This is a genomic window from Kitasatospora sp. NPDC008050 (genome assembly GCF_042957465.1).
In the GTDB taxonomy this organism is placed as follows: Bacteria; Actinomycetota; Actinomycetes; order Streptomycetales; family Streptomycetaceae; genus Kitasatospora.
Window position 1 is genome coordinate 115,344 of sequence record NZ_JBIBIJ010000008.1, and the last position, 57,671, is coordinate 173,014.

20 protein-coding genes and 2 pseudogenes (2 of these 22 cut by a window edge) are annotated in these 57,671 nt (G+C 75.4%); 1 reads left to right on the forward strand and 21 read right to left on the reverse strand.

What is annotated here, in order from left to right; translation table 11 throughout:
• From ACFZB9_RS17860 to ACFZB9_RS17895, 8 genes and pseudogenes are all read right to left on the reverse strand, one after another.
• Positions 1-240, reverse strand: partial view of a GNAT family N-acetyltransferase gene (locus ACFZB9_RS17860; protein WP_391448142.1) — the beginning only. Its footprint begins 273 nt before the window's first position; only the first 240 of its 513 coding nucleotides appear in the window; it begins with the start codon at positions 238-240; the stop codon falls past the left edge of the window.
• A gap of 91 nt (positions 241-331) precedes the next feature.
• The gene (locus ACFZB9_RS17865; protein WP_391448144.1) at positions 332-535 is read right to left on the reverse strand and encodes an MbtH family protein; all 204 of its coding nucleotides are present in this window, start codon (positions 533-535) and stop codon (positions 332-334) included.
• Positions 536-619: 84 nt separating this feature from the next.
• A complete protein-coding gene (locus ACFZB9_RS17870; protein ID WP_391448146.1) occupies positions 620-20,722 on the reverse strand; it encodes a non-ribosomal peptide synthase/polyketide synthase in 20,103 nt (6,700 codons plus the stop codon).
• Between the two features lie 13 nt (positions 20,723-20,735).
• Entirely contained in the window at positions 20,736-38,681 is a 17,946-nt protein-coding gene (locus ACFZB9_RS17875; RefSeq protein ID WP_391448148.1) for a non-ribosomal peptide synthase/polyketide synthase, read from the reverse strand.
• Between the two features lie 169 nt (positions 38,682-38,850).
• Complete coding sequence (locus tag ACFZB9_RS17880; protein ID WP_391448150.1) at positions 38,851-40,209, reverse strand: serine hydrolase domain-containing protein; 1,359 nt, start codon at positions 40,207-40,209, stop codon at positions 38,851-38,853.
• Between the two features lie 162 nt (positions 40,210-40,371).
• Positions 40,372-40,602, reverse strand: a complete 231-nt coding sequence (locus tag ACFZB9_RS17885; protein ID WP_391448152.1) for a hypothetical protein — start codon at positions 40,600-40,602, stop codon at positions 40,372-40,374.
• A 1,045-nt stretch (positions 40,603-41,647) separates the two neighbouring features.
• Positions 41,648-41,813, reverse strand: a pseudogene (locus tag ACFZB9_RS17890) (aldo/keto reductase); the annotation flags it as partial.
• 26 nt (positions 41,814-41,839) lie between these two features.
• The gene (locus ACFZB9_RS17895) at positions 41,840-42,769 is read right to left on the reverse strand and encodes an NAD-dependent epimerase/dehydratase family protein (RefSeq protein ID WP_391448153.1); all 930 of its coding nucleotides are present in this window, start codon (positions 42,767-42,769) and stop codon (positions 41,840-41,842) included.
• Between the two features lie 156 nt (positions 42,770-42,925).
• Between ACFZB9_RS17895 and ACFZB9_RS17900 the strand changes: the two genes are divergently transcribed.
• On the forward strand, positions 42,926-43,843 hold the full coding sequence (locus tag ACFZB9_RS17900) for a LysR family transcriptional regulator (RefSeq protein ID WP_391448154.1): 918 nt from the start codon (positions 42,926-42,928) through the stop codon (positions 43,841-43,843).
• 101 nt (positions 43,844-43,944) lie between these two features.
• On the opposite strand, the gene ACFZB9_RS17905 is transcribed toward ACFZB9_RS17900, so the two are convergent.
• From ACFZB9_RS17905 to ACFZB9_RS17965, 13 genes and pseudogenes are all read right to left on the reverse strand, one after another.
• Complete coding sequence (locus ACFZB9_RS17905; RefSeq protein WP_391448157.1) at positions 43,945-44,445, reverse strand: peptidylprolyl isomerase; 501 nt, start codon at positions 44,443-44,445, stop codon at positions 43,945-43,947.
• Between the two features lie 86 nt (positions 44,446-44,531).
• Positions 44,532-45,887, reverse strand: a complete 1,356-nt coding sequence (locus ACFZB9_RS17910) for an MFS transporter (protein ID WP_391448159.1) — start codon at positions 45,885-45,887, stop codon at positions 44,532-44,534.
• Positions 45,888-45,952: 65 nt separating this feature from the next.
• Complete coding sequence (gene folE, locus ACFZB9_RS17915; RefSeq protein WP_391448161.1) at positions 45,953-46,573, reverse strand: GTP cyclohydrolase I; 621 nt, start codon at positions 46,571-46,573, stop codon at positions 45,953-45,955.
• A pseudogene (locus tag ACFZB9_RS17920) lies at positions 46,574-47,233 on the reverse strand (7-carboxy-7-deazaguanine synthase QueE); the annotation flags it as partial.
• Between the two features lie 104 nt (positions 47,234-47,337).
• Positions 47,338-47,700 carry a 6-carboxytetrahydropterin synthase QueD gene (queD, locus tag ACFZB9_RS17925; protein WP_391448163.1) on the reverse strand — a complete coding sequence of 121 codons (363 nt, stop codon included), beginning with the start codon at positions 47,698-47,700 and terminating at the stop codon, positions 47,338-47,340.
• A gap of 25 nt (positions 47,701-47,725) precedes the next feature.
• Positions 47,726-48,394, reverse strand: coding sequence for a 7-cyano-7-deazaguanine synthase (locus tag ACFZB9_RS17930; protein WP_391448164.1), 669 nt, complete (start codon positions 48,392-48,394; stop codon positions 47,726-47,728).
• Positions 48,391-49,671, reverse strand: coding sequence for an ATP-grasp domain-containing protein (locus tag ACFZB9_RS17935; protein ID WP_391448166.1), 1,281 nt, complete (start codon positions 49,669-49,671; stop codon positions 48,391-48,393). The genes ACFZB9_RS17930 and ACFZB9_RS17935 overlap by 4 nt, the downstream gene beginning before the upstream one ends.
• Complete coding sequence (locus tag ACFZB9_RS17940; RefSeq protein ID WP_391448168.1) at positions 49,668-50,420, reverse strand: class I SAM-dependent methyltransferase; 753 nt, start codon at positions 50,418-50,420, stop codon at positions 49,668-49,670. The genes ACFZB9_RS17935 and ACFZB9_RS17940 overlap by 4 nt, the downstream gene beginning before the upstream one ends.
• Positions 50,421-50,487: 67 nt before the next feature.
• On the reverse strand, positions 50,488-51,471 hold the full coding sequence (locus ACFZB9_RS17945) for an isopenicillin N synthase family dioxygenase (protein ID WP_391448170.1): 984 nt from the start codon (positions 51,469-51,471) through the stop codon (positions 50,488-50,490).
• 376 nt (positions 51,472-51,847) lie between these two features.
• Complete coding sequence (locus ACFZB9_RS17950; RefSeq protein WP_391448172.1) at positions 51,848-54,097, reverse strand: alpha/beta fold hydrolase; 2,250 nt, start codon at positions 54,095-54,097, stop codon at positions 51,848-51,850.
• Positions 54,098-54,111: 14 nt separating this feature from the next.
• Complete coding sequence (locus ACFZB9_RS17955) at positions 54,112-55,896, reverse strand: N-acetylglutaminylglutamine amidotransferase (protein ID WP_391448174.1); 1,785 nt, start codon at positions 55,894-55,896, stop codon at positions 54,112-54,114.
• Positions 55,877-57,016 carry a glutamate--cysteine ligase gene (locus tag ACFZB9_RS17960; protein WP_391448175.1) on the reverse strand — a complete coding sequence of 380 codons (1,140 nt, stop codon included), beginning with the start codon at positions 57,014-57,016 and terminating at the stop codon, positions 55,877-55,879. Before ACFZB9_RS17960 ends, ACFZB9_RS17955 begins: the two co-directional genes overlap by 20 nt.
• A 146-nt stretch (positions 57,017-57,162) precedes the next feature.
• Positions 57,163-57,671: the 3' portion of an FAD-dependent monooxygenase gene (locus ACFZB9_RS17965; RefSeq protein ID WP_391448177.1), read on the reverse strand. It continues 982 nt past the right edge of the window; only the last 509 of its 1,491 coding nucleotides appear in the window; the start codon falls outside the window, past its right edge; its stop codon occupies positions 57,163-57,165.

Genomic DNA, 57,671 nt, shown 5'->3' on the forward strand with positions numbered 1-57,671 from the left:
CACCTCCGCGTGGCCCGCGTACGTGCCCTCCAGCCACAGGCCCCACACGTCGAAGATCCGTCTGGGGTACACGTCCGTCAGGATCGAGCGGAACAGCGCCCGGATGTCCGCTTCGGGGGCCCGCTCCTGGCCCATCCAGTGGCACACCTGCTCGTCGCGCAGCAGGGCGACGAAGGCGTCCTCGTCCTGGTCGCGGTAGGGGGTGAAGGTCACGTGTTCGGTGCGCAGTTCGGGGGTCATGATGGTCTCCTCACAAGGGGGTCGGGGGTGCACGGCAGGGGCGGGGCGCCGGCTGGTGAACCGGCGCCCCGATCGGCGTTCGGCCGCCGGGTCAGGCTCCGGCGTTCTCCATGCGCTCGCGCAGGCTGCGCGGACGCATGTCGGTCCAGACCTCGTCGACGTGGGCGACGCACTCCTCCTCGGTGCCCTCCTTGCCGACGGGGTGCCAGCCCGCGGGCACCTCGATGTCGAGCGGCCACAGCGAGTACTGCTCCTCGTCGTTGCGCAGCACCTGGTAGCGGGTGTTCTCGTCCATGTCGCGTTTCCTCACGTAGTCACTGGGTTGTCATCACTGGCCGGTCGTCGCCGGTGGGCGGTGCCCGGCGGGGCGGGTGTGCGGTCACCGGCCGGTCCGGGCGTGCCGGGCGATGTGGCGCAGCACCTGGCCGAACTCCTCGGCCACCTGCCGCACGCTCGCGGTGGGGTGGACGGCGGGGCGGTGGTGCCAGGTGAAGGCGAGCCGGCCGTGCTGGACGGCGCCCACCACCTCCACCAGGTGGGAGCCGCCGTCCCGGGGATCGTGGTCCTGTCCGAAGGAGCCGTGCTCGGTGCGCACCAGGGCGCCCTCGGCGACCTCCGGGCGGGCGTCCCACTGGCCGAGGTAGTTGAAGACCACCTGGCCGTGCGCGGCCCCGGCCAGGCGCTCGCGGACCTCGGGCGTGCCGAAGGTGCGCAGGGCGCCGAAGCCCAGCCCGTTGCCCGGTACCGCGCGCAGTTGGCGGCGGATCGACTTCACCAGGGCGCGCCAGTCGCGGTCGGGGCGCAGGTCGTCGGGAGCGGGCACCTGGAAGGCGACCGGGTAGACGGTGGTGAACCAGCCCACCGTGCGGGAGAGGTCGACGCCCTCCAGCACGTCCTCGCGGCCGTGCCCCTCCAGGTCCAGCCGGACCCGGTCCTGTCCGTTCCACCGGGCCAGCGCCAGCGCGAGCGCCGCGAGCAGCACGTCGTTGACCCGGGTGCGGTAGGCCGCGGGCGCGGCCCGCAGCAGCGCCTCGGTGTCCGCTTCGCCCAACTCCACGGTGATGGTGGCCGTTTCGGCGGGCACGGGTCCCACCGGGAGACCGGCGGGGGCCGCATCGGCGCTCACCGCCTGCTCCCAGTACGGCAGTTCGTGGTCCAGGCCACCCTCGGCGACATGGCCGGCGAGGCCGAGCGCCCACTGCCGGAAGGAGGTGCCGCGCTCCCCCAGCGTGATCGCCTCGCCCCGGGTGGCCTGGCGGTGGGCGCTCTCCAGGTCGTCGCGCAGCACGCGCCAGGAGACCGCGTCCACGGCCAGGTGGTGGGCGACCAGGAGCAGGAAGACCGGCTGGTCCGCGTCGCCGGTGAACAGGGCCGCGCGCAGCAGCGGCCCGCGGGCCAGATCGAAGCGGGTGTGCAGCTCGTCGGCGGCCTTGGCCATGGCCGCCTCGGCCTCCTCGGTCGACTGCCCGCTCAGGTCGTACTCGGCGAGGAGGTCCTCGCCGGGGGCCGGCGGCGGGTTGAACTGCTGCCAACTCCCGTTCCCGTCGCGGGTGAAGCGCATCCGCAGGGCGTCGTGGTGTTCGAGGAGGGCGTCCAGCGCGGCACGCAGGGCCTGCGGGTCGGGGGCGGCGCCCAGTTCCAGCAGCATCGACTGGTTGAAGTGGTGGTGGGCGGCGCGCGGGGAGCCCAGGAACCACTCCTGGATGGCGGTGAGCGGCACCTCTCCGGTCACCGGGCCCTCGCCCCCGCGCTCGGGGACGCTGCGCACCACGGCGGCCAGTTCGGCCAGGGTCTGATGGGTGAACAGGTCCCGGGTGGCCAGGTGCAGGCCTTCGCGGCGCAGCCGCGAGACCACCTGCATGCTCAGGATGGAGTCGCCGCCCAGCACGAAGAAGTTGTCGTCGAGGCCGACCTCCTCGACGCCCAGCACGTCGGCCCAGATGCGGGCGACGTGGCGTTCGGTGTCGGTGCCCGGCGCGCGGTGTGCTGCGCCGGCGGCCGGGGCGGGGCCGGGTTCGGGCAGCGCCCGCCGGTCGGTCTTGCCGTTGGGGGTCAGTGGCAGCCGTTCCAGCGGCACGAACAGCGCGGGGACCATGTGGGGCGGCAGCAGGTCGGCCAGGTGCACGCGCAGGTCCGCGACCGGCACGCGTTCGGGCAGCGGCACGGCGGAGTCCTGCGCGGGCACGATGTAGGCCACCAGCCGGCCGGCCCCGGACGCCGCGCCCTCGCCGGCCGGGTCCCCGCTCGCGTCGGTGCGCACCGTGACGACGGCGTCGCGCACCAGGGGGCTGCGGCGCAGCGCGCTCTCGATCTCCCCCGGTTCGATCCGGAACCCGCGCAGCTTGATCTGCTCGTCCACGCGGCCGGCGAAGCGCAGCTCGCCGTCGGACCGGCGCCGGGCCAGGTCGCCGGTGCGGTACATCCGCTCGCCCGGGGCGCCGTAGGGGTCGGGGACGAAGCGCTGGGCGGTCAGGCCCGGGCGGCCCAGGTAGCCGCGGGCCAGGCCGGGCCCGGCCACGTACAGCTCCCCGGTGACCCCGGGCGGCACCGGGCGCAGCGCGGCGTCCAGGAGGTAGGCGCGAGTGGCGCCGCTGGGCCGGCCGATGGCCGGCGTGCCGGCGCCCGGCGCGAGCGGGCCGGTCCAGGTGGCGACGACCGTGGCCTCGGTGGGCCCGTACGAGTTGATCATCCGGCGGCCCGGTGCCCAGGTGTCGACCAGGTCGGCCGGGCAGGCCTCGGCGCCCACGATCAGGGTGCGCAGCGCGGGCAGCGCGCCGGCCGTCCGCGGATCGACGGTGGCCAGGGCCGCCGGGGGGATCAGCGTGTGGCTGATCCGCCGTCCGGCCAGCACCTCGGCCAGCCGTTCGCCCACCAGTGGCCCCTCCTCGCCGGTGACCAGCGCCGCGCCGCTCAGCAGCGAGGTGCACAGCTCCAGCACGGAGGCGTCGAAGCTGGGCGAGGCGAACTGGAGCACCCGGTCGCCGGGGCCCACCGCGTACTGCTCGGCGGCGGCGGCCGCGAAGGCGGCCAGCCCGCGGTGGGTGACCACCACGCCCTTGGGCGTCCCGGTCGAGCCGGAGGTGTAGATGACGTAGGCGGGGTGGTCGGGCGTGAGTGCGCCGGTGCGCTCGGCGTCGGTGGGCGCCGCCGCCGGCCCGTCCTCGACCCAGACCTCGCCCGGGTCCGCCAGCACCAGGTGGGCGCGCGCGTCGCGCACCATGAACTCCCGCCGCTGGGCCGGGTACTGCGGGTCGACGGGCAGGAAGGCGCCGCCGGCCTTGGTGACGGCCAGCTGCGCCACCACCATCTCCGCCCCGCGCGGCAGGGCCAGGGCCACCAGCCGCTCCGGGCCCACGCCCTGGCGGATGAGCCGGTGCGCCAGCCGGTTGGCCGCCCGCTCCAGCTCGGCGTAGCTCAGCTCCCGGTCGCCGTCGGCCAGCGCCGGCGCTCCGGGGGTGCGGGCCGCCTGCCGCTCGAACAGCTGCGGCAGGGTCGCCGCCGCGACCGGGCCACAGGTGCCGCGCGCCTGCTCCAGCAGGCCGGCCAGCTCCTCGTCCCGGGCCAGCGGCAGGGCGCCCAGCGGGCGTTCGGGATCCTGCGCCACGGCGGTCAGCAGGGTGGTGAGCTGGGCGGCCATCCGCTCGGCGGTGGCCGGCTCGAACAGGTCCGTGTTGTAGGTGAGCAGGCCGTGCAGCGCTCCGGAGTCCGTCTCGGCGAACTCCAGGGTGAGGTCGAAGGCGGCCTGCTCCACCTCGGTCTCGACGTCCGTCACCGCCAGGCCCGGCAGGTCGAGGTCGGCCGCCGGGGTGTTCTGCAGCACCACCATGACCTGGAAGAGCGGGCTGCGGCTGGTGTCGCGCAGCGGCTGCACCTCGTCCACCACCCGCTCGAACGGCACGTCCTGGTGCGCGAAGGCCTCCAGCACCGTCTGCCGCACCCCGGTGAGGAACTCGGTGAAGGGCTGCTCCGCCGGCGCCTGCGAGCGCAGCACCAGGGTGTTGACGAAGAAGCCGATCAGGTTCTGCGTCTCGGTGCGGTCGCGGCCCGAGGTGACGGTGCCGACCGTGATGTCGGTGTCCCCGCCGAGCCGGGCCAGGTAGGCCTGGGCGCCGGCCACGAGCGTGGTGAACAGGGTGGTTCCGCGCGCCCGGCCGACCTGGAGCAGCCGCCGGGCGGTGGCGGCGGGCAGCTCCAGGCGGGCGGTGGCCCCGTTGCTGGTGCGCACCGCGGGCCGTGGCCGGTCGGTGGGCAGCTGGAGCGGCTGAATGCCCGTCAGATGCTGCTTCCAGTAGGCGAGCTGCTCCTCGCCGGCGGCGGCGTGGGCGGTGCGCTGCCAGTGCGCGTAGTCCGCGTACTGCACCGCGAGCGGCGGCAACTCGGCCTCGGCCGAGTCGACTTCGGCGCGGTAGTGCTGGGCCAGCTCGGTGAGCAGCACGGAGGTCGACCAGCCGTCGGTGACGATGTGGTGCAGATTGAGCAGCAGCACGTGCTCGTCGTCGGCCAGCCGGACCAGGCCGGTGCGCAACAACGGCCCCTCACGCAGGTCGAAGGGGCGGGCCCGTTCCTCGGCCAGCAGCCGGCGCAGGGCGCCGCCGCGCTGCTCGCCGGGCAGCCGGGACAGGTCGTGCGGCGTCAGCGGCACCTCGCGCGGGGGGTGGACGATCTGGACGCCGTGGCCGTCCACGCTCTCGAAGGTGGTGCGCAGCGATTCGTGGCGTGCCACCACCGCGCTCAGTGCCGCCGCGAGGGCGGCGGCGTCCAGCGCGCCGCGCAGGCGCAGCGCCAGCGCGGTGACGTACTCCACCCCGCCGGGCGCGAACTCCTCCAGGAACCACAGGCGTTGCTGGGCGTAGGACATCGGCGCCGCCGCGTCGCGGGCCACCGGCACGATCGCGGCCTGCGCCCGCCCGGGCTGTTCGGTCAGCAGCCGGGCCAGCCCGGCCGGGGTGGGGTGGGTGAACACCGCGCGCGGGGTCAGGTCGGTCCCGAAGACCTCGGCCAGGCGGGAGGCGAGCCGGATGCTGAGGATGGAGTCCCCGCCCAGCTGGAAGAAGTCCTCCGTCACGCCCGGCGCCCGGCCGCCCAGCACCTCGGCGAAGACCTCCACCGCCCGGCGCTCGGCGCCGGTGCGCGGCGCCACCCGCTCGCGGACGGCGGCGTCGTGGTCCGGCTCGGGCGCCGGCAGGGCCGCCCGGTCGACCTTGCCGTTGCCGGACAGCGGCAGCGCGGCCAGCGCCACGAAGGCGGCGGGCACGAGGTAGTCGGGCAGCGTCCGGGCGGCGAAGGCCCGCAGCTGCGCCGGGTCCTGGCCCGCCGGGCCGACCACGTAGGCCACCAGCCGCTTGCCGCCGGGCCCCTCCTCGCGGGTGACAACGGCGAGGTCGACGACGCCGGGGTGCGCGGCGAGCGCGGCCTCCACCTCGCCGGGCTCCACCCGGAAACCACGGATCTTCACCTGGTCGTCCACCCGGCCCAGGAACTCCAGCGTGCCGTCCGTCCGCCGCCAGGCCAGGTCGCCGGTGCGGTACATCCGGGCGCCGGGGGCGCCCAGCGGGTCGGCCAGGAAACGCGCCGCGGTCTGACCGGGACGGCCCAGATAACCGCGCGCCACGCCCTCGCCCGCCACGAACAACTCCCCGGCGCAGCCCGGCGCGACCGGCCGCAGCCGCCCGTCCAGGACGTGCACCCGCTTGTCGTCCAGCGGCCGGCCGATGGGCACCACCTCGGGCACCGCGGCCGCGTCGGCCAGGGTGTGGGAGGTCGCGAAGGTCGTGGTCTCGGTGGGTCCGTAGCCGTCCACCACGCTCAGGCCAGGGCAGGCGGCCAGCACCCGGCGCACGGCGGCGGCGGGCACCACGTCGCCGCCGGTCCACAGGCGGCGCAGGCCGGCGAAGCAGTCGGGCGCGTCCTGGGCCAGCAGCCGGAAGAGTCCGGCGGTGAGCCACAGGGCCGTCAGCCCCTGGCCGGCCAGTCGCCGCAGCAGGGCCGCGTCCACCGGGCCGTCGGGGGCCACGACCACGCAGCCGCCGGTCAGCAGCGGCGCCCACACCTCGAAGGTGGCGGCGTCGAAGGCCACCGGCGAGTGCAGCAGCACCTGGGCGCAGGGGCCGCCGGCGAAGCGGCTGTCGGTGGCCAGCGAGGCCACGTCGCGGTGCCGCACCCCCACCGCCTTGGGCACCCCGGTGGATCCGGAGGTGAACATCACGTATGCCAGCCGGTCGGGGTCGGCGGGCGGCGCCACCGGCGCGGCCTCGCCGGTGCGGGCAGTCTCGCCGGTACGGGCAGCCTCGCCGGTACGGGCAGCCTCGCCGGTACGCGCGGCGGCGACCTGGGCGGCGGTGAGCCGCACGGTGGCACCCGCCTGGGCGAGCAGGGCGCTGCGCCGCTCCTCGGGGGCGCGGGCGTCCACCGGCAGATAGGCGCCGCCCGCCTTGAGGACGGCCAGCTGGGCGACGACCAGTTCGGCCGAGCGGTCCATCAGCAGCGCCACCCGCTCCTCGGCGGCCAGGCCCTGGGCCAGCAGCCGGGCGGCCAGCCGATCGGACCAGCGGTCCAGCTGACGGTAGGTCACCGCCCGCTCGCCCTCGCGCACCGCGCAGGCGTCCGGGGTGCGGCGGGCCTGCTCGGCGAAGATCCGCACCGGGCTGGCCGGGGCCGCCTGGCGGGCGGTGGTGTTCCAGGAGGCGAGCAGTTCGCGGTCGGCGCCGGTGAGCGGCTCCAGCCGCCCGAGGTCGCCGGCGGGGCCATCAGCGGGGCCACCGTCAAGACTGTCGGCGAGGGCCGTGAGCAGCACCGCCAGGCGCTGCACCGCCACCCGCGCGGTGGCGTGGTCGAACAGTGCCGGGTCGTAGGCCAGATCGAAGCCGAGCCGCTCGGTCAGCTGGGCGCGCAGACACCACGGGAAGGTGGTGGCGTCCTGCGCGCGCACCTCCGCCACCCGCACCCCGGTGCGCTCCGCGACCGACTCGTCGACGGGGTAGTTCTCGAACACCAGCATGCTGTCGAACAGCGCCTCGCCGGCCGGGACACCGCTCAGCGCCTGGATCCGCGGCAGCGCCAGGTGGTCGAAGCCGCGGCCCTCGCTCTGCCGGTCCTGCAACTCCCGCAGCCAGCCGCGCACTTCACCGCTGGCCGGGATCCGGACCCGGGTCGGCACGGTGTTGATGAACATGCCGATCATCGTCTCGACACCGGGCAGCTCGGCCGGACGTCCGGAGACGGTGGTGCCGAACACCACGTCGCCCGCGCCGCTGCAGCGCGCCAGCAGCAGTGCCCAGGCGCCCTCCACCAGCGTGTTGACGGTCAGTCCGGCACCGGCCGCGCCCGTCCGCAGCCGCTGGGAGAGCGCCTCGTCCAGCTCGTGGTGGACGGCCGCGGTGGAGCGCGCGCGGTGCGCCTGGGCCGGGGTGCGGTCGTAGGGCAGCGGGGTGCGGGTGCCGAAGCCGGCCAGCTGCTGGGCCCAGTGGGCCTCGGCGGCGCTCCGGTCCTGCCCGGCCAGCCAGCGCAGGAAGTCCGCGAACGGCCGGCGGACCAGCGAGGGGGCCTGCGCGCCGCCGGTCAGCGCGCCGTAGTGCTCGCACACCTCGGTGAGCACCTGTCCGCTGCTCCAGCCGTCCAGGATCAGGTGGTGGGTGGACCAGAGCAGCAGCACCTCCTCGCCGGGCAGGGCGGCCAGGGTGAGACGGGTGAGCGGCGCGGCGGTCAGCTCCATACCGGCGGCCCGGTCGGCGGCCAGCAGCCGCTCGGTCTCCACCGCCCGCCGCTCGGGCGAGAGCGAGCGCCAGTCCAGCTGGGTGATGGGCAACTCGGCCTGCTGGTGCACCAGTTGGACCGGGTGTGGCAGCTGTCGCCAGTGCACGCTGGTGCGCAGTGCCTGGGTCCGGTCGGCCACCTGCTGCCAGGCCCGGGCGAACAGCTGCGGGTCACCGACGCCGGACAGCCGCACCACGATCCGGTCCACGTAGGCGCCCTCGCTGTCGAGGAGTCCGTGGAAGAGCATCCCGGACTGCAGCGGGGTCAGCGGCAGCACGTCGGCCGCCTGGCGCCCGTCACCGATCAGCGCGTCCAGCTGGTCCTGGGTCAGGCCCGCGAGCGGGAAGTCGGACGGGGTGCGGCCGCCGGCCCCAGGAGCGGCGCAGTGCGCCACGATCTCGCGCAGCGCCGCGCACATCTCCTCGGCCAGCCGGCGCACGGTGGCCTCCTCGTAGACGGCCGCCGGGTAGGTCCAGCCCAGTTCCAGGCGTCCGTCCTGGACCACCCCCGTGATGTCGAGCAGGTAGGGGCGCGGCTCGTCCGGGTCGGTGTCACGCCCGGCCGCGGGCAGCGAGCCGCGGTAGAGGCCGCCCTCGGCGGCACCGGCGGCGTCGAACCGCCCGTGGTAGTTGAAGCCGATCTGCGGGGCCGCCGAGGGCACGCCCTCGGGCCGCAGGTGGTGCAGCGCGCCGAAGCTCAGCCCGTGCAGCGGCACGGCGCGCAGCTGCTCCTTGACCGACCGCAGGGTCTCGTGCCAGCCCGCCTCGGGGGCCACCCGCAGGGCGAGTGGGAACTCGGCGGTGAACCAGCCCACCGTCCGGGACAGGTCCAGGTCCTCGAAGAGGTCCTCGCGGCCGTGCCCCTCCATGCCGACCAGCACGCTCTCGCGCCCGCACCAGCGGGCCAGGGTGCGGCCCAGCGCGCTCAGCAGCACGTCGTTGACCTGGGTGCGGTAGACGGCGGGGACCTGGCGCAGCAGTGCCTCGGTCGTGTGCTCCTCCAGCATGACGCTCACCGTGGCCGCCGTGCCGTGGGTGTTGGGGCCGGGCCGCCCCGCGGGCAGCGCGGCCGGGGCCGCCGCCGTACGGGTCCAGTGGTCCGCGTCGGCGGCCAGCGCACCGGAGCGGGTGTGCTGCTCCAGCCGGGTGGCCCAGTGGCCGAAGGAGGTTCCCGGCGGCGGCAGTTCGACGGTGCCGCCCGAGGCGGCCAGGCGGTGGGCCGCCGCCAGGTCGGCCAGCAGGATGCGCCAGGACACACCGTCCACCGCCAGGTGGTGGACGGTGATGACGAGCTGGCCCGGCTGCCCCTCGCCGCGCTCGAAGAAGAGCGCCCGGGCCATCCGGCCCTCGGTGGGGTCGAGCCCGGCCTGGGCCTGCTCCGTGGCGCGCCGCACCTCGGCCTCCAGCGCCGCGGGGTCGAGACCGGCCACCTCGTGCCGGCTGAAGACGCCCTGCGGCGCCTGCTCCAGCACCTCCTGGTACCAGCCGCCGGCGCCGTGGCGGAACCGGGTGCGCAGCGCCGCGTGGCAGCGCAGCACGGCCGACACCGCCTCGCCCAGCGCCGACGCATCGGTGTCCGGCGCCAGTTCCAGGCGCTGGGTCATGGTGAAGCGCAGGGCCTCGCCGGGGCGGCGGGCATCGAGGTACCAGTGCTGGATCGGGGTGAGCGGCGCCCGGCGGGGCGCCGGGTCGGCGCCGGCCGGCCCGGACGCGGCAGCGGACGCGGCAGCGGACGCGGCCGCTTCGCCGACCCGCAGGGCGAGTTCGGCCACGCTCTGGTAGCGGAAGACGTCCTTGGTGGTGAGGGTCAGACCCGCGGCGCGGGCCCGCGAGACGATCTGGATGCTCAGGATGGAGTCGCCGCCCAGCGCGAAGAAGTTGTCCCGCGCTCCGACCCGCGCCACACCCAGCACCTCGGCCCAGATCGTGGCCAGCCGCTCCTCGGTGCCGGGGCGCGGCGCCACGAAGGCGGTGGTGGTCTCGGGCTGGGCGGGCGGGGCGGGCAGCGCGCGGCGGTCGGTCTTGCCGCTGGTGGTGCGCGGGATCCGGGCCAGCGGCACGAACGCGGCGGGCACCAGGTGGTCGGGCAGGGTGCGCCGCAGGGCGGCCCGCAGCTCGTCGGCGGGCGGCACCCGGTCCCCGGCGGGCACCAGGTAGGCCACCAGCATCAGGCGCCCGGCGTGCTCACGGGCGATCACCACGCAGTCGGCGACGTCCGGGTGCGCCAGCACGGCGGCTTCCACCTCGCCGGGCTCGATCCGGAATCCGCGGATCTTGACCTGCTCGTCCACCCGGCCCAGGAACTCCAGCAGCCCGTTCGCGTCCCAGCGCGCCCGGTCACCGGTGCGGTACATCCGGGCCGCCGCCTCCCCGAAGGGGTCGGGCAGGAAGCGGGCGGCGGTCAGGCCGGGCCGGTTCAGGTAGCCGCGCGCCACCTGCGCCCCGGCCAGGTACAGCTCCCCCGGCATCCCGGGCGGCACCGGCCGCAGCGCGTCGTCGAGCACGTAGGCGCGCAGGTTGCCGCCCGGGCGACCGATCGCCGGGCGCCCGGGGCTGTCGGTGCAGCGAAGGTAGACCGCGTCGACCGTGCACTCGGTGGGCCCGTACATGTTGTAGGCGCTGACGCCGAGTGCCGCCGCCGCGCACAGCTCCTGCCACGCGGTCGCGGAGACGGCCTCGCCGCCCACCAGCAGCAGGCGCGGACGGTGGCGCCCGGGTGCGAGCAGCCCGGCGGCGGTGAGTTCGCGCAGGTAGGACGGGGTGATGTTGACCAGGTCCAGGCGGCTTTCGGCGATCTGGTCGCAGAACGCCTGCGGGTCCAGGCGCACCTCCTCGTCGATCAGGTGGACCTCCTGGCCGAGCGCGAGCAGCAGCGCGCCCTCCCAGCTGGTGTCGAAGGAGAACGAGGCGCTCAGCGCCATCCGCAGGCGGTGCCCGTCGCCGGTGTGCGGCTCCACCAGCCGGACGCGGTGGTCCAGGCAGAGGTTGACCAGCTGACGGTGCTCCACCAGCACGCCCTTGGGCCGGCCGGTGGTGCCGGAGGTGTGGACGATGTAGGCGCCGTGCCCGGGCAGCAGCGGGGCGGTGCGGTCCGTGTCGGTCAGGTCGTGGCCGGGCAGGCGCTCCCAGGCCGCCTCGCGCAGGCTCCGCTCGGTCAGCACGGTCCGCGGCCGGGCGTCGTCGAGCAGCAGGGCGGCCCGCTCCTCGGGCAGCTCCAGGTCGACGCAGAGCAGGGTGGCGCCCGCCTTGAGCACCGCGAACACCGCCACCACCAGGTCCGCGGTGCGCGGCAGCCGCACCGCGACCACCTGCTCCGGGCCCGCTCCCAGGGCGGCCAGGTGCCGGGCGAGCCGGTTGGCGCGCTCGTTGAGGGCGGTGAAGTCGAGGGTGGCGTCGCGGGCCACCAGGGCGGTGGCGGTGGGGGTGCGGGCCGCCTGGGCCTCGAAGAGCGCGGGGAAGGTGGTCTGCGCCCGCGGCAGCGCCGGGCCCTGCCCCCACTGCAGCAGTTGCCGCTGTTCGCCGGCCGCCATCAGCGGCAGCACGCCCACCGCGCGGTCCGGGTCCTGGGCCACCGCTGCCAGCAGCACCCGCAGCCGGGCGGCCAGGCCCTCGGCGGTCGCCACGTCGAACAGGCCGGTGTTGTACTCCAGATGGCCGGTCAGGCCACCGTCCTGCTCGACGAAGTCGAAGGACAGGTCGAAGGTCGCGCCCCGGACCGGCGCCGTCACCGGCGTCACCGCCAGCCCCGGCAGCCGGGGTGCCTGCGCGCCCAGGTTGTGCAGGGCCACCATCACCTGGAAAAGCGGCGTGCGGCTGGTGTCGCGCTCGGGTTGCAGGGCGTCGACCAGCTGCTCGAACGGCACCTCCTGATGGGCGAACGCCGCCAGCACCGCGGTGCGCGCCCGCACCAGCAGCTCGCGGAACGAGCACTCGGGGCGCACCTGGCCGCGCAGCACCAGGGTGTTGACGAACATGCCGACCACGTCGTGCAGTTCGTGCCGCTCGCGGCCCGAGGCGACGGTGCCGACCGTGACGTCCGGCTGGCCGGCCCAGCGGGCGAGCAGCACCTGACAGGCCGCCAGCAGGGTCATGTAGAGCGTGGCGTCGGCCTCCCGGCCGCGCTCGCGCAGCCGGGAAGTCAGCTCGGCGGGCAGCGTGAAGGTCACCAGCGCGCCCTCGCGGGTGCGCACCGCGGGCCGGGGCCGGTCGGTGGGCAGCTCCAGCGGGACCAGGCCGGCCAGCTCCCGGCGCCAGTGCGCCAGGTCCGCCTCGGCGCGGTCGGTGCGCGCGCGCTGCCAGGCGGCGTAGTCGGCGTAGCGCACCGGCAGGGCGGGCAGCTCGGGCCCGCGCCGCTCGCGGGCCGCCGTGTACAGCTCGCCCAGGTCGCGGCCCAGCACCGCCATCGACCAGCCGTCGGTGACGATGTGGTGCACCGCCAGGGCGAGCACGTGCTCCTCCTCGGCCACCCGCACCAGGCGGGCGCGCAGCAGCGGCCCGGCGGCCAGGTCGAAGGGGGTGGCGGCCAGGGCTTCCAGCAGCGCCTCCAACGCCCCCGGGGCAGGCTCCAGGTCCGCGCGGGTCACCTCCACCGGCCGCGGCGGGTGCACCAGTTGCCGCGCCCGTCCGTCCTGCTCGGCGAAGGTGGTGCGCAGCGCCTCGTGCCGGGCCACCAGGCCGTCGAGGGCCGTGTGCAGCGCCTGCTGGTCGAGCCGGCCGCGCAGGCACAGCACGGACAGGGTGGTGTAGTCGGTGCTGCCCGGCTCGAAGCGGTCCAGGAACCAGAGCCGCTGCTGGGCGTAGGACAGCGGTATCTCGGCGTCCGGCTCCACGGCGCGGATCGCCGCCGAGGTGTCCGCGCCGGCCGGGCCCGCGAGGGCGGCGGCCAGCTCCGCGAGGACGGGGTGGGTGAACAGCAGCCGGGGCGAGACCTCGCCGCCGAAGGCCGCGCGCAGCCGCGAGGTGACCCGGATCGCCAGGATGGAGTCACCGCCGAGGGCGAAGAAGTTGTCGCCCGCGCCGACCTCCTCGGTGTCCAGCACCTGCGTCCACGCCTCGGCGACCAGCCGTTCGGCGCGGGTGCGCGGCGCGATGCGCTCGGGGCCGGTGGCGAAGCCGTCGGGGCCCGGTGCGGGCAGGGCGCGCCGGTCGAGCTTGCCGTTGCCGGTCAACGGCAGGGCGGTCAACGGGACATAGGCGGCGGGCACCAGGTAGGCGGGCAGCAGCCGCTCCAGGTACGCGCGCAGCACCGCGGCCGCCGGGGGCGTCGGTTCGGTGCCCACCACGTGGGCCACCAGCCGGCGGGTGCCGGAGGCGTCCTGGTACACGCCCACGCTCGCCTCGCGCACCTGCGGGTGGGTGTGCAGCGCGGCCTCGATCTCGCCGGGCTCGATGCGGTAGCCGCGGATCTTCACCTGCTGGTCGGCGCGCCCCAGGTAGGCAAGGGTGCCGTCGGCCCGCCACCGCGCCCGGTCGCCGGTGCGGTACATCCGGGTGCCGGGCGGCCCGAACGGGTCGGCCACGAAGCGGCTCGCGGTCAGGCCGGGGCGGTTCAGGTAGCCGCGCGCCAGGCCCTCCCCCGCCACGTACAGTTCGCCCACCGCGCCCGCGGGCACCGGTGCGCGGTCCGCGTCCAGCACGTAGACGCGCAGGTCGGCGATGCCGGTGCCGATCGGCCCCGGCCCGCCCGCGGCCGCCGTCGCGGCGTCCAGCTCGGCGTGGGTGACGTGCACGGTGGTCTCGGTGATGCCGTACATGTTCACCAGCCGCGGCGCGTCCTGCGGGTGACGGGCGTACCAGTCGGCGAGCCGGGTCACCTCCAGCGCCTCACCGCCGAAGACGACCGTGCGCAGCGCCAACCGGTCGCCGAGTCCGGGGTGTTCGGCGTCCGCGCGGATGAGCGGGTAGAACGCCGAGGGGGTCTGGTTGAGGACGGTGACCTGTTCCTCGGCGAGCAGGCGCAGGAAGTCCTCCGGCGAGCGGGCGGTGTCCTCGGGCACCACCACCAGCCGCCCGCCGTGCAGCAGCGGGCCCCACAGTTCCCAGACCGAGAAGTCGAAGGTGTAGGAGTGGAAGAGGGTCCACACGTCGTCCGGGCCGAAGCCGAACAGCTCCTGGGTCCGGCCGAACAGCCGCACCACGTTGGCGTGCGGCACCACGACGCCCTTGGGGCGGCCGGTGGAGCCGGAGGTGAAGATGGCGTAGGCGGGGCTGTCGGGCAGCGGTCGGTGCGCGGGTGCCAGGGCGCCGGCCGGGCGCCGCGCCAGGTCGGCACGCACCTCCGGCTCGCCCAGCGCCAGCACCGGCACCCCGCTCTCCCCCACGGGCTGCGGCGAGAGCGTCACCAGCGTCACCGGGCGGGCGTCGCCGAGCAGTTGGGCCAGGCGCTCGGCGGGCAGCGCGGGGTCCAGCGGCAGGTAGGCCGCGCCGGTCTTGAGGACGGCGAGCACCGCCACCACCTGGTCCACCGAACGCGGCAGCGCGAGGGCCACGAACTGCTCGGGCCCGGCGCCGAGTTCGGCCAGCCGATGGGCGAGGCGGTCGGCCCGTGCGTCCAGGGCGGCGTAGTCGAGCCGGTCCGCGCCGCAGCTGACGGCCTGCGCCCGCGGGGTGCGGGCCGCCTGTGCCTCGAACAGGTCGACCAGGCTCTGCGTAGGCCGGCCCTGTGCGGTGCCGTTCCAGGCGACCAGGATGCGCCGCCGCTCCTCGGCGCTCGTCCAGGCCAGGGCGCGCAGCGGACGGTCCAGGTCCCGGGCCAGCTCGGTGAGCAGCAGGCACAGCCGCTCGGCGAGGGTGCGCACGGTCGCGGCCTCGAACAGCTGCGGGTCGTAGGCGAGGTCGAAGCCCAGACTCTCGCCCTGGTAGGCGCGCAGCACCAGCGGGTAGTTGGTGGTGTCGTGGGAGGAGACCTCGGCCAGCCGCACGCCCGAGTCCGCGGCGCGGCTCTCGTCGAAGGGGTAGTTCTCGAAGGCGACCATGCTGTCGAAGAGCGCGCCGCCCGCGGGCACGTCGCTGAAGCCGGTCAGCTCGGCCAGCGACACCGCGGCGAAGCGCCGGGCCTCGGCCTGCGCCTGCTGCAGCTCGCGCAGCCACTGGGCGGCGGTGCGGGCGCCGTCCACCCGGACCCGGGTGGGCAGGGTGTTGATGAACATGCCGATCATCGACTCGACGCCCGGCAGGTCGTCCGGGCGCCCGGAGACGGTGGTGCCGAAGAGCACGTCCGGCTCGGCGCCGTAGCGCGACAGCAGCAGCGCCCAGGCGCCCTGCACCAGGGTGCTCAGGGTCAGCCCGGACTGCCGGGCGGTGCGGGCCAGTTGCCCGGACACCTGCGCGGACAGCCCGGTCGTGTGCACCCCGGCCGACCGGGCGCCGTGCTCCGGGCGCCGGGGGTGGTCCGCCGGCAACGGGGTCACGGTGGCGAAGCCGCTCAGGACGCCGCGCCAGTGCGCGCGGGCGGCCTCGGTGTCCTGGTCGGCCAGCCAGCGCACGTAGTCGCCGAACGGTCGGCGCGCGGCGGGGCGCACCGGAACGCCGGTGGTCAGGGCCGCGTACTCCTCGAAGACCTCGGTGAGCACCTGGGCCAGGCTCCAGCCGTCCAGGATCAGGTGGTGCGAGGTCCACAGCAGTTGCACCCGGGCGTCGGGCAGCTGGACCAGGGTGAGCCGCATCAGCGGCGCCACCGCGATGTCCAGGCCCTGGGCGAGGTCCTCGGCGCGCACCTGGGCCAGCCGCTGGTCACGCTCGCCGGGGTCGGCCGCGCGCAGGTCCAGCTGGACCACCGGCACCTGGACGCCGCGGTGCACGACCTGCAGCGGGACGGGGACGCCCTCCCACACCACCGAGGTGCGCAGCGCGGGCGTGCGGTCGGTGACCCGCTGCCAGGCCAGGGCCAGGGCGCGGGGGTCGTCGACGCCCTCCAGGAGCAGGGCGGCCTGGTCGACGTACACGTCCTGCGAACCGCCGACCAGGCGGTGGAAGAGCATGCCCTCCTGCAGCGGGGTCAGCGGCAGCAGGTCCTCCACCTGCCGCCCGTCGCCGACCAGCCGGTCCACGCCTGCCTGGTCCAGCTGGGCCAGTGGGAAGTCGCAGGGGGTGCGGCCGCCGGATCCGGGGCGGGCGCAGTGCTCGACGATGGCGGCCAGCGCAGCGGTCATGGCGTGCGCCAGGGCCTCGACGGTGGCCGCCTCGTGCACCTGGTCGCTGTAGTGCCAGGTGATCTGCAGCTCGCCGTCGGCCACCACGGCGGAGATGTCGAGCAGGTGGTCCAACGGCTCGTCGGGTGCGATGTCCCGGCCCGGCACCTCGCCGGCGGGGGCGAAGTCCCCGGCCTCGGCGGCGGTCCACTGGCCGTGGTAGTTGAAGCAGACCTGCGGCAGCGCCCTCTCGCCAAGGGCCCGGGCGCCGGGGTGGGGTGAGCCCAGGCGGGCCAGTGCCTCGTAGCTCAGACCGCGGCGGGGTACCGCCCGCAGCTGCTCCTTGACGGCCTTGAGGGTGTCGGCCCAGTCCGGCGCCACCGTGAGGGTGACGGGGTACTGGGAGGTGAACCAGCCGACGGTGCGCGAGACGTCCAGGTCTTGGTCCTGTGCCGCGCCGAGGTCCTCGCGGCCGTGGCCCTCCAGGGTGACGGCCACCTGTTCGGCGCCCGTCCAGTCGGCCAGCACCCGGCCCAGCGCGCTGAGCAGCACGTCGTTGACCTGGGTGCGGTAGACGCCGGGGACCTCGCGCAGCAGTGCCTCGGTGGTGGCGCGGTCGAGCCGGGTACGCAGGGTGCGCACCGAGCCGGCCGGCGGGCGGCCCGGGCGGTCCACCGGCAGGGGGGCCACCAGGGCCTGGGCCTGGGCGGTCCAGTAGGGCAGGTCCTCGTCCAGCTCGCCGGCCCGCACCCGCTCGGCCAGCGTGTGGGCCCAGTCGGTGAACGCGGTGTGCTCGGGCGCCAGGCCCAGCGGCTCGCCCGCCGCCGCCTGCCGGTAGGCGTGCGCCAGGTCGGCGAGCAGCACCCGCCAGGAGACGCTGTCCACGGCCAGGTGGTGGGCCGTCAGGAAGAGCTGGGGCCGGTCCCCGGCCGCCGGCAGCAGCAGGGCGGCGCGCAGCAGGGCGCCGGTGGCCGGGTCCAGCTCGGCGCGGGCGGCCTCGGCGGCCCGGAGCCGGGCGGCCTCGGCAGCGTCATCGGCACCGGCGTCATCGGCACCGGCGTCGGCCAGGTCGTGACGGGTCAGCAGACCGGTGGCCGGGCCCGCGCCCGGGTGCTGCCACCAGGCGCCGTCCTCGGTGCGGGTGAACCGGGTGCGCAGCGCCGGGTGCGCGGCCACCAGCGCCTTGACGGCCTGCTCCAGGGCCCGCTCGTCCAGCTCGCGCGGCAGGTCCAGCAGCATCGACATGGTGAAGTGGCGCAGCGGGCCGTGGGTGGCGAAGAACCACTCCTGCACCGGGGTCAGCGGGGCCGGGCCCTGCTCCCGCACGCGCGGGGCTGTCGCCGGGGCCGTGCTGTGGCGGGCCGCGGCGACCAGGTCGGCGACGGTCTGGTGGCGGAAGACGTCGCGCGAGCTGAGCCGCAGGCCCGCGGCGCGGGCCCGGGAGACGGCCTGGATGCTCAGGATCGAGTCGCCGCCCAGCTCGAAGAAGTTGTCGGTGACGCCGACCCTGGCCACCCCGAGCACCTCGGCCCAGATGGCGGCCAGGGTCTGCTCCTCGGGGGTGCGCGGGGCGGTGAACTCCCGCTCGTGCCCGGCGGCTTCGGGGTCGGGGGCGGGCAGGGCGCGGCGGTCCAGCTTGCCGCTGACGGTCAGCGGCAGCGCGGTGAGCGCGGTGAAGGAGGAGGGCACCAGGTGGTCGGGCAGCACCCGCCGCAGGGCCGCGCGCAGCTCGGCGGCGGGCGGCGCGTCACCGGCGCCGACGGAGGCGGAGACGGAGACGGAGACGGAGGCGCCGGCGGTGGCCGGGACGACGTAGGCCGCCAGCCGCAGGTGGCCGTGCGCGTCGGGCAGCGCGAGGACGGCGGCGGCGGCGATCTCCGGCAGCTCCAGCAGCGCCGCCTCCACCTCGCCCGGCTCGATCCGGTGGCCGCGCACCTTGACCTGGTCGTCGGCGCGCCCCAGGTAGTCCAGGCGCCCGTCGGCCGTCCAGCGCGCCAGGTCGCCGGTGGCGTACATCCGGGACCCCGGCGGCCCGAACGGGTCGGCCACGAAGCGGGCGGCGGTCATCCCCGGCCGGTTCGCGTAGCCGCGGGCCAGTTGCGCGCCGGCCAGGTGGAGCTCCCCGCTCACCCCGGGCGGCACCGGCTGGAGCCGGTCGTCCAGCACATAGGCCCGCACGCCGGGCAGCGCCCGCCCCACCAACGGGCGGTCCTGGTCGGCGATCCGGCAGGACAGCGCGTCGACCGTGCACTCGGTGGGTCCGTAGAAGTTGTAGGCGGCCACCCGCGGGTGGCCGGCCAGCTCGCGCCAGAGCGCCGGGCCGACCGCCTCGCCGCCGAGCATCAGCACCCGCGGGCAGTGCCGCGGATCGCTGAGCAGCCCGGCGGGCAGCAGCTGGCCCAGGTAGGTGGGCGTCAGGTCCAGGAAGTCGATGCGGTGGCGCACCACGTACTCGACCAGCGCGCCCGCATCCATCCGGGTCTCCTCGTCCACCAGGTGCAGCGGGTGGCCGTCGGCCAGCAGCAGCACCCCCTCCAGGGAGGTGTCGAAGGAGAAGGAGGCGGTCAGCGCCACCCGCAGCGGGCCGCCGCCCGCCTCGGCGACGAAGCCCGCCCGGTGCGCGGCCAGCAGGTTCAGCAGCGCGCGGTGCTCCACCGCAACGCCCTTGGGGCGGCCGGTGGAGCCGGAGGTGTACAGCAGGTAGGCGGTGTTCGCCGGGCGCAGCGGGGCGTGGCGCTCGGCATCGCCCGGGTCGGTGTCGGGGGCGGTGGCGGGCACCGCGCGCAGCGCCCGCTCGTCGAGCACCAGCGCCGGGCGGGCGTCCGCCAGCAGGTGGCGCACCCGCTCCTCGGGCAGCGCGGGGTCCAGCGGCAGATAGCCGGCGCCGGACTTCCAGACGGCGAGGATCGCCACGATCAGGTCGGCGGTGCGCGGCAGCCGCAGCGCCACCAGGCGCTCCGGGCCCGCTCCCTGGGCGATGAGGTGGTGGGCGAGCCGGTTGGCGCGGGCGTTGAGGGTGGCGTAGTCGAGCCGTTCGTCCCCGGCGACCAGGGCCGGGGCGTGCGGGCTCAAGGCCGCCCTGCGCTCGAAGAGTTCGGGGTAGCTGATCTCCTCGACGGTCGGCGCGGCGGTGTTCCGGTCCCGGGTCAGCTCGTGTACCTGCCGCGCGGAGAGCAGCGCCAGGGTGCCCAGCGGCCGGTCCGGTTCGGCGGCGGCGCCCGCCAGCAGCCGCAGCAGCTGATCGGCCATCCGCTCGGCGGTGGCCGCCTCGAAGAGGTCGGCGCGGTACTCCAGCAGGCCGGTCAGCTGCTCGCCGTCCGGCACGAACTCCACGCTCAGGTCGAAGGTGGCGGCCTGCCTCGGCACGTCCACCGGTGTGACGGCAAGGCTCCGCGGGGCGCCGGTGGCGGGAGGCGCGGGGTGCAGCAGGACCATCACGTCGAAGAGCGGGTTGCGGCCCGCCTCGCGGGGTGCGCCCACCGCCTCGACCAGCCGCTCGAAGGGCGCCTCGCCGTGCGCGAAGGAGTCGTTGACGGTCTCGGCGCAGCTCGCCAGCAGCGCGCGGAAGGTCCCGGTGGGCTCCACCGGGGTGCGCAGCACCACCGTGTTGACGAAGCAGCCGACCGCCCGTTCCAGCTCGGTGCGCGAGCGTCCGGGCGTCAGCGAGCCGACGGTGATGTCCTGTTGACCGGACCAGCGGGCCAGCAGCGCCTGGGTGGCGGCCACCAGGGCGGTGTGCAGCGTGGTGTGCCGTTCGGCGGCCAGTTCGCGCAGCCGGGCCACCAGTGGCGCGGGGACGGTGAAGCCGTGGATCGCCCCCGGGCCGGCCTCCTGGCCGCGCCGCGGCTGGTCCAGCGGCAGCGCGGGCGCCACCGCTTTGGCCAACTGGCGCTTCCAGTAGGCGAGATGTCCCTCCAGTCGGGCGCCGGAGAGCTGCTCGCGCTGCCAGGCCGCGAAGTCCGGGTACTGCGTCACCACCGCGGGCAGGTCCGGCTCGGCGCCCCGGGCCAGGGCGTCGTAGGCGGTGCACAGCTCGTCCAGGACCACGCCCATCGACCAGCCGTCGGTGACGATGTGGTGCGCGGTCAGCAGCAGCACGTGCGAGGTGCTCGACTCGCGCACCAGCAGGGCCCGCAGCACCGGGCCCTCGCGCAGGTCGAAGGGGCGGGAGTACTCCGCCAGCAGCGTGGCCTCAAGGTCCTGCGGCCCGGTCGGCTGCTGGACGGGCAGCGGCAGCGGCCGCGCCGGGTGCACGGTCTGCGCCAGGCGGCCGTCGCTCTCCTCGAAGGTGGTGCGCAGCGCCTCGTGGCGTTCCACCACGAGCGAAAGGGCCCGGGCCAGCGCCTGCTGCTCCAGTGGCCCGGTGAAGCGCACGGCGAGCGCGCTGTTGTAGCGGGCGTCGCCGGGCTGCAGCCGGTCCAGGAACCACAGGCGCTGCTGGACGAAGGACAGGGGCAGCGGGCGGGTGCGGTCGGCCCGCGGGATGCCACGGTCGGCGGCGGCTGCCTCGCCGCCGCCGGAGCGTCCGGCCAGCCGGCGGCGCAGCGCCTCCTGGAGGTCGCCGGGCAGGGCCGCGGCGCGGTCGCGCTTCGAAGGCGTCATGGTCGTCCGTTCCTCACCGTTCGTCATCGTCGTGGTCGCCTCGGGCGGCGGCTTCGAGTTCGCTCAGCACCTGTTCCTCCACCAGCTCCGCCAGCGCGGCGACCGTGCGCGAGACCAGGACGTCGCGGGGGGTCAGCGCGAGGGCGAAGGCGTCGTTGGCGCGGGAGGCGATGAGCAGGGCGCGCATGGAGTCGCCGCCCAGCAGGAAGAAGTCGTCCGTCACGCCCACGGCCGTCTCCAGGGTCTCGGCCCAGATGACCGCCACCGCCTCCTCGGTGGGCGTGCGCGGCGCCAGGTGCTCGGCCGGCTCCGCCTCGGCGGGGGTGGGGTCGGGCAGCGCTGCCCGGTCGGTCTTGCCGTTCTCGGTGAGCGGGAAGCGCTCCAGCACCGCGAAGGCCGAGGGGACCATGGAGCCCGGCAGCGAGCGGGCGACCAGCGCGCGCAGCTCGGCGCCGCCCGGCTGCTCGGTGCCCGGGGCCGCGAGCAGGTGGGCGACCAGGCGCGGCTGCCCCGTGTCGTCCTCGCGCACGCTCACCACCGCGTCCAGCACGCCCGGGTGGCGCACCAGGGCCGCCTCCACCTCGCCCGCCTCGATGCGGTGGCCGCGCAGCTTGAGCTGGTGGTCGGTGCGGCCCAAGTAGTGCAGCTCGCCGTGGGCGTCGCGGCGCACCCGGTCGCCGGTGCGGTACATCCGGGTGCCGGGCGGCCCGAACGGGTCGGCGGTGAAGCGGGCGGCGGTCAGGCCCGGGCGGCCCAGGTAGCCGCGGGCCAGGGCCGGTCCGCTCAGCCACAGCTCGCCCGTCACGCCGTCGGGGACCGGGCGCAGCCGTGCGTCCAGCAGGTAGGCGCCGGTCTGCGGCAGCGGGCGGCCGATCGGCGGCGCGGCGCCGTCCGCGGTGAGCGGCGCGGACCAGGTGGCGACCACGGTGGCCTCGGTGGGGCCGTAGGAGTTGACCATGCGGTGGTGCGGGGCCCAGCGGGCCACGAGTTCGGCGCCGCACGTGTCCGCGCCCACCACCAGCGTCTTCAGGGCGGGCAACGTGCCCGGCACCTCGGGCGGCACGGTGGCCAGCGCGGCCGGTGGCAGCAGGGTGTGGGTGATGCGCTCCTCGCGCAGCACCCGGGCCAGGTGGGCGCCGAGCAGCGGGCCGGGGGCGGGGACGACCAGGCGGGCGCCGTGCGGCAGGGCCATGCACAGCTCCAGGACGCAGGCGTCGAAGCTGGGCGTGGCGAAGGCCAGCACCCGGTCCCCTGGGGCCACTTGATAGTGCGCGGCCTCGGCCGCGCTGAACGCCGCGAGCCCGCGGTGGGTGACCACCACGCCCTTCGGGGTGCCGGTCGAGCCGGAGGTGTAGATCACGTAGGCCGGATCGTCCAGGCCGAGCGGGCGCAGCCGGTCGGCGTCGGTGGGCCGGTGCTCGGGCACGCCCTGCGGCGGCGCGGCCAGCAGTTCGGCGATCTCCTTGGCGTCCAGGGCCAGGGCGGGGGCGGCGTCGCGCAGCATCAGCTCGACCCGCTCGTCCGGGTAACCGGGGTCGACGGGCAGGAACGCGGCGCCCGCCTTCACCACCGCCAGCTGGGCCAGCACCATGTCCGCCGAGCGCGGCAGCAGCAGGGCGACGAGGTCGCCGGGGCCCGCGCCGCGGGCGATCAGCCGGTGCGCCAGACGGTTGGCGTGCGTCTCGGCCTCGGCGAAGGACAGCTCCAGGCCGGCGCCGCTGAGCGCCACCGCGCCCGGCCACCGGTCGACCGCGGCCTCCACCAGGGCGGGCAGGGTGGCGGCGGGTACGGCGCCCAGCCGCGGGCGCACCGCGGCGCGCAGCAGGCGGGCCCGCTGCTCGGCGGGCAGCACGTCGAGCTCGTCCAGGCGCGTGCTCTCCTCGCAGTCGGCCAGCGTGGCCAGGGTGTGCAGCAGCTGGCCGGCCAGCGACTCGGCCGTGGCCGGCTCGAAGTACCGCGCGTCGTAGCCGAGTTCCACACCGATCCGGTCGCCGGGGGAAATGACCACGGTGAGCGGGTAGTTGGTGGCCTCCTTGGCATCGAGGTCGCGGATCCGCAGGCCGTGGGCGCCGGCCGTGGCATCCCCGACCGGGTAGTTCTCGAAGACCACCAGGCTGTCGAACATCGCTGTCCCGGCGGGTACTTCACTCAGGCCTCGGATCTCGCCCAGCGGCAGGTGGTCGAACCGGCGGTCCTCGGCCCGCGCCTGCTGCACCTCGCGCAGCCAGGCACCGCAGGGCGCCTGGCCGTCGACGGTGACCCGCGCGGGCAGGGTGGTGATGAAGAGCCCCACGATGGTGTCGGCGCCGCTCAGGTCGGTGGGCCGGCCGGAGACGGTGGTGCCGAAGCAGACCTGCCCCTCGCCGCTCCAGCGCGACAGCAGCAGCGCCCAGGCGCCCTGCACCACGGTGTTGAGGGTCAGCCGGTGGCGGCGGGCGAACTCCTGGAGCCGGCCGGTCCCGGCCTCGTCGAGCCGCTGGGAGAGCCAGCTGTCACAGCGGGCCGTGGCGTGCCGGGCGGGCCGGCGGTCGTAGGGCAGCGCGGTGGGCGCGCTCAGGCCCGTCAGCGCACCGCGCCAGTGCTCCACCGCGGCGCCGGTGTCGCGGGCGGCCAGCCAGGCGGCGTAGTCGCCGAAGGGCCGGCGCTCGGGCAGGCTGGGCCGCTCCCCGCGGGCGAGCGCGGCGTGGGCGGCCAGCACGTCCCCCAGCACGTGGAAGACGCTCCAGCCGTCCAGCAGGACGTGGTGGAAGGTCCACACCACCCGGACCGCCTCGGGCCCGAGCCGGACCAGCGCCAGGCGCAGCAGCGGGGCCCGGTCCAGGGTCAGCCCGGCGCGCTGCTCGGCGAAGAGCCGTTCCAGCTCCGTCCCGCACCGGTGGGCCGGCAGGTCGCTCCAGTCGTGTTCGGTCACCGGCAGCGTCGCCTCCCGGTGCACCACCTGCAGCGGCACCGGCACGCCCGTGAGGGCCACGGCGGTGCGCAGCACCGGCGTGCGGTCGACCACGTGCTGCCAGGCGGCGGCCAGCGCGGCCAGGTCGCGGGCGCCGTCCAGCACGAAGGTGATGTGCTCGATGTACAGGCCGCTGTCCGCCTCGTCCAGGCCGTGCACGACCATGCCGGTCTGGGTGGGCGTGAGCGGGTAGACCTCGGCCACCTCGCGGCCGGTGCCGACCAGCCGGTCGACCCCCGCCTGGTCCAGGCGGGCGAGCGGGAAGTCGGACGGGGTGCGGCCCCCGGCCCCGGGACCGGCGCAGTGCGCGGCGATCTCCCGCAGCTCATCGGCGAGTTCGGCCGCCAGGTGGGCCACGGTCTCGCGCCGGTACACCTCGCCGGAGTAGGACCAGGTGAACTCCAGCCGGCCCTGCGTCACCTGACCGAGCACGTCCAGCAGGTGCGGCCGCTGGGCCGAGCGGTCCGTCCCGCCGGTGAGCGGACCGTGCGGGCCCGCCAGCAGGCCGCCCGCGGTGGCGCTCCAGTCCTGGCGGCCCAGGTAGTTGAAGCCGACCTGCGGCAGCCCGGGCAGCCGCGGGCTCGGCGCGGGGTGCAGGTGGCGCAGCGCGCCGTAGCCCAGCCCGCCGCGCGGCACGGCCCGCAGGTTCTCCTTGACCGTCTTCAGCGCGCTGCCGAGGTCGGCCCGGCGGGGCACGTCCAGCGCGACGGGGTACATCGTGGTGAACCAGCCGACGGTGCGGGCGAGGTCCACGTCCTCGAACAGCTCCTCGCGGCCGTGGCCCTCCAGCGCCACCGCCACCCTCTCCTGCCCGGTCCAGCGGGCCAGCACCCGGCCGAGCGCGCACAGCAGCACGTCGTTGACCCGGGTGCGGTAGGCCTGCGGGACCTCCTGGAGCAGCCGGCGGGTCTCCTCGGCGTCCAGGCCGGCGGTCACCGTCCGCTCGGTGGCTCCCGTGTTGGCGCCGGGCAGGTCCCTGGGCAGCTCGGACTGCGTGTCGCGCCCGGTGGCCTGCCAGTGGGCGAGTTCGTCGTCGAAGCCGCCGGCCGCGGTGTGCGCGGCCAGCTGCTGGACCCAGGCGCGGAAGGAGGTGCTCTTGGGCCCGAGGTCGGGCCGCCCGCCCGCGCTCAGCGCCTGGTAGGCGCTCTCCAGGTCGGTGAGGATCAGCCGCCAGGAGACCGCGTCCACCACCAGGTGGTGGGCCGCCAGCAGCAGGACCGGGGGCCGGCCTTCGCCCAGGCGGCACAGCGCGGCGCGCAGCAGCGGACCGGCCGTCAGGTCGAAGCCCTCGGACAGCGCCTGGGTCAGCGCCTCCAGCCGGGCTGCGGCCTGCCCCGCCTGCTCGCCGGTCAGGTCGTGCACCCGCAGCTCGGGGGCGGCGCCGGGCGCGGTGCCGTACTGGCGCCAGGCTCCCTGGCCGGCCCTCTCGTACCGCAGGCGCAGCGCGTCGTGGTGTTCCAGTACGACGGCCAGGGCGGAGCGCAGCAGCGTCTCGTCCGGGTCGGTGGCGAGCTGGAAGGAGACGGCCTGGGTGAGGCGGGCGGCATCGCCGCCGAGGGTGTCGAAGAGCCAGTGCTGGACGGGGCCGAGCGGGACCTCGCCCACCACCGCGCCCTGCTCGGCGGTGACGGCCGCGACCGGCGAGTGCTCGGCGGCCAGCGCGAGTTCGGCCAGTGTCTGGTGGGCGAACAGGTGCCGTGGGGTGAGCGAGAGGCCGGCGCGGCGGGCGGCCGAGACGATCTGGATGCCCAGGATCGAGTCGCCGCCGAGCGCGAAGTAGTTGTCGTCCGCGCTCACTTCGGGCACGCCCAGCACCTCGGACCAGATCGCGGCGAGGGTCTGTTCGGCCTCGGTGCGCGGCGGCCGCCGACTGCCGCGGGCCGGGGCGGCCCAGACCGGCTCGGGCAGGGCGCGCCGGTCGAGCTTGCCGGTGGCGCCCAGCGGCAGCCGCGTGAGCGGCACCACCAGGGCGGGCACCAGGTGGTCGGGCAGGCTCCGGCCGAGGAACTCGCGCCAGGCGGCCGCGTCGGGCAGCTCGCCGTCGCGGGCGACCGCGTAGCCGACCAGCCGGCGGTGGCCGTCGTGCTCCACCACCCGGGCGGCAACGGCCGACACCCGGGGGTGGCGGGCCAGCGCGGCCTCGACCTCGCCGAGTTCGATCCGGAAGCCGCGCACCTTGACCTGGTCGTCACCGCGGCCGACGTAGACCAGGTCGCCCTCGGCACTCCAGCGCACCAGGTCGCCGGTGCGGTACATGCGCTCCCCCGGCGGCCCGAAGGGGTCGGGGACGAACCGCTGGGCGGTCAGGCCCGGGCGGCGCAGATAGCCGCGCGCCACGCCCGTGCCGGCCAGGAACAGCTCCCCCGGCACGCCGACGGGCACCGGGCGCAGCCGCTCGTCCAGCACGTAGGCCCGGGCGCCGCCGACCGGCCGGCCGATCGGCGGGTCGCGGTCGGGGTCGGCGGGGTCGCAGGTGAAGGCGGTGGCGTAGACGGTGGCCTCGGTGGGGCCGTAGATGTTCAGCACCCGGCAGCCGGGTATCGCCGCGCGCACCTGGCGTACGGTGCGGGCCGGCAGGCCCTCGCCCGCCAGCACCACCGTGTCGGCGGTCAGCCGCAGCGCGTCCTCGGCCAGCAGCCGGCCCAGCGCCGAGGGCACCGCGCTGAGCAGGCCGGCCCGCCACGGCTCGGCGCGCTCGGCCAGGGCCAGCAGGTCGCGGACGAGTTCCACGCAGCCGCCGGAGAGCAGCGGCGAGAAGATCTCGAACACCGAGACGTCGAAGTTGAGCGAGGTGGCGGCCACCAGGTGGGCCAGTCCGCGGTCGGCGAACTCGGCGGCGGCCCAGTCGGTCAGGGCCAGCACCGAGGCGTGGGCGACCACGACGCCCTTGGGGCGGCCGGTGGAGCCGGAGGTGTGGATCACGTAGGCGGGGTGGTCCGGCAGCAGGGCTGCCCGCCGCTCCTCGTCGCCGAGAGGGGCACCGGAGGCGGCGGCCAGCGCGGCCGCGCAGCCGGGTTCGTCCAGCACGATCCTGGTGAACGTGCCCTGCGGCAGCCGGTCGGCGCTGTCGGCGCTGGTGATGACGGCGTCGGGCCGCACGTCCTCGAAGAGGAACGCGATGCGCTCGGCCGGGTAGCCGGGGTCCACCGGCAGGTAGGCGGCGCCGCTCGTCAGCACCGCGAGCAGCGCCACGACCAGGTCGGCGGTGCGCGGCAGCGCGAGGGCGACGAAGCGCTCGGGGCCGGCGCCGGCGGCGATCAGCAGCCGGGCCAGCCGGTTGGCGCGCTCCGCCAGCTCCCGGTAGGTCAGCTGCTCGGCGCCGCAGCGCACGGCCACCGCCTCGGGGGTGCGCGCGGCCTGGCGGGCGAAGGCCTCGGGCAGGGTGCCGCGCGGCGCCCCGGTCACCGTCCCGCCGAAGCGCCGGACGAGTTCGCGGCCGCGCTCGGGCTCCAGCAGCGGCAGTTCGGCGAGCGGGCGGTCCAGGCCGTCCGCCATCGCCGCCAGCAGGGTGCGCAGGCTCGCCCCGATGCCCTCGATGGTCGCGGCGTCGAAGGCGGTCGGGTCGTAGTCGAGGTTGACCGCCAGGGCCTCGCCGGGGGCCACCACCACGCTGAGCGGGTAGCTGGTCGGCTCCACGTCGCGCTCCGACTCGACGGCCAGGCCGTGCCTGGCCACCGCGTTCTCGTCGAACGGGTAGTTCTCGAAGACCACGATGCTGTCGAACAGGCTCATCCCGCCCGGTACTTCGCTCCAGGATTGGAGCTGGGCGAGCGAGACGAAGTCGTGCCGCCGGGCCTCGGACTGGGCGCTCTGTAGCTCGCGCAGCCAGCCGAGCAGCGGGCGCTGTGCCGCGATCCGCACCCGGGTGGGCTGGGTGTTGATGAACAGGCCCACCATCGAGGTCACGCCCGCGAGTTCGGCGGGCCGGCCGGAGACGATGGTGCCGAACACCACGTCCTCGCCGCCGCCGTAGCGGGAGAGCAGCAGCGCCCAGGCGCCCTGCAGCACGGTGTTGACGGTCAGTCCCGCCTGCTGGGCCACCTCGCGCAGCCGCGCCGACAGCCCGCGCTCCAGGGTCACCCGCACCGAGGACGAGGACGAGGCGCGGTGCGCCTCGGTGGGCCGCCGGTCGCGGGGCAGTTCGGTCGGGGCGAGGAAGCCGGCGAGGCTCTCGCGCCAGTACCGCTCGGCCGCGGCGGTGTCCTGGCCGGCCAGCCAGCGCAGGTAGTCGCCGAAGGGGGCGCGCTCGGGCAGCTGCGGGCGGCGTCCGGTGGTGAGGGCGGCGTACCGCTCGCACACCTCGTCGAAGACCTGGGCCGCGCTCCACCCGTCCAGCAGCACGTGGTGGAAGGTCCACACCAGCCGCACCCGGGTCGGGGAGAGCCGGATCAGGGCCAGGCGCATCAGCGGCGCCCTGCCCAGGTCGATGCCGGCCTGCCGGTCCTCGGCGAGCAGCCGGGCCGTCTCGCGTTCGACGTGTCCGGCCGGCTGCGCGCTCCAGTCGTGCTGGGTCACCGCGAGGGCGGCCCGCTGCTGCACGATCTGGACCGGCTCGGCGCTCTCCTGCCAGGCCAGCCGGGTGCGCAGGATCGGGTTGGCGTCCGCGGTGCGCTGCCAGGCCTCGGCCAGCGCGAGCGGGTCGGTGACGCCGGAGAGCACCAGCTGCACCTGGTTGACGTAGCTGCGCCCCTGCGGGTCCAGCAGGCTGTGGAAGAGCATGCCGGCCTGCATCGGCGTCAGCGGGTAGAGGTCCGCCACCGCGCGGCCGTCCCCGACCAGCCGGTCCACCGCTGCCTGGTCCAGCCGGGCGAGCGGGTAGTCGCAGGGGGTGCGGCCACCGGCGTCCGGGTCGGCGCAGTGCGCGACGATGCCCTCCAGCGCGCTCAGCATGGCCTCGGCGAGCGAGGCGACGGTCGCCTCGCGGTGCCGGGCGCTGCTGTAGTACCAGCTGACCTCCAGGCGGTCGTCCTCGACCCGGGCCACCACGTCCAGCAGGTGCGGGCGCGGGGTGCCGGGCGCCTCCGCGCCGCCGAGGCCGCCGGGGACGGCGCGGACCAGGGCGGCGCCGTCCCGGCCGTCCCCGGCCGCCTCGGCGACCTCGGTGGACCAGTCGAAGCGGCCCAGGTAGTTGAAGCTGATGCCGGGGGTCTTCGCACCGGTCAGGCGCTCCTCACGGCCGAGGTAGCGCAGCGCGCCGTAGCCCAGGCCCCGGTCCGGCACGGCCCGCAGCTGCTCCTTGACCGACTTCAGCGCGGTGCCCCAGTCCCCCTGGGGGACCTGCAGGGCGACGGGGAAGAGCGCGGTGAACCAGCCGACGGTGCGGGAGAGGTCGACGTCCTCGAACAGGTGGTCCGCGCGGCCGTGCCCCTCCAGGCCGACCGCGACCGTCCGCCGCCCGGTCCACCCGGCCAGCGCGTGGCCCAGCGCGGTGAGCAGCACCTCGTCGATCCGGGTGCGGTAGACCCCGGGCACCTGACGCAGCAGCGCGTCGGTGCGCTCGCGGTCGAGCCGGACGGTCACCGCCCGCGTCTCGGCTGCGGTGTTGCCGTCCGCAGCGGTCGCGCCCTCGCCGTCCTGGGGCAGCGGGACGGCGCAGTGCCGGGCGACCGCCTCCCAGTGGGCGCGCTGGTCCGCGAAGCCGCCGCTCGCGGTGTGCGCGCGCAGCCGGCGGGTCCACTCCCGCACCGAGGTGGTGCGGGCGGGCAGGCGCAGCGGCCGGCCCTCGGCGGCCTGCCGGTAGGCGGTCTCCAGGTCCTCCAGCAGCACCCGCCAGGAGACGCCGTCAACCACCAGGTGGTGGACGGCCAGCAGCAGCCGGGCGGGGCGGGTGGCAGCGGCGGTGAAGAGCCGGGCGGTGAGCAGCGGGCGGGTGTCGAGGCGGAACGACTCGTGGGCGGCCTCCGTCAGTTCGGCCTCGGCCCGCTCGGCCGCGGCCTCGGTCAGGCCGCCGAGCTCGCAGACCTCCAGCAGTTCGGGCGCGGGGGCCTCGGCGGGGGCGCAGTCCTGCTGCCAGCCGCCGTCGCCGTCACCGTCGGTGGTGAACCGGGAGCGCAGGGCGTCGTGGTGCGCCCACAGGGCCGTCAGGGCGCGGCGCAGCAGGCCCGGGTCGACCTCGGCGGGCACCTGCAGGACGACGGACTGGTTGAAGAAGTCGGCGTGTGCGGGGTGCGGGTCGAGGAACCAGTGCTGGATGGGGTTCAGCCCGACCTCGCCGTGCACCGGTTCGGTGCCCGCCACCGTGACGGCGGTGCCGGCGGCCGCGGCCAGCGCGGCGATGGTGGGCCGGCGGAACAGGTCGCGCGGGCTCAGCGCGATCCCGGCGGCGCGGGCGCGGGAGACGACCTGGATGCTCAGGATCGAATCGCCGCCCAGCATGAAGAAGTTGTCGTCGACGCCGACCCTCGCCACGCCGAGCAGCTCGGCCCAGAGGTCGGCCAGCACCCGCTCGGTGCCGGTGCGCGGGGCCCGGTAGGCGCTGTCCTGGGCCGCCGACCAGTCGGGGGCGGGCAGCTGCCGCCGGTCCACCTTGCCGTTGGCGGTCAGCGGCAGGGCCGGCACCGCGACGAACGCGGCGGGCAGCATGTAGTCGGGCAGTTCGGCCGCCAGATGGGCGCGCAGTTCGGTGGCGGGCGGCAGCGTGGCGCCGGTGGCCGGGACCAGGTGGGCGGCCAGGCGCTTGCGTCCGGCGTCCTGGTGGAGCGAGACCAGGGCCTCGGCGACGTCCGGGTGGCTGGTCAGCCGCGCCTCGATCTCGGCGGGTTCGATGCGGAATCCGCGGATCTTGATCTGGTCGTCGGCACGGCCCACGAAGTGCAGTTCGCCGTCCTCGCTCCAGCGCGCGGTGTCGCCGGTGCGGTACATCCGGCTCCCGGGCGGCCCGAAGGGGTCGGCGAGGTAGCGGGCGGCGCTCTCGCCGGGCCGCCCCGCGTAGCCCCGGGCCAGTCCGGCGCCGGCGATGTACAACGCCCCCGCGATGCCCGGCGGTTGCGGCTGCAGCGCGTCGTCCAGCACGTACACCCGGGTGTTGTCCAGCGGGCGTCCGATGGGCAGCACGGCGGGCAGCGCGTCACCGGCGCGGAAGACCCGGCGGGTGGCGAAGGTGGTGGTCTCGGTCGGGCCGTAGCCGTCCACCACGGTCAGCTCCGGGCAGGCGTCCAGCACGCGGCGCACCACCGCGCCCGGCACGGCCTCGCCGCCGGTCCACACCTCGCGCGCGCCGCGCAGGCAGCCGGGGTCCTCCTGGGCGAGCAGGCGCAGCAGGCCGACGGTCAGCCACAGGCAGCGCACGCCCTGCTCGGTGACGGCGCGGCGCACCAGGTCGGCGTCCAGCTCCACCGGCGGCAGCAGCACGGCCGTGCCGCCGCGCAGCAGCGGCACCCACACCTCGTAGGTGGCCGCGTCGAAGGCGTGCGGGGAGTGCACCAGCACCCGGTCGTGGCCGGTGAAGGCCCGGTCCAGGGCGAGCGCGGCGACATCGCGCTGGCGCACCGCGACGCCCTTGGGGGCGCCGGTCGAGCCGGAGGTGAACATCAGGTACTGCACGTTGTCGGGGTGGACCGCCGGGGCCGGCGTGCTGCCGGTGGGCTCCGGCGCATCGGCGGCGGCGCCCGTCCCGTCCAGGCGCAGGACCCCCTCGCCCGGGCACAGCTCGTGGGCCGTGCTCGCCCAGTCCGCGTCGGTGAGCAGCAGCTCGGCGCCCGCCTCGGTGAGCATCCGGCGCAGCCGCTCGCGCGGCGCCCGGCCGTCCAGCGGCAGGTAGGCCGCGCCGGTGCGGACCAGGGCCAGCTGGGCGACGATCAGCCCCACGGAGCGGTTCATCAGCACCCCGACCGGCTCTTCCACCCGGGTGCCGAGCGCGAGCAGGCGGCGGGCCAGGGCCTCGGCGCGGGCGTCGAGTTCGCGGTAGCTCAGGCGCTCGTGGCCGGCCTCCAGCGCGAGGGCCTCGGGCGTGCGGCGCACCTGCTCGGCGAAGAGCTCGGCCACGCTGCGCTCGGGCAGCTCGGTGGCGGTGTCGTTCCACGCGCCGAGCACCCGGGCGCGCGCCTCGGGGGTCAGCAACGGCAGCCGGGTGGGCGCGAGGTGGCCGCCCTCGGGCATGCCGCCCAGCAGCACCGTCAGGTGCCCGGCCAGCCGCCGCACCGTGGCGGCGTCGAACAGCTCCGGGTCGTAGCACAGCCGCAGGGCCAGTTCCTGCCCCGGGTAGGCCACCAGGCTCAGCGGGTAGTTGGTGGTCTCGATGCCGTCCAGACCGCTCAGCCGCAGGCCGTGCGCGGCGGCGAGCTCCCCGTCCACCGGGTAGTTCTCGAAGACCACGATGCTGTCGAACAGGGCGACCCGCTCGGCGAGTTCGGTGAAGCTCCGGATCCGGGTGAGCGGGACGAAGTCGAAGCGCCGGTCCTCGCTCTGCTCCCGCTGCAGGGCGCGCAGCCAGTCCAGCAGGGTGCCGTCGGCCGGCAGCGCGACCCGGGTGGGCAGGGTGGTGATGAACAGGCCGGTCATGCTCTCGGAGCCGGGCAGCTCGGCCGGGCGCCCGGAGACGGTGGTGCCGAACACCACCTCGTCCCGGCCTGCCTGACGGCCCAGCAGCAGTGCCCAGGCGCCCTGCACCAGGGTGTTCAGGGTCAGGCCCGAGCCCTTGGCGAACCTCTCCAGCGCCCGGGTGGCGGCCGCGGGCAGCGTGACCTTCACGGCCCGGGTGGACTCCGCGCGGTGGCTGTCGCGCGGCTCGCGGTCGAAGGGCAGCGCGGTGGCCTCGGTCAGCGCGGCCAGCCGGTCCTGCCAGTGCCGCTCGGCCCGCGCCCAGTCGCGCTCGCGCAGCCAGGCCACGTACTCGCCGAAGGGGCGGCGCTCGGGCACGGCGGGCGCCCCGGAGCCGGGCAGCGCCGCGTGGGCGGCGAAGACGTCGGAGAGCACCTGGAACAGGCTCCAGCCGTCGAGCACCAGGTGGTGGAAGGACCACACCACCTGCACGGCCCTCTCGCCGACCCGGGCGAGCACCAGGCGCTGCAGCGGAGCCTGCGCCAGGTCGATGCCGCGCGCCCGGTCGTGGTCCAGCAGCTCGGCCAGCCGGCCGCGGCGCTCGTCCTCGGACAGCTCGCGCCAGTCCAGCTGGGTCACCGGCACCGGCGCCCGGCGCTGCACCACCAGCAGCGGCTCGGGCACCTCCTGCCAGCGGACGCGGGCGCGCAGCACCTCGGTGCGATCGCTCGCCCACTGCCAGGCCGCGGCCAGCGCGTGCGGGTCGGCGACGCCGTCCAGGACGAAGGTCAGCTGCTGGAAGTAGACCCCGCTGTCCTCCTGGGCCAGGCCGTGGAAGAGCATGCCGGACTGGGTCGGTGTCAGCGGCAGCACGTCCGCCACCGCGCCCGGGTCCTCCCCGGTGATCCGGTCCACGGCGGCCTGGTCGAGCCGGGCGAGCGGGAAGTCGGACGGGGTGCGCCCGCCGGTGCCCGGCCGCGCGGCGTACCCGGCGAGATCGGACAGCGCCTCGGCGAACCGCTCGGCCAACGCCTCGACCGTCGAGCGCCGGTGCACCTGGTCGGAGTAGAACCAGGTGAACTCCAGCGCGTCGCCGTCCAGGTGGCCGACCACCTCCAACGGGTGCGGACGCGTCGTCAGCGGGTCGGCGTCCAGCTCCAGCGGCCGGAAGGTGCCGCGGACCAGCCCCTTCGAGCCCGCACCGAACCCGAGGCGCCCCAGGTAGTTGAAGCTGATCCGGGCAGGCGCCGCCTGGGGTGCGGTGCCGGGCCGGCCCAGCCGGCGCTGGGCCTCGAAGCCCAGACCGTGCCGGGGGACGGCACGCAGCTGCTCCTTGACCTGCTTGAGGACGGCGTCCCAGCCGGCCTCGGCGGGCACGGCCAGGGCGACGGGGTGGCGGGTGGTGAACCAGCCGACGGTGCGGCTGAGGTCGAGGTCGGCGAAGAGCTCCTCCCGGCCGTGCCCCTCGACGTCCACCACCACCCGCTCCGGCCCGCCGGCCACGCACAGCGCCCGGCCCAGGGCGCTCAGCAGCACGTCGTTGACCTGGGTGCGGTAGGTGTCGGGCAGGGTGCGCAGCAGGACCGAGGTGTCGGCCGGGCTCAGCCGCACGGTCACCGAGCGGGCCGAGGCATAGGTGCCGGCGCCGGCCGGCTCGACGGCCAACGGGTCAGCGGCCGAAGGCTCGGCGGCCAACGGGTCGGCGGCCAGTGGTTCGAGCGCCCGTGGTCCGCTCGCCGCCGGGACGGCCTGCGCCCAGTACGCCGACTCGTCCTCGAAGCCGCCCTCGGCGACGTACGCCGCCAGCCGCCCGGCCCAGTGCCGCAGCGCCGAGGACTTCGCGGGCAGCGCCGCCGCGCCGTCGCGGCCCTCGCGGCGGGCCTGGTAGGCGGTGTCGAGGTCCTCCAGCAGCACCCGCCAGGAGACCCCGTCCACCACCAGGTGGTGCACCGCGAGGTGCAGGACCGGCGGGCGGCCCGGACCCCGCTCGTGCAGCACGGCGCGCAGCAGCGGGTCCCGGCCCAGGTCGAAGGGGCCGAAGTGGGGGGTGTCGGTGTCGGGCCCGCTGTGGCGCGGCAGGGCGATCCGGGGCAGCCGGTCCTCGATCCGCCAGCGCACACCGGCGGCGTCGGCAGCACCGGCATCGGCACCTGACACCGCGTCGGTGGCGGAGAAGGCCGAGCGCAGCGCGTCGTGGTGGGCGAGCAGGTCGTTGAGCGCCTCCTCCAGGGCCGCCGGGTCCACCTCCTCGGGCAGGCGCAGGGAGAGCGCCTGGGCGAAGTGGCCGGCCCGGCCGGCGGCGTTGTCGAACCACCAGCGCTGGATGGGCGTCAGCGGGCTCGGTCCGGTGGCGGGCAGCGCGGCGGGAGCGGCCGGCTGCCGGCTGCCCGCGGCGTCCGCGCACCGGGCGAGGGCGGCGAGACTCTGGTGCCGGTAGAGGTCCCGGGAGGTCACCTGCAGCCCTGCCTGCCGGGCCCGGGCCACCACCTGGATGCTCAGGATCGAGTCGCCGCCGAGTTCGAAGAAGTTGTCGTCGGCGCCGACCCGTTCGAGGTGCAGGACCTGCGCCCAGATGACGCCGAAGGCCTGTTCGGTGGGCGTGCGGGGGGCGACGTGGCGCACGGCGCGCACGGCCGGTCCCGGGTCGGGGAGCCGGCTGCGGTCGAGCCCGCCCTCGGCGTCCAGCGGCAGCGCGGGCAGCACCACCACGGTGGCGGGGACCAGGTGGTCGGGCAGCGTGCGGCCGAGCGCCCGGCGCACGGCCTCGGGCTCCAGGTCGGCCTGCGGAGCGGGGACGACATAGCCGATCAGGCGCCGGGTGCCGTCGTCCGCCCGGACGGTGGCAGCCGCCTGGGCCACGCCCTCGCAGCCGCGCAGCGCCTGCGCCACCTCGCCGAGGTCGATGCCCAGGCCCCGGACCCTGACCTGCTGGTCGACCCGGCCGACGTACTCCAGCCCGCGATCGGGGGTCCAGCGCACCAGCTCCCCGGTGCGGTACATGAGCGCTCCCGGCCGGCCGAACGGGTCGGCGACGAAGCGGGTGGCCCTCGGCCCGGGGCGGTGCGGCTCCGCGCGCGCCGGCGCATCGCCCCCGAGGTACAACTCGCCCACCACGCCCTGGGGTTGCGGGCGCAGCTGGCCGTCCAGGAGGTAGACCCTGGCCGCTCCCCCACTGATCAGGCGGGAGATCTCCGCGGGCAGCCCGGCATCCGGCCCGGCCTGCCGCGCGGCCGCAAGGTCCCGGCCGGCGAGGGCGGGCGGGTTCCAGGAGTCGAGCAGCGTGCGCTCCTCCTCCTCGGTGAGCATGGGCAGTTCGGCCAGCGTGCGCTGCGGGCCGTCCGCCATGCCCGCCAGCAGGCGGTGCAGGTGGCGGGTCAGCCGGGCCACGGTCGGCGCGTCGAACAGGTCGGTGTTGTACTCGGCCGTCAGGGTGCAGCCGCCCGCGGCGTGCGGGGCGAACTCCAGCACCAGGTCGAAGCGGGCCGCCGGGCGCGGCAGCGGATGGTCCTCGAACCGCAGGCCGCCGGCGGGCGGCAGGGCGGCGGCGGTGGCCTGCTGGACCACGAGCACCTGCACCAGCGGGGTGCGGCTGGGGTCCCGGGGCGGGGCCAGTTCCTCGACCACCCGGTCGAAGGGCACCCCGGCGTGGACGAAGGCGTCCAGCACGGTCGTGCGCATGGTCTCGACGAACCGGTCGACGGTGGCCGCCTCGTCCACCTCGCCGCGCAGCACGACCGTGTTGGCGAAGAAGCCGCTCACCTCCTCCAGTTCGCGGCGCTCACGCCCGTTGGTGACGGTGCCGAAGGCCACGTCCCGCCGGCCGGACCAGCGCGCGAACAGCAGCGCGCAGCCGCCGGCCAGCAGGGTGAAGAGGGTCGCGCCCCGGCCGGTGGCGAGCTGCCGCAGCCGGTCGACCAGCTGCGCGGGCAGGTGGTGGTGGTGCGCGGCGCCGGCGGTGGTGCGCAGCTCGGGCCTGGGCCGGTCGGTGGGCAGCTGCAGGGTTTCGAGTCCGGCCAGCCACCGCCTCCAGTAGTCGAGGTCCGCGGCCTCGTCGGCCCGCTGCCCCCGCTGCTCCCACACCGCGAAGTCGGGGTACTGCAGGGCCGGGGCGGGCAGGCCGTCCGGCTCGCCGGTGACCTGCGCGCGGTAGAGCGCGGCCAGTTCGCGGGTGAGGACGCCCACCGACCAGCCGTCGGTGATGATGTGGTGCTGGCCGAGCAGCAGCAGGTGCTCGTCGGCGGCCAGGCGCACCAGCAGCGCCCGGGCCAGCGGTCCGGTGGACAGGTCGTAGGGGCGGCCCAGCTCCTCGGTCAGCAGCCGGTCGGCCTGCGCCGCGCGCAGCTCCGCGGGCAGCTCGCCGAGGTCGGCCGTGCGCAGCGGCAGCGAGCCGGCCCGGGCGATCCGCTGCACGCCCTGCCCCTCGACGGTGGCGAAGGTGGTGCGCAGCGAGTCGTGACGGTCCGTCAGGCGGTCCAGTGCGCGGCGCAGGGCCTCGGGATCCACGGTGCCGCGCAGCCGCAGCACCACGCCGGTGTTGTACTCGGTGCTGCCGGCGGTCAGGTCGTCGAGGAACCACAGCCGCCGCTGGGCGCTGGACAGCGGCAGCGGACGCTCGCGCGGGGCGGGCGGGATCGGCTCCGGCGGCGCGGCGGCGTGCCGTTCGTCCAGCAGCGGGGCCAGCGCGGCGACGGTGCGCGCGGTGAAGAGGTCCCGCAGGGTGAGCCGCACGCCCAGCTCCGCCCGCACCCGGGCCAGCACCTTGGCGGCGAGGATCGAGTCGCCGCCCAGCTCGAAGAAATCGTCAGCCGCCCCGACGGCGTCGACCCCCAGCGCCTGCGCCCAGATGGCGGCCAGGGCCCGCTCGGGCGCGGTGCGCGGCGCGAGGTGGCCGGCCGCGGTGGGGCGGGCGGGGGCGGGCAGCGCCTGCCGGTCGATCTTGTGCTGCGCGGTGAGCGGCAGGGTCTCCAGGACCACGATCGCGGCGGGCACCAGGTGGGCGGGCAGGGCGGCGGCCAAGGCGGCCCGCAGGGCCCCGGGATCAGGGGTGTGCTCCGGCGCGAGCGGAGTGACGTAGCCGACCAGCCGCTGCTGGCCGGGTTCGTCCTCGCGGACCACGACGACGGCCTCGGCCACCTCGCGCTGCGCGCGCAGCGCCGTCTCGATCTCCCCGGGCTCGATCCGAAAGCCCCGGAGCTTCACCTGCCGGTCGAGCCGGCCGAGGAACTCCAGCTCGCCGTCCGCACTCCAGCGGGCCCGGTCGCCGGTGCGGTAGAGCCGGGCGCCGGGGACGCCGAAGGGGTCGGGGACGAAGCGCGCGGCGGTCAGGCCCGGGCGGCCCAGGTAGCCGCGCGCCACCGCGCCCCCGCCGATGTACAACTCACCGTCCACGCCGGCTGGTTGGGGGATCATCGCGGCGTCCAGGACGTACACCCGGGTGTGCGGCAGCGCGCCGCCGATCGACGGTGTGCCGGTGCCGGCCGACAGCGGCCCGGTCCAGGTGGCGACGATGGTGGCCTCGGTGGGGCCGTACGAGTTGATCATGCGTCGGCCGGGCGCCCAGCGGTCCACCAGCGCGGCCGGGCAGGCCTCGGCGCCGACGATCAGCGTGCGCAGGTGGCCCGCGACGATGCCCTCCCCCGGCCCGGGGGCGGGGAGGGTGGCCAGCGCCGCCGGCGGGATGAGGGCATGGCTGATCCGGTGCTCGTCCAGCACGGCGGCCAGTTCCTCGCCCAGCCAGGGGCCGTCGGGGGGAATCACCAGGGTGGCGCCGGACAGCACGGAGATGAAGAGCTCCAGCACCGAGGCGTCGAAGCTGGGCGAGGAGAACTGCAGCACGCGGTCCCCGGGCCGCACCGCGTAGCGCTCGATGGCGGCCGCGGTGAACCCGCCGATGCCGCGGTGGGTGACCACCACGCCCTTGGGCCGGCCGGTGGAGCCCGAGGTGTAGATCACATACGCGGCGTGGTCGGTGCCGGCCAAGGGCGGGAGGGCAGCGGCCCGTTCGACGCCGCCCGGGCCGCCCGCCCCGGTCGCGCCGTCCGACCCGTCCGACCCGGTCGCGCCGTCCGACCCGTCCGCCTTGTCGGCCTCCAGCACCCCGCGGACCTCGGTCAGGTCGTCCAGGGTCACCGCGGGGGCCGCGTCGGTGAGCATCAGCTCCCGCCGCTCGGCGGGGTAGGCCGGGTCCACCGGCAGGAAGGCGGCGCCGGCCCGCGCGACGGCCAGCTCCGCCGCGATCAGCTCCATCGAGCGCGGCAGCACCAGCGCCACCGTCCGGTCCGGTCCGGCACCGCGCCGCTCCAGGTGGGCGGCCAACCGGTCGGCCCGGGCCGCCAGTTCCCGGTAGCTCCAGGTGCGCCGGCCGTCGGTCACCGCGGGCGCGTGCGGGGTGCGGGCGACCCAGGCGGCGAACAGCTCACCGAGCGTCCGGTCTCCCGGCAGCGGGGCCACGCCGCCGGCCGGCGGCTCGGCGGTGCCACCGGCCTGCGGCGAGCTCAACGCGGCTACGGGCTGGTCGGGCTGGTCGGCCATGCGTGAAGTCCTTCTGGGTCGGGAGGAGGCGGCGCGGGCGAGGGGCGGGCGGGCAGCCCGCAGACCCACGGCGGCGGTGCCGGTGGGTGTGCGGGCGCGCCCGGGTGCTGCCCGGCGCTGCGAACTGGCGGGCGGGCCGGTGGTCGGGCCGGTGGTCGGGCCGGCCGGCTCAGGCGGGGCCGGTGCGGCGGGCCGTGCGCCCGGATATCTGGACCCGGTCGATCACACCGGTGGCGGGGTCGCGGTGGAACCGTCCGCCGGGCTCGGGGCGACCGGTGTCCGGGTCGACCAGATCGCAGGACAGATCGGGGTAGCAGAGCAGCGGGATCGGCAGGTCGCCGTCGACCGAGAGCGTCGGCGAGCCGTCGGGCTCCAGCGCGACGCGGTACCGGATGCCGCCGTTGACGTAGTCCCCCGCGCACTCGGGCAGGGAGAGCAGGGCGACGGGACCGCGCAGGGCCACCGGCGCGATGGCGGCGGGCACCCGCACGCCGGCGACACGGGCCAGCTCCTCGGCGAGGTCGCGCCAGAGCGCGGTGGCGGCACCGGCGTTGCCCGTGAAGGCGACCACCACGCCACTGTCCGGCTCGACCCGCAGGTGGCAGGAGGTGCCCTGGGCGTTGCCGTCGTGGCCGCACCACAGCCGGCCGTCCTGCCGGAAGAGGGCCGGGCCCAGCCCCCAGCCGTCCGCCAGCACACCCGGCCGGGCGGCGGGCTGGGGGCGGCGCATCTCCAGGGCGACGGCCTTCGGCAGGACCTCGCTGCGGCCGGCCAGCGCGCGGCCGAGCGCGGCGAGGTCGACGGCGCTCGCCAGCAGGGCGCCGGCCGGGGCCTCCAGCGGAGCCAGGTTCTGCCGCACCGCACGCACCCGGCCGGTGGCGGTGTTGACGGCGTGGCCGGCGGCGACCGGGCGGGCGGGGGCCGGGATGCCGAGCACCGCGGGCACGGTGCCCAGGGGCTCCAGCAGCAGGGTGCGCACGGCCTCGTGCCACGGCATGCCGGTCACCGCCTCCACCAGCCGGCCGGCCGCGACATAGCCGGCGTTGGAGTAGGAGAAGTCGGTCCCGGGCGGGAACAGCACGTCCCGGGCGGTGCACACGGAGGCCAGGTAGTGGGCCGGTGTGGTCCGCCCCGCGGTGTCGGAGTCGGGCCCGGTGGGCAGGCCGCCGGTGTGGCTCAGCAGCTGGCGGATCGTTACTTCAGGCAGCTTGCGCAGCTCGGGGAGGTAGTCCGCGGCGGGGTCGTCCGGGTCGAGGTCACCGTCGTCGGCCAGCAGCATCACCAGGGCGGCCGTGTAGGGCTTGGTGAGCGAGCCGAGCGGGACGGCGGTGTCCGCGGTGAGTGGGGCGCCGGTGGTGGCATCGGCCGCACCGGTGTGCAGGGCGAGGACCTCCGAGCCGGTGTCCAGGACGAGTTGGGCTCCAGGGACGTGGTGTCTGCGCGCCAGGGTGTCGAGCCGGTCCTGCAGCTCTCGCTGTAAGAGGAACGGCGCGCGCTCGCGGACCAGGGCGGTGCTGGAGTACGGCATGAGAAGGGGGCTCCCGTGGACTGGGTCTCATGTGCGGACGTGGCGGCCGGCCGCGGGTGAGCGCGGGGGCCGACCGGGGCGCGGATGCGCCGGACCTTGCGGCCTAGGTTCTGACGACCTCGACCGGCAACAGGGCGACGAAGAAGACTCTCTGATGATGCGTCAGGTGGACCCCGCGGTGGGGGCGAGCGGGGAGAGGTCCGAGGAGAACGTGACCGGATCGGCGAGCACGGTGGCCACGCTCTCGTGGCCCAGGACCCGCCAGACCTGCCAGACCCGCCAGACCTGCCGGCCCGCCGCGTAGCGCACCGGTCCGGTCTCGCGTAACTTACGCCGGCGTTCGGGTATGTCCTCCAAAGCTACTGAGTAGTACCGTATCTGATTGCCAGTCAACTTTTCTCCTTGAGCACGGCTCCGGGGGAAGCCGGGACCAGGCAGGGGCAGCGCCGGGCAGGGCATGGCGAGCCGGCAGGCGGCCGCGAAGGCGGCGCCGATACCCACTCGCTCGTCCGCCGACCTGTCCGCCCGCACGCAGAACCGCACCGCGCCGGAGCCCGCGAGGGCGCCCCGGCGAGGCGGGTGCGACTCAGGCAACGTCCCGGGGAGGGACGAACGGCTTTGTGCCGTCAGCCTGTTGTCGAGGCAGAACAGAGCACGGCGGAGCAGGACCCGGCACAGCGAAGCACAACAGAGCAGAGCACGGCAGAACGAGGCCGCGTCAACACGCCCGTCGAAGGACGGAGCGGTTCAGCGGTCGGCCGTCATCTCCGGCCCCAGCCGGCACAGCGGACCAACCCGACATAGCAAACCCCCCAACATCTTCCATCGAACCGCTGCGCGGAACCCCTCCACGGCAGGCGATACGGATCGCACGGAGCCGGGGACAGGAACGCTCACAACGACGAACCCGCCACAGTCTTCACGGTGCGTCACTCCGTTGCAACCCCTTGCGGTTGAACGAGGGTCAACTCTCACGCGATCCGGCCCTGGTGTGATATCCCGGCCAGGTCGCCGCCCTCGCGTCTGCCCGACCACCGCGGCGCAAACCCGGAAACCGCACGGCCGGCGCCCCAACACGGTAAACTGGAGGGACAGTTGCCATTTGAGCTGGTCCGAGGCCGGTCGCCCGTCAGGGCCCCGAGCGGTCCAGCCACGTTCACCTGCCGCGAGGCCGAGTCCATCGGGTCCCCGGCCGCGTCGAGGAGGTGGGGGCATGCCGTGCTGCCGTCGGGGCCCAGGGCCTGTCCGACAATTCACGCCCAGCCGGACGTGACGTTGCAGCGCGGCCGAGGTCCCGCTGCCCGCACCACGACGCCCCGCTGCCCGCACCCCGCACAGAGCGGCTGGCCCAGCCGGGCGTCACAGGTGCAGCGTGGCCGGCTCCGCCGCCGACAGGGTGAGTCCGGCCGCCGCCGCGGAGTCGCGGATACCGGCCGGCCGGCGCGCGCCCAGTCGGCGAACGGCACGGCGGGGTCCGGCTTGTGCAGCTGGTAGAGGCCGATCGCCGCCCCACCGAGCCGGGCGGCCGACCCCTCGGCCGCCCGCCGCAGGTGGCGCGGATCGCCGTCGACCGTCCACGACCCGCCGCCGGGCCGGCCGCGACCGGTGGTGGGCGAGGTCGGGGTCCGCGTCATCGCCGGGCCTCCTCGACGGCCGCACGGGCCTCAAGGCCGGCCCGGGTCTCCTGCAGGAGCAGCGGCAGCCAGTCGCCCACCGACGAGAAGCGGAACCCCAGGCGCTCCGCCCGGCCGGTGTCCATCGCGTAGCAGCGCTCGAAGGAGAACGGCGAGAGGTCGTCGCCGGCGCCGACCACCAGCGCCGGCGCGAGGCCGGCCGCGTGGCCGATCGCCGCGCACAACTCGGTCGCGTCCAGCGTCCCGTGGGACGCCGCGTTGACCGGACCGGTGAAGTCCGCCGCCACAGCCCAGGCCAGGAAGCGGGCGATCTCCGGCTCGTGGACGAAGGAGGCGCCCTGGGGCGCGGCGTGGACCGCCACCGGCAGGCCGTTGCCGATCCGCTCGACGTAGTGGGCGAGCCGCCCGGTGAAGTCACCGCCGCCGAGGACGTGCGCGGTGCGGACGGTGGCGACCTCGAAGGGCGCCTCCCGGGTGAGCAGCGCCTCCGCCTGGCGCTTGCCCTCGCCGTAGTTCTCGGCCCGGAAGTGCTCCTCGCTCCAGGGCAGTTCGAGGTCCACCGGCCAGGCCGAGAGGTCGAGGGCCTGCTCGGCGAGGGCCGGCCCGCCCGGCCGGCCCAGCTCGGCGTAGACCTCGACCGTGGAGGTCAGCAGATAGCGCCGGGTGCGGTCGGCGAAGACCCGGGCGGCGATGGCCGCCTGCTGCGGCGTGTAGCAGACCTGGTCGACCACGGCGTCGAAGCTCCGGCCGGCCAGTGCGGCACGCAGCGCCGCCTCGTCGTCGCGGTCGGCCCGCAGCCGGGTCACGCCGCGCGGTGGGGGCGAGGAGCCGCGGTTGACGACCGTCACCGCCGCGCCCGCGTCCCGCAGTTCCTCGATCAGCCGCCGCCCGAAATAGCGGCTCCCGCCGATCACGCACACGTCCATGCCGCGTTTCCCTCCCGGCCCGTCCTGTGACGACCTTGACGTCCTCTGCCGTCCGGTGACGGCCTTGACGTCCTGTGACGTCCTCGGTGACCAGTCTGTCGGGCGGTGGTCATCAGTAGTAGTGTCCACTTCACCCCCTCGTCATCAGGAGAACTATTGATCGACGTCCAGCGGCTGACCGTGCTGCGCGAGGTCGCCCGCCACGGAAGCTTCAACCAGGCGGCCCTGACGCTGCGCTGCACGCCGTCGGCGGTCTCGCAGCAGATCGCCGCGCTGGAGCGCGGCCTGGGCACGGCGGCGGTCGAACGCTCCACCCGCGGCGTCACGCTGACCGACGCCGGCCGGCTGCTGGTGGAGGCCGCGGACGCGATCGCCGCCGAGCTGACCGACGCGCAGCAGCGCATCGACCGCCTGACCGCCGTACAGACGACGCTCACCGTCGCCACCTTCGCCAGCGCGGGCCGCCGGCTGCTGCCCACGGCCCTGGCCGGGTTCGTCGCCGACCATCCGGAGGTGGAACTGACCATTCTGGAGGCGGAGCCGGAGGAGAGCCTGCCCGCCGTCCGCGAGGGGCGGGCCGAGCTGGCCCTCGCCTACCACTTCGAGGGTCCGCCGCCCGCCCGGTCCGGCGACCGTTCCGGCCTGGACTGGACGCCGCTGGGCACGGACCCGCTGCGCGTCGTGCTGCCGCGCGACCACCCGGCCGCGGCCGGCCACCGGGCCCGCCCCGCGCCGCTGCAGCTGGCCGAACTCGCCGACCAGCGCTGGATCCTGGGCTGCCACAAGTCCGCCGCCCAGCTCGCCCGCCACTCCGCCTCGGCCGGTGTCGAGCTGCGGATCGCCTGCACCGCGACGGACTACGACTTCGCGCAGTCCCTGGTACGTGCCGGCATCGGCATCGCGCTGATCCCCGAGATCGGCCTGACCCGGCACCCGGAGCTGGTCGCGCTCCCGCTGGCCGAGCCCGGCCCGCGCCGCCACCTGGGGCTGGCGCTGGCCCGCCGCCGGCGCGGACCCGCCGCCCGACTGGCCGAGGAGCTGGCCGCCCGCCTGATCGGGCAGGGGGATCGCTGACGCGAAAACGGCGGCTCCCGGCCACGGTCACGTGAGCCGGGAGCCGCCACCTGCCCGTCGGGGACGCCCCGTAGGACCGCCCCGACGGGCCACCGGAGGGACTACAGCGTGCCCGACTCCTTGATGGTGATCTTGCCCTTGGTGGCGCCGCTCTGCGAGCCCAGGGCCTCGATCTTCTTGACGATCTCCTCGCCCTCCACGACCTCGCCGAAGACGACGTGCTTGCCGTCCAGCCAGTCGGTGACGATGGTCGTGATGAAGAACTGCGAGCCGTTGGTGTTCTTGCCCGCGTTGGCCATGCTGAGCAGGTACGGACGGTCGTGCTTCAGCTGGAAGTTCTCGTCCTCGAACTTCGCACCGTAGATGCTCTTGCCGCCGGTGCCGTTGTGGTTGGTGAAGTCACCGCCCTGCAGCATGAAGGCGGGGATCACGCGGTGGAACCCCGAGCCGGCGTAGCCGAAGCCGTTCTCGCCCGTGGCCAGCTCGCGGAAGTTCCGCGCGGTCTTCGGCACGACCTCGTCGAACAGCTTGAAGACGATCCGGCCAAGAGGCTCGTCGTTCACGGTCACGTCGAAGTAGACGTTCGCTCCGGTGTCAGCCATTGTGCGCTCTTTCGCTTGGGTGTCGGAATCCTTACAAGCTGGGAGCTTAGCGTCCTGACGTGCGGTTTGCTGGTACTCCCCGGGGGTCATAGCATGTTCGGGCCGCGAAGGGCGCCTGCTGCGGCCCGTTCCCGCCCGCGCGGGGGGCGTTCGATTCCGGTGGCCAGCAGGAACGCGAGGCAGGCCACCGCGAGCAGCGCCGTCCAGAGCCAGGCGCTCCCCCGGTCCAGCAGCCGGGTGAAGAGGCTCGGTGCCAGCACGGTGGCCAGGCTCCAGCAGGTCTGGTGGAGGGCGAAGTACCGGCCGCTCAGACCTGGCGGAGCGAGCGAGGCCACCAGGTCGGGCAGCACGGGCGAGCAGACGATCTCGCCCGCGGTGTAGGCGAGAAGACCGGCCACCAGGCCGACCGCGGCCCACCCGGTGCCGGCCGCGGCCGCCGACCACAACAGGACCGAGGCGGCGGCGAACATCGCGGCCGCCAACCGCAGTCGGTACGGGCCGTACCGGCGGCGCAGCAGCTCGGCCAGCGGCGTCTGCAGGGCCGCGACCAGTGCGGTGTTCCCGGCGATCAGCAGCCCGGCCACCCAGGCGGGCCGGCCCAGGGTCCGGGTGGTGTAGAGCATGAGGACCAGCGGCACCGCCAGCAGGTTGAGGACGAACAGCAAGGTGGCGGCGTTGAGCGCCGCGAACGGGCGGTCGGCGAGCACCGCCCGGTAGCCGCCGGCCGAGCGCCGCTCCGGTGTCGACGCGGCGATCGCGGCGGCGGCGGGAGCGGGAGCGGTGACGGGACCAGCACCGGCACCAGGACCACCGGCACCGGCACCGGGCTCGCGCGGCCGCCACCGGGCGAGCACGGCGCCCGCCAGCAGGAAGCTGCCCGCGTTGGCCACCACCACCGCCCGGCCGCCGGTCGGGCCGGCACCCGTCGCGAGCGCCGCGGCCAGCAGCGCGCCCACCCCGGTGCCCGCGTTGCGCACCACCCGGAGCAGGCCGAACCAGCGCGCCCGGTCCGCCGGTTCGCAGACCAGGCCGACCAGGGCACCGTTCGCCGTCCAGAACAGGTTCTGCCCGGCGTTGGCCAGGAACCCGAAGGCCGTGATCTGCCAGGCGGATCCGGCCCTCAGATAGCCGAGGAAGCCGGCCGCCTGCACCAGGTTGGCCAGCGCCACCGAGCGGCGGGCGCCGATCCGGTCGACCAGCGGGCCGAACAGCGCGGAGCACGGCAGCGCGAGGGCCGCGGCCGCGGAGAGCGCGACCCCGATGGCGGCCAGCGGAAGCCGGGTGGTGTCGAGGAAGTAGAGCAGCGTGTACGGCAGGAAGAGTCCGGATCCCAGGCTGTCCACCAGCGACGCCGTCAGGAGCGGCCCGGTACCCCGGACGCGCGGCAGGCCCAGTCGCTCGCGCCGGGTCCGCGCCGGGCCGACCGCCTCATCGAGGGACATCACGGATCCGTTTCTCGGAGCGCCGACCGGCAGCGGCGGGGCGGGCGGGCCCCGCCGTTTCCCGGTCAGCCGTTGAAGAGGGTCAGCAGCTCGTCACGGGCCAGGCCGGGCCGGGCGAACTCACCGTGGATGGAGGTGGAGGTCATCCGGGCGCTGGTCTTGATGCCCCGCATGGTCATGCACAGGTGCTCGCCGTGCCCGATCACGGCGACGTCCTGACTCCCGGTGATCCGGATCAGGTCGGCGGCGATGTCGGCGACCAGCCGCTCCTGCAACTGCAGCCGGTGCGCGTGCTGGTGCGCGATCCGGGCGAACTTCGACAGCCCCAGCAGCCGTTCGGTGGAGCGGTAGGCGATGCTGATCGAGCAGTTGAACGGCAACAGGTGGTGCTCGCAGAGCGACCAGACCTCGATCCCGGAGACCACCACCAACTGCCCGGTGGTGGCCGTCTCGAACAGGGTGGAGACCGTGCCGGGGTCGTACTCGGTGAACTCCCGCCACCAGCGGGCGAAGCGCTCGGGCGTCTCCCGCAGCCCGTCCCGGTCCGGGTCCTCCCCGATCTCCTTCAACAGCCTGACCGCGAGGCCGATCAACGGGTCCGGGTCCGGCTCCGCCACGGCCGCGATCTCGATCGCCGCGGCGACGGCCTCGTCATTCACGTCGATGTCATTCACGTCGATGCGCATTCAGACGCCCCTTTCCTGTCCCCAGATCAAGGTGTGCAGCCGGGTGGTGAGGTTCCAGCCACGTCCGATGACGCCGGCCGCCAGCTGGTGGATGTGTTCGTTGACGCGCTCCGCGCTCTGGCCCTCGGGCATGATCCACACCGGGTCGAGGCCGTAGAGCGCCACGAGTTCGCCGACCTCGTCCAGGTCGGCGGTGTCGCGGCAGACGAACTTGAACGCGGCGCCCGGGGTGCGGGCCAGCGCCCGCAGTGCCGCCGGCCTGATCCGCCGACCGGCCCGGACTCCCGAATGGGCCAGTTTGGGTGAGACGTTGAACCGCACACCTGCCGCCACCAGTGCCGGGTGGGGGGCGTGGGTGCCGTTGGTCTCGATCTCCACCTCCATTCCCCGGCCGGTGAGCAGGTCGATCAGCGGCACCAACCGGTCCTGCTGGCCCAGTGGTTCGCCCCCCGAGACCACGACCAGGCCGACCCCGAGAGCGGACACCTGGTCCGCGACCGAGGCGACGGAGCGGCGGTGCAGCTCCTGGCGGGGGTCGTAGGCGATGCCGGTGTCACTGCTGCCCTGCCAGTCCCAGGTGTACGGGGTGTCGCACCAGCGGCAGGTCAGGTTGCAGCCGCCCAGGCGCACGAACGCGCAGTGCCGGCCGAGCGAACGGCCTTCGCCCTGGACGGACTAGGTGGGGCCGAAGATCTCGTTGACGACGATCTGCGGTTCCACTGGCATCACCTCCTCGTGGTTCACGGGCCGGTCCCGGTGCCCGGTCACGGGCGGAACTCGGCCCAGGTCTTGGGCGTCTCGGAGATGCGGACGGCGGACAGCTCGGGCAGCTGCGCCGACCACTGGTCGTAGATCCATCTGGCCAGGTTCTCGGCGCTCGGGTTGGACTTGATGATGTCGTTGAGGTGCTGGTGGTCGACGGTCGCGTCGATCCACTTCTTGAACGGCGCCAGATCGCCGTAGTCACGGACGAATCCGGTCGGCGTCAACTGATCGGCCTCGGCGGCGAGTTCCACCTCGACCACGTAGTTGTGGCCGTGCAGGCGGGCGCACTGGTGCCCGTCGGGCAGGCCGTCGAGTCGGTGGCTGGCGGAGAACGCGAACTGCTTGCTGATCCGCATCGTCATGGCTGTGGTCCCTTCTCTTCGTGGGTCAACGCCGGTACTCGGTGGGGTCCTTGACGGCGGCGGCGACGAACGCGGTGCGCCGCTCCACGCAGGCCGCGCAGCTGCCGCAGTGGAGCTCCTCGCCGCGGTAGCAGGTCCAGGTCTGCTCCCAGGGCACGTTCAACTCCTCGCCGAGGGCGACGACTTCGTGCTTGTGCAGGGTGCTCAGCGGTGCGAGCAGCGCCAGGTCAGCGGTGCTCCGGCCGCGGGTCGCGATCCGCTCCATGGCGAGGAACGCGTCGAGGAAGGCGGGCGAGGTGTCCGAGGGGCCCACGTCGTCGGCCATCACCCCGAACGCGACCGCCGGCGCCCGCTCCACCACCGCCACCGTGAAGGCCACCGCCAGCAGGACCGCGTTGCGGTTGGGCACGATGTCGGGGTTGGCGCCGGCCGGCGCCCGGCCCGCGTCCGGGACGGGGACGGCGGGGTCGGTGAGCGAGGAGCCGCGCATCAGCCGGCCCACCGAGGTCAGGTCGACCTCGTCGTAGGTCGTGCCCAGCCGCCGGGCGGCGGCGCGGGCGCAGTCGAGCTCCCTGCGGTGGCGCTGCCCGTAGTCGACGGCCACCAGGTGCACCCGGTGCCCCTCGGCGACCAGTTGGTGGGCCATGGTGACCGAGTCCATCCCGCCGGAGACGACGGCGACGACGCTGCTCACTGGTCGTTCCCCTTCCCGGTGCCGTGGCCGGCGCCGCCCGGCTCGGCGGGGCCCGGCACCGGTGCCACGTCGAGTGCGTAGAGCTGAGCGAGTTCCGCCAGGCGCAGCGGGACCTCCTCCTCACGCTCCACCGCGAACAGGACCACCCCCGTGTGCGAGGTGGAGTAGAGGTCGGGGTCGATCAGGTCGCCGACCCGCCGGGTCAGGGAGACCTGGAGCACGTCCGGCAGGGCCGCCAGCTTCTCGGCCGGGGTGATCGCCGTGATGCGTCCCGGGCGGGCGGGCAGCATCGAATTGACCACGATGTGGTCGGCCGAGTGCGGGCTCAGTGTCGGCGCCAGCCCCAGCGAGGTCTCCAGGAACGCCTGCCACAGGTCGACCCCGTACTGCAGGGCGAGCCCTTCGACCAGTCCCCCGCCCGGCGGGCGGCAGGCGAGTTCGCCGACCAGGATCGCGTCGGCGGTGCGGAACATCTCCACGTGCGCGACCCCGGAGCGCAGGCCCACCGCGGTGAGCACCCGGCGCAGCAGGGCGTGGGCCGCGGGCCGGTCGGGGTGGCCCTCGGGCAGCGGGTAGGAGCCGACGAAGCCGCCGAGGCTGCGCAGCACCGGCCCGTGGTAGCGGGAGACGGCGGCGAACAGCACCTCGCCCTCGTGCACCACGGCGTCGCAGTGGTACTCGGCGGCCATCTCGACCAGCGACTCGACCAGCAGCGGCGTGCGGCGCTCGCGCAGCCGCTGCGCGCGCGGGCCTTCGGCGAAGGCCAGGAAGTCCTGCGGGGTGGCCAGTTCGACGACGTCGAACGCGCCGCCGCCGAAGGTCGGTTTGACCACCACCGGCCAGCCCAGCTCGGCGGCGGCGGCCGGTACGCCGTCCAGTCGGTAGACCGGCCGGAAGGGGGTGACCGGGACTCCGGCCGCGGCCAGGGTCCGCTTCATCACGTACTTGTTGGAGCAGGCGTTGGCGGTCTCGTAGCCGATGCCCTGGATGCCGTAGTGCGAGCGCAGCAGCCCCGAGGCGGCGATGCCCGCCTCGGCGGGGGTGAGCACCGCGTCGATGGGCCCCTCGGCGAGGATGTCCAGGGCGGCGTCGCACACGGCGCTCAGGTCGTCGATGTCGGCGACGGTGGTCACCTCGGCCCGTGGTCCGTGGAGTCCGGCGAACGCGGGCTCGGTGATGACGTGCACCCGGCCGAGCAGTTCGTCGGCCAGCAGCCGTGCGGGGAGCGGCTTGTAGGAGCTGACGACGAGCACGTCGTGCCTGCCGCGGGCGGTCATGCAGCGCTCTTGCGGGCGATGAGCACGAACCAGTGCCTGGCCAGGTGGATGCCGCGCTCGCCGGTCGCGCGCGCGAGGTAGCTCTCGAAGGCGGGCCGGTCGGCGACCGGGTCGAAGTCCTCGAAGATCGGGACCTTGCCGAGGAACCCGCGCAGGTCGTCGGGGTGGTGGAAGTACTCGTCGAACCGGAACGAGCGCTGCTCCACGTCGAAGCCCGCGGCCGTGAGGCGGGCCCGGCCCTGATCGGCCAGCGGGGCCTCGTGCCAGCCGCCGTAGTTCTGGCCGCGGCCGAAGGCCTCCTTGAGCGCCCGGACGTCCTGTTCGCCGATGCCGAGGTGCACGACGGCGCCCTGCGGGGCGAGCACCCGGTGGAACTCGGCCGGGAACAGCGGTCCACGCCGGGAGCAGAGCACGTCCACCGAGCCGTCGGGCAGGCCGGTGGCCGAGGCGTCGCCGACCTCGAAGTCCACGTGGTCCAGGCCGGATTCGCGCTGGTTGCGGCGGGCGGCGGCCACCATCTCGGGCGAGAGGTCGATGCCCCGCACCCGCCGGAACCGGTCGGCCACCGCGAGCAGGTTGCGGCCGTCGGCGCAGCCGACGTCCAGCAGGCTGCCGCCGCCCAGCGCGGCTAGCATGGTGTCGACGTAGACCTCGGGGTCCCCGTCGGGGTAGCGGGTGTCACGGGGCGGCCAGTCGGGGTAGCCGCCGAACCGTGCGGCCACCTTGGAATAGAACGCGGGGTTGGTCACAGTCGCTCGCCTCCTCGGGCGGGTGCCGGCCGGGGCCGGGGAATGCGCCCGGGTGGGCGCGGGCGCCTCACGCGGGGGTCAGCGGGACGCCGAGCTTGCCCAGGATCGACTCGCCCGCGACGGCCGGCGCAAGGCCCAGGCCACCGCCGGCGGGGGCGGCGAGCGGCTCGATCACGGCGTCCGGATCGGCCTCGAAGAAGAACACCAGGGAGACCTGCTCCTCGTCGGGGGCGTCCGCCCCGGGCGCCGGCACCCGGTGCCGCAGGGCGCGCCAACGGCCGTCCGTCCACAGCTCCATGAGGTCGCCGAGGATCACGATCAGGGTGTCGGAGTCCATGGGGTAGGCGGGCGCGAACCAGCCGTCGGCCTCGTTCCACACCTCCAGGCCGCTCTTGCCCGGCTGACGGTTCAGCAGGGTGAAGGTCCCCAGGTCGGTGTGCGGGGCGTTGCGCATCCGCCCACTGCCCGGCTGCCCCAGCCGGTTCAGCGACGGGTACCAGCTGACGTTCTGCGTCCAGGTGGCCCGCCGGGCCCGGGAGGTGAAGAAGTCCGCCGGCTGCCCGAGCAGTTCGGCGAACATCCGGTTGACCTGCCCGGCCACCCTGACCATGTGGCCGGTGTACGCATCGGCTGCCTCGCGCAGTTGCGGCAGCTCGGCGGGCCAGCGGTTGGCCGGGTAGAAGAGGTTGTCGAACGCGGTGTTCCCGGTGCGGTGGGTGGGCCCCGCGTAGAAGGACTCGTGCAGGTCGGGGGCGCTGGTGTCGTCCGCGATCGCGGCCGGGATGCCGACGTTGCGGTGCACCTCGCGCCAGCCGTTGTCGTACTGTCCCTGGATCTCGTAGCCGAGCTTGGTCTGCCGCGGCAGCCGGAAGAACGACAGCCCCGCCTGGCGGAAGTCCTCGCCGCCGGCGCTGGGGACGCCGTGACCGGTCAGCAGGAACATGCCGGTCTCGCGCAGGGCCGCGTCCACCGGGAGCAGCAGGTCCGCGCGCCGGCCGGTGTCCGCGGCCAGCCATTCCTCCAGGTCGACGGAAGGGATTTCGGTGCTCACAACTGCACGCTCCTTTGGGTGCGGTCCGGGGGATTGTGGCGGAATTCCGCAGCCGCTCAGGGGAATTCGGAGTCGCTCCCCCTGACCCAGTCTCAGCCGCCCCCCGAACGGATGTCAACGACATGGTTGAAGGTTAACCAGAAAACGCCGTCCGACCGCGGGAGAGCCGCACCCAGCGTCCGCATTCCCGACTTCCGCCGAATTATCATTAAATGATTTGTCAGCGAACAAAGCTCGACGCTTTCCCTTGATGCGCCGTCTCCGATCCCCGGCTGCCCTGGGATCACACAGGGGCGATTTCACGCCAGAATACGATCATCATGCCAATGGCCAATGGCCTGTGGCCTGTGGCCTGTGGCCTGTGCCGACTCCGGCGTCACCCGGTGACGTGACGTTCGATCCAGTCCGCCGCGGTGCGGCGGAACAGGACCCGGCTGCGCGTGCGCCGGAACTCGTGGCCCTCGCCCGGCAGGAGCAGCAGCTCGGCGGGGATGCCCCGCCGGCGGGCCGCCCGGACCAGCTGCTCGGACTCGCCCGGCGGCACGTTGGTGTCGTGCTCGCCGTGGACCGTCAGCACCGGCACCCGCAGCGCGTCGATGCGGCTCATCGGGGACAGGGCCCGCAGCAGGTCACGGTCCCGCTCGGGGTGGCCGTACTTGGCGGCGGCCGAGCGGGCGATCCAGGGCTCGGTGCCGGCGAAGAAGGTCAGGAAGTCCGACATGCCGCACACCGAGACACCGGTGCGGAACAGCTCCGGGTGCCAGACCAGGGAGGCCAGCGTGAGGTAGCCGCCGTAGGAGTGGCCCATCACGGCCAGCCGCCGGGCATCGGCCAGTCCGAGGGTGATCAGGTGCGTCGCGCAGTCCGCGACATCGTCGATCGCCGCGAACCGCCCGGTACCGAGGTCGGCGTTCACGAAGGAGCGGCCCGAGCCGAGCGAACCACGCACGTCGGGGGCGAACAGGTCCAGGCCGTGGCCGAGCAGCTCGTGGTAGAGCGGCTCGAACACCGGTCGCTCCTGCTGCTCCGGCCCGCCGTGCAGGTGGATGACGCACGGGGCCCGGCCGTCGGGCTCCCGGCCCGGCGCGCGGTAGTACCAGCCGCCCAGTTCCAGCCCGTCGCGGGCGCGCAGGCGCAGGTGCTCGGGACGCACCGGCGCGGCCTGGTCGGGTGCGACGACGTCCTCGTCACGCGAGGACCACGGAGTCCGCAGCGGCGTCACGCCGTCGGGCGTGTGCCAGACACCGGGCCGGCGGCGGGAGCCGGAGACGGCCAGCACCAGTCCCCGCGGGCCGGCCGGGCTGATCCGGGTCACCACCTCGTGCGGCAGCGCCACCGCCCGCGGGGCGAGCCCGCCCGACGCCTGAACCGCTTGCTCCGCCTCCGACGCCGACACCGCCTCCGACACCGAAGGGGCGGGCGGAGCCGGTGCGGCGGGTGCGGCGGGTGCGGCGGCTGCGGCGGGTGCGGCGGGTGCGGCGGGCAGCGCGATGGTCTCCAGCTCGGTACGGCCGCGCATGTTCCACGCCAGCACCGCGCTGCGACCGTCGGCGGCGACCGACAGCAGCTCCAGGTCCGCGTCCTCGCGCCCGGCGGTCACCACCCGGCGCAGGCCGCTCCCGTCCGGCCCGAGCTCGACGGTGATCAGGGCCGCGAACTCCCGGTCGGCGTCGCTGCGCAGGTAGAGCCTGCGGCCGTCGGGCGAGAACCGGCCGATCCACGGATCGCCGTCGGCCACCGGCACCGAGTAGGCCGTCCGGCGGCCGTCGGTCCGCAGCACCACGGCCTCGCGCCCACCGCGCGGTCCGCGCAGCAGCAGGACGAGCCGGCCGTCCGCCGTGCTGTCGCACACCCGCAGCGTGGCGCCCGCGGGTTCGGTGGCGATGAGCTCGGCGGGCCGTACGCCGGCCGGATCGGCCAGGAAGACGGCCAGCCCGCCACCGGTGAGGTGCGGCTCCGAGTCGGGCGCACCGGGCGCCGGCCGCGAGGCGCGCAGTACCGCCGCGTCCGCCGCCCCCGGTGGCCCGAGCTCGCCCCGGTGGGCGCCGCCGAGCAGGACCGGGTGCCCGCCGCCACTCCACTCCCCCGGCGGCCCCTCCTGCTGCGAGCGGTGCGCCGGGGCGGGGCCGGCCACGCCCCGCTCGACGAGGAGCAGGCCGGCCGGCGGATCGGTGGCGGTGACGGCGAGCGCCGAACCGTCGCGGCTCCAGCGGCCGAGGTAGGCGGTGGAGCCCGCCGCCGCCCCGGCCAGCACCCGGCGGTCGCTGCCGTCCGGCCGGATGCAGAGCACCCGGGTGAGTTCGCCGCCACCGGGAGCGGTGGTGTAGGCGATCCAGCGGCCGTCCGGCGACCAGGAGACCTCGATGACCGGGTCGAGCCCGGTGTCCAGCAGGTGCGGGTCGTCGCCGTCGGCCGGTCCGGTCCACAGCTGGGGGACCCCGCCCCGGTTGCAGATGAAGGCCACCTGGGCGCCGGTGGGGTCCGCCGACGGGTACCAGCAGCCGTGCGCGCTCACCGGGCTGTGCGACTCCCGGGCGCCCCGCGCGTCGGGCAGGGCCTCGACGAGGGGCGCCGGGGAGGGCCGTGGCCACCACGGTCCCGCGGGGTCCGTCTGCCGGTCCGCCATGCTCCGCCTCCCGCTCAGCCGATCCGGTGGGACTGGAGCCACATCTCCAGCAGGGCCACCTGCCAGAGCGCATTGGCCCCGCGCGCCGTGCGATGGGCGTCCGGCGCGGCGAGCAGCCGCTCCAGATAGGCCTCCTGGAAGACCCCGCGGGCCCGGGCCTCGGGGGCGGTCAGGGCCTGGCGGATCCGGTCGAGCACCGGCGGCGCCATGCGCCGGATCGCCGGCACCGGGAAGTAGCCCTTGGGCCGGTCGATGATCTCGGCCGGCAGCAGCTCCCGGGCGGCCTCCTTGAGGACCCCCTTGCCCCCGTGGGCGAGCCTGAACTGCGGCGGGCAGGCCGCGGCAAGCTCGACCAGCTCGTGGTCCAGGAACGGCACCCGCGCCTCCAGGCCCCAGTCCATGGTCATGTTGTCGACCCGCTTGACCGGGTCGTCGACCATCAGGACGTGGGTGTCCAGCCGCACGGCCGCGTCCAGCGCGGTCTCGGCCCCCTCGACCGCCATGTGCGCGCGGACCAGCTCGCCCGAGGCGTCGTGCTCCGCGAGCAGCTCGGGCTGGAGCATCCGGCTCAGATCGGCGTGCGAGCGGTCGAAGAACAGCTGGACGAAGGTCTCGGGCTCCTGCTCGCGCGGCACGGCCGCCAGGGCCGGATGCCAGCGGTACCCGGCGAAGATCTCGTCGGCGCCCTGGCCGCTCTGCACGACGCTGACGTGTTTGGAGACCTGCTCCGCCAGCAGGTGGAAGGCGACCACGTCGTGACTGACCATCGGCTCGCTCATGGCCGTCAGCGCCCGGTCCACCGCGGTCTGCAACCGGTCGGAGGGCACCATGATCTGGTGGTGGTCGGTGGCGAACTGCCGGGCCACCAGGTCCGAGTACCTGAACTCGTCGCCCTGCTCGCCGCGTTCGGTCTCGAACCCCACGCTGAAGGTGGCCTGGTCGTGCTGGCCCGCCTCGGCCAGCAGCGCCACGATCAGGCTGGAGTCCAGACCGCCGGAGAGCAGCACCCCCAGCGGCACGTCCGCCACCGTGCGGCGCCGCACCGCGGTGCGCAGCGCGTCGAGCACCGCATCGCGCCAGTCGGCGGCGTCCATCCCGGCGTGCTCGGGCCGGCGGCAGTGGGACGGCTGCCAGTAGCACTCGTCGTGCTGGCGGCCGTCGGGCTCCACCACCCGCACGGTGGCCGGCGGGAGCTTGCGCACCCCGGCGAGCACGGTGCGCGGCGCGGCGACCGTGCCGTGCAGGCTCAGGTACTGGTGCAGCGCGGCCGGGTCGAGGGAGGTGTCCACCCCGCCGCCCGCGAGCAGCGCGGGCAGCGAGGAGGCGAAGCGCAGCCGGCCCGGCCGCTGCGCCAGGTAGAGGGGCTTGATCCCGAGCCGGTCGCGGGCGAGCACCAGCCGCCCGGTGTCCAGTTCGGCCACCGCGAAGGCGAACATGCCGTAGAGGCGCGAGACGCACGCCGTGCCCCACTGCCGGTACGCCTTGAGCAGCACCTCGGTGTCGGAGGTGGAGAAGAAGCGGTGCCCCAGCCCCTCCAACTCCCGGCGCAGCTCACGGTAGTTGTAGACGCATCCGTTGAAGACCCCGGTGAGCCGGGCCGCGGAGTCGGTCATCGGCTGGGCCCCGCGCTCGGACAGGTCGATGATCTTCAGACGCCGATGGCCGAGCGCCACGGCACCCTGCGACCACAGGCCCCGCCCGTCGGGCCCGCGGGCCGCCAGCCGGTCGGTCATGCGCTCGACGGCGGCCAGGTCGGGGCGCCCGCCGTCGAAGCGGATCTCACCGCTCAGCCCGCACATGCCGGCCCACCTCCCTCAGGAGTGACACTGAGCTGGTGGGGTACGCGTGGGTCCGGTCGACCAGGAAGTCGACGGCCGCCGTCAGATCGCCCTCGGCGGCGACGCACCGTAACTGGTGGGCGGCGTCACCCAGGGCCAGCGTCTCCTCCGCCACCCCGGAGACGATCTCCCAGTCGCCGAACTCCTCCAGCGTCGGCCGCAACCGCGCCAGCATCGTCCGGACCACGGCCCGGGCCGGCTCGGCCAGACCCGTGGTCGGGTCCACCAGCTCGCCGCCCAGCCCCGAGCGGGCGGCCCGCCAGGTCATCGCGCGCAGCCACTGCGGCGGGGCGGGCCGGCACCCGTGGGCTTCCCGCACGGCCGCGCAGGCGTCGACCACCAGCGCACGGAACAGCCCGGCGATCATCACCACCGTCTCCACCCGGGGGCAGGCGTCGCAGACCCGCAGCTCCAGCGTCTGCTGGTGCGCGGAGGGCCGGATGTCGTAGTAGACCATCCCGGCGTCACTGATCACCCCGGAGCGCACCAGCCGCGTCACGGCCGCGTCGTAGTCGGCCGCCGAGTCGAAACAGCCGGCCGGACCGCTGGTGGGCCACCGCTGCCACAGCAGGGTCCGCCAGCTGGCGTACCCGGTGTCCGCGCCGAGCCAGAAGGGCGAACTGGCGGACAGGGCCAGGAGCGTGGGCAGCCAGGCCGAGACCACGCACATCGCGCGGACGGCGGTGTCGCGGTCGGGCACGTCCACATGGAACTGCCCGCCGCAGATCAGTTGCTCGTCGGCCACCACGCGGTACTCGTCCGCCATGTGCAGGTAGCGGGGGTGCGGGGTCGCGTCGACCGCTCCCGCCCGGGCCAGCGGCGCGGTACCGGCCGCCACGATCGCCAGCCCGAGCCCGCCGGCGGCGGCGGAGAGCGTCTGCCGGGAGTGGGCCAGATCGGCGTAGAGCGCCTCCAGCGAGCCGTGCACGCCGCTGTTGGACTCGACGACCGACTGCAGGAACTCGGTGACGAAGCCGCGCCGTGGCAGGCGGTCCAGCACGTCCTGGGCCCGTGCCACCAGCATCCGGCTCTCCACATCGACGATGTGGAACTCCTCCTCGACGCCCATCGACACGGCCATCGGACACCTCCGAACCGGGTTCTGGGCCGCGGCGGGTCACCGACCCGCCGGGCCCGGACGGCCGCTCCACGCGGCCGCCGCCCCCGATGAACCAACCTCCCACGGCCGCACCGGCACCGCATCAGGAGCCCGGGCCGGGAATATCCTCAGCCCCGCCCGAACCAGCGGCGCAGGGCGCGCTCCAGGTGCTCCGACGGGTGGGGCCCGGGCGCGGCCCAGCAGACGTGTCCGTCCGGGCGGATCAGCAGGGCGTCGGTGGCCGTGTCGGTCGGGACCAGGTCGACCCGGTCCTTCCAGCGGCGGCAGACGAGTGCGAGGTCCGTGCCGCCGCTCGGATCGAGGAGCAGGCCCCGCCCCGTGCGCAGCAACGCGTGCAGGCGGACCGGGCCGTCCGGCGTGGTCAGGCGCAGGTCGGGCGCGCGCCGGCCCAGCAGCGGATGGCCGGGCTGCCCGGGCATCGGATAGTGGATGTCGAGCCCGGCCATCCGGGCGGCCAGGTAGCGCCTGGTGTCGGGCAGTTGGAGGAGCGTGTCGAACAGCTCGCCGGTGGCGGCCAGGTCCGCGGCGCCGGTACCGGCCCAGTCCATGAGCAGGCCCTGCGCCTGGACGATGCGCAGGACACGGGCCGCGACCGGGTGCCGCTCGCTCTGGTAGG

What these genes read in the sequence shown, in the direction of transcription:
- ACFZB9_RS17910 (WP_391448159.1), bottom strand. Translation starts at nt 45,887, where the DNA reads ATGTCCCTCGATGAGGCGGTCGGCCCGGCGCGGACCCGGCGCGAGCGA.
- ACFZB9_RS17935 (WP_391448166.1), bottom strand. Translation starts at nt 49,671, where the DNA reads ATGACCGCCCGCGGCAGGCACGACGTGCTCGTCGTCAGCTCCTACAAG.
- ACFZB9_RS17960 (WP_391448175.1), bottom strand. Translation starts at nt 57,016, where the DNA reads ATGGCCGTGTCGATGGGCGTCGAGGAGGAGTTCCACATCGTCGATGTG.
- ACFZB9_RS17880 (WP_391448150.1), bottom strand. Translation starts at nt 40,209, where the DNA reads ATGCCGTACTCCAGCACCGCCCTGGTCCGCGAGCGCGCGCCGTTCCTC.
- queD (WP_391448163.1), bottom strand. Translation starts at nt 47,700, where the DNA reads ATGACGATGCGGATCAGCAAGCAGTTCGCGTTCTCCGCCAGCCACCGA.
- ACFZB9_RS17870 (WP_391448146.1), bottom strand. Translation starts at nt 20,722, where the DNA reads ATGACGCCTTCGAAGCGCGACCGCGCCGCGGCCCTGCCCGGCGACCTC.
- ACFZB9_RS17875 (WP_391448148.1), bottom strand. Translation starts at nt 38,681, where the DNA reads ATGGCCGACCAGCCCGACCAGCCCGTAGCCGCGTTGAGCTCGCCGCAG.
- folE (WP_391448161.1), bottom strand. Translation starts at nt 46,573, where the DNA reads ATGCGCATCGACGTGAATGACATCGACGTGAATGACGAGGCCGTCGCC.
- ACFZB9_RS17905 (WP_391448157.1), bottom strand. Translation starts at nt 44,445, where the DNA reads ATGGCTGACACCGGAGCGAACGTCTACTTCGACGTGACCGTGAACGAC.
- ACFZB9_RS17955 (WP_391448174.1), bottom strand. Translation starts at nt 55,896, where the DNA reads ATGTGCGGGCTGAGCGGTGAGATCCGCTTCGACGGCGGGCGCCCCGAC.
- ACFZB9_RS17895 (WP_391448153.1), bottom strand. Translation starts at nt 42,769, where the DNA reads ATGGACGTGTGCGTGATCGGCGGGAGCCGCTATTTCGGGCGGCGGCTG.
- ACFZB9_RS17865 (WP_391448144.1), bottom strand. Translation starts at nt 535, where the DNA reads ATGGACGAGAACACCCGCTACCAGGTGCTGCGCAACGACGAGGAGCAG.
- ACFZB9_RS17950 (WP_391448172.1), bottom strand. Translation starts at nt 54,097, where the DNA reads ATGGCGGACCGGCAGACGGACCCCGCGGGACCGTGGTGGCCACGGCCC.